Raw genomic sequence first — 40,941 nt, 5'->3', positions numbered from 1 at the left:
ACCAAGGATTTCATTACCAGCATAGTACTTGGACTAAAAAACTAGAAAAAATGAACATTAAACAAAGTATGTCAAGAAAAGGAAATTGTCTAGACAATTCACCTATGGAAAACTTCTTTGGAATATTAAAACAAGAAATGTACTATGGAGAAGATTTTAAAAATTATGATGAGTTAAAAATGAAAATAGAAAAATATATTAAATGGTACAATGAAGATAGGATTAAGACGAAATTAAACGGAATGTCTCCTGTTATGTACAGATTACATTCCGCTTAAAATATTATTAAATTATTCCGTGTTTACGGGTTCAGGTCAAAAAAGCCATCTTTCTTATTTATTATATTAAAATATATACTATTCTAATTAGTATATTTATTTTTTAAAATATTCTTTTAAATTATAAGGTGAATACATACCTTTATTTGTTACAACACCTGAAACTAAATGCGGAGGTGTTATATCAAAGGCTGGATAATATGCTTTTACTCCATCCATTGTTACTTTCTTACCTAAGTGTGATAGTACATCATTTTCATCTCTCTCTTCAATAATTATTTCATCTATTGAGTCATGAACTTCACTTGGATTTCCAGTTACAAAATATGGTATACCATGATAGTGACATAATACAGCTATTTGGAATGTTCCTACTTTATTTATTACATGTCCATCTTTTGTAATCATATCTGATGCAGATGTAAATAAATCCACCTTTTTATTTTTTAGTATATAACCTGGCATATTATCAGTAATTACATGAACATCAAATCCCATATCTTTTATTACACTAGCTGTAAGTCTCGCACCTTGAAGATACGGACGTGTTTCTGGTGTAATAAATTTTACATTACCTTTACCTTTTTCTTTAAGTTTACGGCATATCATTCCAACTACCGTTTCTGCAAAACATTGGGTCATAATTGTACCATTTTCAGGAACTTGCTCAGCTATTATATCTCCCATTATTTCTATGTTTTTATATCTATTAGAAACTTCATTAATAGAAAATTCTCTAAATTTTTCAATTAAATTATCTTTATCTTCCCAATCAGATTCTTCAATGAAACTCAAACCATCATCAACTAATTTTCTCATTCTAGATGAAGTTGTTGGTCTAGCATTAGCTATTCTATCTGCTGCATCTTTCATAAACTTTTTAGTTTCATTTACATCTAATTTATTAACTTTAGTTTCATGAGCAGCTAATACCATACCCATAGTAGCAGCTAAATATGGACCTCCGCTTTGAGTAACCATATCTTTAATAGCTTGAACTACATCCTTATGAGTTTTACATTCTACATATTTTACTTCCATTGGATAAATTCTACGATCTAAAATTTTAACCATTCCATCTTCAAACCATGCTACATTTTCGAATCTGAGCATAAATGCAAGGTCATGATCTATTCTATTCATTAATTACTCCTATTAGTTTTCTAATTGCTTTTTATATCCTTTAGAACAAGTATAGTCTTCAGAATTAATTATTAGATCAATTCCTGTATCTAAAAGTTTCTTTTCAACTTCACTATATCCTTCTTGATTTTTTACTCTATCAATATCTAATACTTTAGCTACACCTACAGTTCTTCTTATAATTTCCGCACCTGCATAACCTGCAGTTTCTTTTAAGATTTCATTTAGATAGTAATCTAGAAATTCTTCATTCTTAAACATATAAGTGTTAACATCACCTAAAGCATTCTTCATATATATAGATTTAAATTCATCTACAATTTCTAATATTGATTCTTTTAGCCAATCTGTAAAATCATTTCCATTATAACCATTTTCAAATAGTGCTACATTATATGAAATTATTAAACTAGCTAAAATATTTCCAATATCATATCCCATTGGTCCATAAAAAGCGAACTCTGGATCAAAAACTTTTATTCCTCGTTCATTTATGAATATTGAACCTGAATGTAAATCACCATGTATCATGGATTCAGATTTTGTCATAAATTTTTGTTTTAATTTGGCTACTTCTAATAAAAGTTCTTTATTATTTGTAATATTTTTTTCTATAAAGTTTTTATTTTCTTCAGTAAAGGAGTTTAATCCTTGGTTATTCATATACGGTTCTGTAAAAACTAATCTTTCTGAAATTTCACACATATCATAATTAACAAATCTAGCAACAGTTTCTTTCTTTTCTTTTATATCCATTACTAAATCTGTAGTTTTAAACAAAGTATTATATAAGAATTTAGCAACTTCCTTACCAAAACCAGGATAAATTTCTTTTAATTTAACTGCTTCTCTTAAAACTTTATGGTCTGATAAATCTTCCATCACAATAAAATTTTCTTTTTCAGAATATGAATATATTTCAGGTGCTAGTCCATCAGATAATTTGAATTGATAATTTAAAATTTCTGTTTCAATTCTACTTCTTACTGAAGATAATTTTCTCGTACTAGAACCTCTTATATAATCATCACTAAACTTTACAATCACAGAATTTTTATCATCATTAACTCTAAATATATAGTTTACATTTCCATCGCCGACTTCATTAATTTCTACATTTTCTCTACTAGTAAATATATCTAGGTTATCAAATAAATAATCTAGTATTTTTTCTTTAATATTTGTATTTTCCATTAATTCCTCCAATATTAAATTCATACATCTAAATAATTAAGTAATACTATTCTTGTAGTAACTATTATAGTAAAAGACCCATTATATAAGCATTTTTTAATTCTCCATCTACAATCGTATCGTTTAATAATAGACCTTCTATATTAAAACCATGTTTTTTATATAAATTTATTGCTGCAGAGTTACTTTCCAAAACAGTCAATGATAATTTTTTTAAACATAATTGATTCTTTGCGATAGATATAATATTTCTTAACAAAATATTTCCGCAACCCTTATTATGATAATTAGCATCTATCGCTATTGAAATTGTTGCTGTGTGATTTTTTCTTTTCTCTTTATTACGTCTCAATTGACAGTAACCTATAACTTCATTTTGATTTTTTAAAACAATACTCTCTTTATAATTACTATCATTGAAAAAATATTTTTCTGTTTCCAAAATCGTTTCTGACGTAAGAGATAAAATTTGTTTGTAATTATTATCATCAGTTCTAATTTTATTTAGTTTAATAATGTCTTCTTTTTTTGGAGACTCTATAATATATTCCACTTTACCATACCTTCTTTAATATACTTTTAACATCTTCACTCGTAGGTTGATAAGGATTTCTAGGTAAATTACCATCTTTAAACGTCATTGATACTAATTTATCTATATCTTCTTCTTTAGCATTTAAATCAGATAATTTTATTTTTGTACCTACTTTATTAGAAAGTTCTTCTACTAATTGAATAAACTTATCAGCGCAGATATCATCATTTTCTGAAGAATCAGTAAATATAGTTCTGTAAATTTCAGCAAACTCTCTACTTGATGTTTTTTTATTTAACCTCATAACTTCAGGAAGTAATATTGCATTCGAAAGACCATGCGGTAAATTATATAAAGCACTTAATTGATGTGACATTGCATGCACTAAACCTAAACCAGCATTACAAAAAGCCATACCAGCTAGAAACTGTGCATATATCATATTATTTCTAAGCTCTTCATTTTTCGGTTCTTCTATTACTTTTTCCAAAGAATTAAAAATCAGTTTTATTGAAGATAGTGAAAATTCTTTTGTAAGTGTATATGCTCCAGTAGATATATAACTTTCTATAGCATGTGTTAATGCATCCATACCTGTTTGAGCAGTAATTTTACCTGGTAATCCGAACATTATTTCTGGATTATTGATGCTTAGATATGGTAAAGCATTTATATCTTTGAAGATTAGTTTTTCTTTATTTTCCTCATCATTTATTAAAAATGCTCTGGAAATTTCGCTAGCTGTACCTGCGGTAGTGTTCACACATATTAACAAAGGGGATTTATTTTTACTTTGATTAAATCCAACATAATCTTTTATATTTCCACCATTACTTGCTAATATCCCAACCGCTTTAGCACAATCATTAGCAGATCCACCACCTATACCCATAATGAAATCACATTCATTTTCTTTAAACATTTTTGTAGCATCTTCAACATTTTGTATAGTGGGATTAGGTACTACCCCAGTATATATTTCGTACTTTATATTATTTTCATTTAAAACATCTAATATATTATTTAGTAAACCTAATTCAAATATATCTAAAGTTGTTAATATTAATCCTTTTGTTTTATTCTCACTTACTAATACATTTGATATCTCTTTATAAGAGTCTTTACCAAATTTATTTAGAGATGGTAATACGAACTCCATTTTTACCTACCTTCTTTTAATATTATATTTATCATAAAGAATATTATTGGTTTCTTCTGATAACAAAACTGGTTCCCCAACTTGTAGTGCGTTAAAATAAATAACAGCTGCATCTTCTGCATACACCGCACGTATATAAGCTTGTTCTAAGTTATTTCCAACCGCTACAACACCATGATTTTCTAATAGACAAACATTTCTGTCTTTTAAAGCTTCAGCTGCTGTAATACCTAGTTCAGCTGTACCTGGTAATGAAAACTTAGCTCTCTTTATATCACCACCAATAAATGGAATCATCTCAACTAAAATAATTGGAATATCTTTATGAACAACAGCAAAACCCGTTGCTTTAGGAGAATGTGTGTGAATTATTGAATTTATATCCTTTTTATTTTTATAAATCTCAGCATGCATTCTCCATTCTGAAGAAGGTTTAAAATTTGATTCTGACTCTATAATAGTCCCTTCTAAATTCAATACAACTATATCTTTCGGAGTCATTAATTCATAATCAACATTACTTGGTGTTATAAACATATATTCTTTTTCTTTATCATAAAAACTAACATTTCCACTAGTACCTGCTACTAACTTATTAGCATATGATTTTTTTGCTATTCTACATACATTTTCTTTAATTTCTTTAATCATCATAAATCCTTAAAATTTCTAATAACCTATCATTACTGCTACTGCTAATAATGCCCAAGCCATTACAAACATAGCAATAGTCAATTTTATACCAATCTTTAACCATTTTCCAAATGGTACACGCGCAATACCTAGCATAGCCATTGTAGCTCCAACAGTTGGAAATATGAAATTAGGTATTGTAGCTCCAAATTGAAAAGCTAAAACAACAGTTTGTTGGGAAATATTTAATATCGTACCTAGAGGTGATAAAACAGGCATTAATGCCACTGCTAAACCACTACCTGAAGGAATAAAGAAGTGTACTATTGCAGTAATTATAGACATCAATATAGCTCCTATAGTTGGAGTTGTATTTTTCAATGGTGAAGATAAAGCATTAATTATTGTATCCATTATCATTCCACTTTCAAGAACAACTTGTATCCCTCTTGCTATACCTAAAATTAAAGCTATACTTGCTGCCGCACTTACTCCTTTGATAAATAAATCTATAATTTCATCTACATTGTATCCATAAACAAAACCAGCAACTAAACCACCAATTAAGAATACAGTTGACATTTCATCTAAATACCATCCTAATTGACTTGAACCATAGACTATAGCTGTAAATATACCTACTAATACTAATAAAACAAGTTTGTGCTTACCATGTAATTTATATTCACTTAGATCTTTTGACATACCTAATCCATCTGTTGATATACCATAAACTAAAGATTTTTTAGGATCCTTTTCTATTCTCTTAGCATATAATGAAACTATTGTTGCTACTATTGCTGTTGCTACGAATACAGTTAAAAATCTGTATCCCATTCCTGAAAATACTGGTAATCCAGTTATTGAGTGAGCGGTCCCTACTATAGATGCATTAATCGGACTAAAATTCCAACCTGCGTAACCACCACCCATTATCATTCCTAAACCTACAATTGGATCAAATCCTAAACCTAAAGCTATATTAATACCAATAATAGTAAATGGAATTTGTATTTCTGGACCTACAATTATTCCTAATGCTGAAAACAGGAATGTTACTACCCATATAACAGCTGTTTTAGATATCCCTGCTTTATCTACCTTATGCAGTAGAACACCCATACCAGCCTCTAATGCACCTGTGCTATTAATAATTCCAAATGCTGCACTTGATATCATAATTAAAAATATAATTGAACTAGCTGCAACCATACCTACAGGAATTGATTTGAAAATTCCCCAAAAACCTACTCCATTTTGTGGTAGAGTTTCATATGTCCCAGGAACAACAACTGGTCTTGATAACCCTTCTACAGTTTCTCTTGCAAACTGTCCAGCAGGCAATATCCAAGTTAATATTGCAGATAAAACAATCATTACAAACAATATCACATATGTATGTGGTAATTTTTTCCACCATTTTTGCTTAGAATTTTTTTCTTTCATTTTCTTCCTCCTAAAAATTTTACAATTTCCAATAAATTGTTATAATTAATATATCAACATTTGATTTCGTTTTCAATTTTGATATTTATCAAGTAATAATAAATTCAGTTATAATTTTTGTTGATAAAATAATAATTTTATATGATATATGTAGTTTATAGTTAATTTATAACGAATTATCTGTATGTTATTTATTTGATAATCAACATTTAAAATGTTGATTTATATTTAAATGTTTTTGATTATAGAGTATTTTAGTTTGTATTTTATTAAATAAAATTAATAAAGGAGTAAATATGAAGCCCTCATATAGACAAGAAAAAATAATGGAAATGCTATCTACTAATTTAGAAGTAAACGTTTTAGAATTAAGTCAATTATTTAAAGTTACTGACGAAACAATTCGACGCGACTTAAATAATCTTGAAAAAGAAAATAAAGTTATTAGAACCCATGGCGGAGCAAAATTAATTTCAAATAGAAAAAATGAAGTTCCTATAGAAATAAGAAAAGATATCTTCAAAGAAAACAAAGATACTATGGCTAAAATTTGTGTTAACTATATAAATAACGGTGATGTAATATTTTTAGATGCTAGTACTACCGTGTATCATATACTTGATTTCCTTCCTCCTGAAGCTAATGTGACAATAGTATCTAATTCTTTAGCTATACTTAGTCATGCTTCTAAATTAAAAATAAAAAAATTAATAATGTTAGGAGGTGAATATGATGCTTTGACCAATTCATTTATTGGAGTTGAAACAATAGAACAAGCTGATAAAATTTATTTTGATAAAGCGTTTATATCATGCAGGGGAATAAATTTCGACTCCATTACAGATGCTAATATAGAACAAGCTAATTTAAGAAGTAAAGTTTTTAATCACGCATCAAGATTATTTCTAGTTGCTGATCATACAAAATTTAATATAACTTCTATGTATAAAATTAAAGATTTAAAGTGTATTAATCATATTATTACTGATAAAACACCTATCTTAAAATGGAAAAATCATCTAAATAATTTAAATATTAAAGTAGAATATTAAAAGGAGAAATATTATGAAAACTATTAAAAATAAAGAATTACTTGTTGCTGCAGATTTTTCAGGATTTGATTTAAAAGAAGCGATTGTAAAACATCTGGAAAATAAAGGTTGGAAAATAACAGATGTTGGAATAATTGATAAAAATGAAGAACCTAGAGAAATGTTCCATAGAATCGGATTTAAAGCAGGTTCTTTAATTAGTGAAGGTGAGTTTGAAAGAGCTCTTATATTCTGTGGTACAGGTGTTGGAATTCAATTAGCGGCAAGCAAATGTCCAGGAGTAAGAGCAGCAAATGTGAATAACATTTCTGAAACTATTAGGGCCATTGAAGGTAATGATGTAAATATGCTATCTATGGGAGGTTTCTATACAGCTCCTCAATTAGGAATAGAAATAGCAGAGGCATATTTAAATACTGAATTTTGTGGCGGAAACTATGAATGGAAATATTTTAATGCATTTCATAAATTAGCTGTTGATGAAATAAATGAATTTGAATATGAAAAATACAAAGCTGCAGGATTTAAAATAGAAAATCCAAAAACATTAGAAGATTATGACTATTTATATTTAGAAAACTAAGTAAATATATAAAACTAAGATGACCCCAAAAAGTTGGATGTAAAAACCAACTTTTTGGGGTCAATTACTAAGTTGAGTGGGATTTTTTATTGAATTGAATTATCAATTAATTGTAATAAATGTTCTACATCTGAATATCTATAATAATCAGTAGTTGAACCTAAAGAAATTATTAGATATTCTCTTCCATTAGCTTCATAAAGTATATCAAGATTAAAGGTGCCACCTACTGTGCCTGTTTTAACTCCTTTTACTCTATCTCTATAAAAATTATTATTGTAATCTAAAAATAAATTTGTATTCTTCCATGTTTGAATTCCACCATAAGGTAAAGTAGCTGAGTATGAATCTTGATCAATTATACTTCTAAACCAATCATTTTTTAATAAATTTTCAGTTACTCTTTTTATATCCATTACACTTGAAGTTGCTTCATAATCAAATCCTGATGGATCATATATACTTGTTCTAGTGTAATTATTCTTTTGTAAATATTTATTAAACTCTGTGAAGAAAGCAGTTAATCTTTCATCAAAACTTTCAGCATTTGGATTTATTTTTCTACCAGTTTCTTCAGCGATTACATAAGCTGCATCATTCCCTGATGGAACCAACATAGCTGAATATAGATTTTCTACTGAATACTCTTGAATTGCAATATAAGCCATGGATGAGTCTTGTTTTACCCTATTTATAGCCTCATGGGATGGAGTAACTATATCATCTAAATCTAAATAGTTGGTTGCAAAATCTATTACAAAAAGCTTAGCTATACTTGCAGGAAGAACTTTGTCATTTGGATTTTTTGCAAATATAATTTCATCATTTGATAAGTCAACTGCAAGCATTGAATGTGCAGTATAATCATAGCCATCATCAATATTGTAAATTTTATTTTCATCAATAACAATTTCATTTTGTCTTGAATTATCATTTTGATTAATAATATTTTCATCTGATTCTAAATTATTATTATTATTTTCATCAATCGTATGATGAATAGTGTTGTTTCTATAGATTACAGCTTTTACTATTTGATAACTTCCAAATAATAGTACAAAAACAAACAATGTAAACTTTATATTAGCTAATCTTCTTTTTTTAGCTCGTTTCTTATTTCTTAATATTCTTTCTTGTTTCTCTAAATCTCTTTTATCCATATGTTTTCTTTCTCTTAATTATTAATAATATATATTATATTATTAATTCTAAAAATTCAAAACCACCAGCTAATCTGGTGGTTTTGATTTGGTAAATCCACAAAAAGATTGAAAGATTTCTCTCTCGCTCAAAGTATTTCTCCCGAATATTGTGTTATTTTCGGGATGATTCTACTTACTTATTAATTTCTTTTTCTAGTTCTTGAAGAACTTTTATAATCTCTTCAAAATTTGGATAGTCTCCATAAATCATTTCAGACATAAACTTATAATCTTTTTCTATTTCAGGTAATCGGTACTCTCTTGGAACTAACTTCAATTTGCCATCTATTACATTTTTATATCTTGCCCACATTCTAGGGTAGAATTTCATTTTAAATTCAGTCACTTTTTTTAATAAATCTTTATCCTCTAAGGCTTTGTTTTTATAATCTGACTTCGATATTTTATATAGGTCATAAAAGTGTCTCGCATATCTGTGGGGCATAGGAGAAGATTCCGGTCTATTTGCTTCGTGGTGTAAAATAGTTGCCTTTTCCCAAAAAGTTCTCTCTGCTGACACTGTTCTTATGCTTGTTTTCTCTTTAAACACATTTGGATAAGCTTCACTAATTATTGGCGAAATTTTAACTTCAATTGCAGGTGTCCATGCCGCAAGACTTCCTATTTCAAGCCTTATATTTTGTGTTAAATAATTAGATTCAAAGATTTTAGGATATTTACACAGAATTGTTTGTGAATCAAAAGTATCAACCCAAAATTCAAAATCCATGTCCTTTAAATCTTCTTCTAAAACATTTAAAAATTCATCTCTTAAAAATACTTCTGTCTTTTCATTAACTTCTTTGTTGAATTTATCTTGCTTGGTATTTGATCTTTCTATCCATGGTTCTTTTTCTTTATATCCTAATATTCGCCAGTCTAAGATTATATCTATATATTCAGAAAATCTTTCTATAAGTCCAAAACATTTTGAAAGTGATGTTCCACCTTTAAAAGTAAAATATTCTCTCCATTTATTTTCATTAAATAGATAGTCTAAGATAAAAGTAACCCAATAGTCTTTTTCAATGACTGCTTCAGATATATTTTTCTTTCTGGCGGTATTTACTATTAAAACTCGCAAGTCTTCTTTATTTTCTATATAAAACTTATTCATCTTTAGCCTCGCAAATTTCTCTTATTACTTCATATATCCAAGCTGGTACAGATTTGGATTCGTTCATTAAATCTAATTTTTCTTTTTCAGTTAAGTTTTCTCTTATCTTTCGTATAACTTCTCTTGTTATATTTTCTTTTCCCAAAGACTTAATTGCTTGAATAACTGTTGCAGTCTTTAAGGACATATTGGAAATTTCTCCTGGATTTACTTTTTTAAATTCTAAAATGGTATCTTCAATTTTATATTCCTTATATCTTCCACTAGATATATATTTATAGTGAGTTGGAACTTGTGTTGAAAGTCCTAATAAGTTTAATGCTGTACTATTATATGGTGCAATATTCCAATTGTATTTTCTTGCTATGGCAAGTGCTAACTCGTGAATTTATACTGCTTCGTACTCTCCAATTAATTCACTATATTTTGGATTATAATAGAATCCATTAATTACTCTTTTTATTTTATTTTCCCTAACTAATTGATTTAAAGTTCTACGGACAGTTTCATTTCCCGCTATATCTAAAAAATCATTATTTATAAAAACTTTTCCACTATCAAAATTTTTAATTCTATTTTTTATTTGATCTAAATAGGAATTCATTTTGGCCACCTTTCTCCCGAATATTGTATCATATTCGGGAGAATTATTCAATTTGACTTTCTATTTGTCCTTCATTTGTCATCCTAAATGTAGTTGCTAATACTGTAAATATAAAATGAAGTAACGCTATAGGTACTCCTCGTTTAATGTTCATATTCATTTTTCTATACTTATAAATTCAATTGTTTTTAGTGGGACATCTTATCCTTACCATTTTAACCTCCTAATTTTGAGTATAAAAAAGACGATAGAGTTTAATTATCTATCATCTCTTACATTTCTATTTAGTTATTTTACTCGACAAACTGGGATTTATCCAAAATGGAATGGAATAACGATATTCAAAAAGAATGCAAGTATTATACTAATTGTTACCATCAGAACAAAATCCCTCAATGTCTCTCTCTTCAAAACCATAGCTCCAGTAATAAATACTATCACTTCCAAAACAGACCTTGAACTAAAATACCAATATCCATATACAAAACACATATTGAACAATACTGCCAAAATCAGCACCGATAGTATAAATGCCAGTTTGCTTTTCCCCTTTGCATACCAGCATACAAAAGCCAGTAATGGAGAAACGGCAGTAAACCCAAACCAAATCATCGCATAATTTCTTGGGAAAAATCCTGCAATATAGTATGAATACAAATAGTAACTTGTAACCATACCAATAAAAAATGCAAAAACATTAAAGCTTGCTCTTATAGCTGAATTGCTATAAATAGAAATACAAAGTGCAATCAATACCCAGATTGCGAAACGCCCAAGAAAATTAGTAATATCTAATGCTCCATCTATCTCCATAAGAATACTTGGAAGTTCAGCTTGATGAACGTCCATAAATTTTGAAAATGTTCCCAAAGCTATTCCGAGAAACAACAGAGCTATGGTATTTATAGTTTTTCTCTTAGTCGATATTAAATTTTCTGCACTCCTTATATTATTTAAAAACTTTATCATAAACATCCTCATAAATTCTAATTTATCTAGTTCTATTATACTAAATATACACACGACTAATAAAGAAATAACAGAAAAATATTACAATTCATACATATCCCTAAAAATTAAACTGGGATTCAGTGTAAACCCCAGTTTCATAATTAGTGTATTCTTTAATATAATTTAGCTCCTGCAGGAATATTAGAGTTAAGCATTAAAAGATTTAATCCTTCACTTCCATCATATTCATATACTGCAGAGATTAACATACCTTGTGATGGTATACCCATCATTTTTCTTTCAGGTAAGTTTGTGATTGCTACTAGTGTCTTTCCTATTAATTCTTCAGCTGAATAATAGTTTTTTATACCTGATAGTATAGTTCTTTCTTGATTTGTACCATCATTCAATGTGAATTTTAATAATTTTTTAGATTTAGGTACTTCTTCACAATTAATTACTTTTACAACTCTAAAGTCTGATTTTGTGAATGTTTCAAAATCAACAAATTCTTCAAATAATGGTTCAACTTTAACCTTTGATAAATCAAGTTTTGGTGCTTCTATTGTACTTTCATTTGTAACTTCAGTTGAAACTATTTCTTGTTCTTCATTTTTAACTTTTTCATGTGCTAATGGCTTCATTGTTGGGAATAAAAGTACGTCCCTTATTGTAGTTTGATTAGTTAAGAACATTACTAATCTATCAATACCTATACCAAGTCCTCCTGTTGGTGGAAGACCTACTTCAATCGCATTTACAAAATCTTCATCAAATAGATTAGCTTCTTCATCACCTGCTTCTCTTAGTTCTAATTGGTGTTTAAATCTATCTTTTTGATCTTCAGCATCATTTAATTCACTAAATGCATTCGCAATTTCTTTACCCATTACAAAAGCTTCAAATCTTTGTGTCATTTTTGGATTTTCAGGATTTCTCTTTGCAAGAGGTGAAATTTCTACTGGATATTGAGTTATAAATGTAGGCTGAATTAATTTATCCTCAACATATTCTTCGAAGAATGAATTGATTATATTTCCTAATTTATCTGTTGATTTTACTTCAATATTATGTTCTTTAGCTAACTTTTTAGCTTCTTGATAATCTTTAATCTCATTAAAATCAATTCCTGAATATTCTTTAATTGCATCTACCATAGTAATACGCTTCCAAGGAATTGAAAAGTCTAATGTAGTACCTTGATAATCAACTGTATTTCCACCATTTACTTTTTGGTTAACTGAAAGTATCATCTCTTCTGTAATAGACATCATATCATTGTAGTCTGCATAAGCTTGATATAATTCCATAGCGGTATATTCAGGATTATGAGTAGCATCCATACCTTCATTTCTAAACATACGTCCCATTTCATATACTCTGTCGAAGCCACCAACTATTAATCTTTTCAAATATAATTCATTTGCAATTCTTAGATACATATCAATATCAAGTGAATTATGATGTGTTATAAATGGTCTAGCTGCTGCCCCACCTGCAATTGTATTTAAAATAGGTGTTTCAACTTCAAGGAAATCTCTATTATCAAGAAATTCTCTAATTGAAGAAAGAATTTTTGTTCTCTTTTTGAAAACATCTTTAACTTCTGGATTTACAATCAAATCAACATATCTTTGACGATATCTTAAATCCATATCCTTTAAACCATGGAATTTTTCTGGCAAAATTTGTAATGATTTAGTTAGTAATTTAAAGTCTTTAGTTAATACTGATATTTCACCAGTTTGAGTTTTGATTATTTCACCTTCAAAATATGCTATATCACCTAAATCAAACTCTTTAGTTTTATTATATAGATCTTCCCCTAATACATTTTCTCTATTAAATATTTGAATTCTACCTGTAGAATCTTGTAAAGAGAAGAAATTTATTTTACCAAAAACTCTTTTTGCTAGAATACGTCCAGCAACTTTTACTTCTTTTCCTTCATATTCATCAAAATTGTCAATTATTTCTTTAGCTTTTGCATTCACATCAACTTTTTCAATGATATGAGGATTATTTCCGCTTTCTTTTAAGCTTCTTAACTTGTCTCTTTTAATTTGAAGCATTTCATTAATATTTAATTCTGCCATTTTTACCTCTTATTTTATCTTATAATCTTTAACACTTCATATTGTAAATTGTTATGTCTTATCTTAACCTCTACTATATCCCCTTCTTTTGCATTTAATAGAGCTTTTCCAAGTGGTGACTCGTTTGAAATTAAGTTTTCATCAACATTAGCTTCTATAGTACCAACAATTGTTAGTTCAAGCTCCCTGTTTTTTGTTTTATCTTTAATTTTAACTTTATCACCTATTGAAACATGTTTTTTAGATGAATTTGATTTAACTTTAATAATTTCAGCTTTATTTAATTGTTGTTCGATTCTTATTATATCAGATTCAACTTTTGCTTGTTCATCTTTTGCTTCATCATATTCAGCATTTTCAGATAAATCTCCAAATCCTCTAGCTCTCTTTATCTTTTCAGATACTTCAGCTCTTTTTTGTGTGATTAAATATTCTAATTCTTTTTGTAACTCATCATATTTTTCTTGAGTTAACAACACTTTATCATTTCCCATTTTTACTCCTCTTACGAAATCATAACTGGATTAAAATCAATAAAATCACCAGATACAAAATAATATCTAATACCATTAATTTCTTTATTTGGCATTTTACTTCCTTTATCTCCATGAATATGTCCATAAATTACTTTTTTTATATTATATTTAATAAATATTTCTTCAAATTCATTCGGTAAATATTTTCTATCAAAAGGTGGATAATGCATGATTGCAATAATTTCATCATAATCTTTGTTTTTATTTATAGCATCATTTATAGATATTTCAAGTCTAATCAATTCTCTTTGAAATATTTTTTCATCTTGATCATTAAATCCTATACTATCTCGACTATCCCAACCTCTTGTACCTACTATAAGAGTATCTTTATATCTATATGAATTATTTTGTAAAAAATATATGCTCTTATAGTCTAATCTATTTAATTTACTTAATGAAGTCCACCAAAAATCATGATTTCCTTTTAGAATAATTTTAGTACCATTTAATTTTTCAATCCTGTCTAGATCAAGTTTTGCATCTTCTAATTTCATTGCCCATGAAATATCACCAGGAATCAAAACTAAATCATCTTCTTTGATATTTTTGTTCCAATTACCAAAAATTTTTTCCTCATAATTATCCCAATTTCCACCAAAAACGGACATGTCTTTTTCTTTTGTTATATCTAAATGTAAATCCGCTATTGCAAAAATCATAATTCCCTCATCTACTTTAAAAGACCTATCAAAGAATAGGTCTTTTAGTTAATTGTTAAATTCTTGTTCCAAAATTTCTTTTAAAGCTTTAGCCTCTTCTTCAGTAAATGTAATTCCTTTACTCATTCTTGTATGTTCTTGATTCCAATCTCTTAAATCATATTTTCCTGGTCTTTCATTCCATGAAACGATGTTTAATTCTTTCTTCCATCCCTTTTCATTAACAGAAAGAACGCCAAGATTTTCTATAATTTCAAACTTTAATTCTGCCATATCTCCCTCCATACTTGAAATAGAATACCATTTTTAAATTCAAATGTCAAATAAATGAGTATTTTTCAAGTCTTCAAGTTGAATTTAAAGTGAAAATTATAATAAAATAATAAACATGGGAATTCTATTAATAATAAATACTACAACATTAATATTTAAAAAATATAATCTAGAATATCTCTTAATATTAGTAGATATTGTAGATTTATTATTAAAATTTTCTTCCACTTCCCGTATATGTTCCTCCACGTGAGGACTTATGAGTCGTAGAAGTAGGTCTTCTACCACCACTAGATCCCGAACTAACTGATCTCATTATTCGATTTCTAGTTGTTCTAGAATTAAAGAAAGCATCCTTTATTAAAAGATTATTCATATTGCTGGAATCCATAAGTGAAAAAACTTTTTTTCCAGGATTAGATATAGCAGAGGATTTAAAAACTGGTTGTGAACCAAAAAATCCTACCACACTAGCTACAGCAGCTATAATAATATCTTTTAATTCTATTGATTTTTCTTGTTGAATTATTAGTCCCGATTTAACACCCTCAGTAAAATATCGATTCATTATACTATAATATTTATCCATTACTGAATTTGAATCAGTCCTAATTAATGGAGCAATTACATCAAGTAATTCTTCCTTTCTATCATCATCCATTATTTTTATAGCATAGTTACCAGAGGCTGTAATATAAATTTCACTATTATACATATCTATTAGTAATAGAATGCCATCTTTATCTAGTCCAACTCTTTGATATAAAAGTTCATCAGCTAAATCTCTTGAACTATATGAATGGGATTCTTCTATGGTATATAGATATACTGGTACATTGTATTCGTTTAATAATGAAATAAAATTATTTTTTTTCTCTTTTTCTAAATTATCATCAAAAATATTAGCATAATCTTCAATATAATTTCCATCAGATTTGTAGTCGTCCCTTAGTGCATATGCATTTGATGGATATATTGTAATCATAATAATCATAACTAATAGAGTAATTTTCTTTACCATAAGAAGTATCCTCCTATCAGAGCCAATATAAATATTATTATGGCAGCAATAAATTGATCTCTTCTTACAAGTTTTTTATCTATTGGTAAATCGCCATAAAATTTAGAGGTTTGGCCATTCATAGTGAAAACATACATTTCATCATTATATTTGTATGTAAGCATCCACGTAGGAAGTAATACATAATTCCATTTTCTATTAACTTCTTCTATTTTATTATTAGATAATTTTACTCTTTGATATTTTGAAGTTATATTCTTTAACAATCCATTTTTATAATCTTCAAGTCTACCATCTATAATTGGTGTAATATCTTCTCTTTCAATATCATATATTTCTGAGAAAAATCCATTTAAATAGTAAAATTTAAAATCTTCTTTCTCCTTAAAATTATATGGAGTTATAGAATCCATCTTATTTCTTTCAACTTTGGAATATGCTAATTCTGATACATCATCAATAGTGATATTGCCAGTTGTGTCAATATCATATTCATTTGTGGTCTTTATTTCATAATCTCCAGCAACTTTTCTTTCATCATTATATCCTTTACCTCTTATTTCAACATCGTAATCTGCTTCTACAGACCAATAAGGTAAATACATTCCAGTAATTTTTGATAATTGAGAACTTGAGTAGAAAGATTTTGGTACATATCTTTTCGATTTTGCCCATTTTAAAAAGTTTTCTTTAGCTTCATTTTCTGATATTTTAAATGGAATTATATAGTCTGGTTTAAAACTACCTATACCTCTTTCTACTATAACTACTGGACTATGACAATAGTAACAGAATGTGGTAAGAGTTGTATCATCAGTTACCACCTCTGCACCACAATTATTACATGTATATCCGTGAATTACATTATTTTCGAAATCTTCTTTTTCATTACTATTTAATTCTTCTTTTTCGACTTCTTCAACAGTTTTTTCGATTTTATCGGGATTATTTAGTAAATAAAGATCGATTTCTTCCTTAGTAAAAGATGAAGAACAGTATTCACATGAAAGCTTTTCTTCTTCTGGATTATATTTTAATGAAGCTCCACAATTTGGACATTTATATGAATAAACTGTCATTATTTCTACCTATTCTTGCGCTTGACCACAGTTTCGACAGAATTTCGGTCTTTGATTTTCAAATTTATAACCACAATTGCTACAAAATGAAGCATTTTGAACTTCTGGTCTTTTACTTCCACAATTTGAACAGAATTTTCCAGTATTTACTGAACCACAATCTCCACAAGTCCATGTATCGCTAGAATTTGTTTGTTGATTTTGCTCTTTAACTTGATTGTTAATTTCTTCTTGATTTGACTTTGTCATATCTCCAAAAAGTCCACCTGAAGCATTCATGCCCATTCCCATTCCGATAAAAGTATTTGCTGAACCTGATTCATTTTTCCCAGCATTTTCAAAGCCTCTAGCAACAGAACCTTGTACATAACCTTGTCTAATAGATGGATCTGTAAGCATAGCACCTTTATTTCTTTCCATAAGTATTGATCTAGATTCATCTGTGTAGAATATAGAATTAATACCTACACTAACTATGTCAATCCCTCTTGTGCTTGTCCATTGTTCATCTAAAACATCAGTCATGTATTTACTTAAATTACGTCCTTGAGAAGGAAGTTGTGAAATTTTGATTCCATCTATTGATAGATTTGATATAGCTGCTTGTAATGCTTCCATAAATTCTGATTGGAATGACTGAGTAAATGATTCAGTTGTAAATTGTTTATCACTTTTATATACTACTTCTTTGTAAAATAGAATTGGATCTATTACTTTAATTGAATAATTACCATGAGCTCTTACTTCTAAATCTAAACCGTAACTAGCATCATGATACATTACAGGATTAGATGTTCCAAATTTAATATCTCTAATTTCTTGTAAATTAATATAATAAACTTTTTGTTCTCTTGGAGTAACACCACCAAATTTAAATCTTTCAAATGAATCTTTAAATGATTTACCTAATTCACCTTGAAATATTGTTGGAGATGTTGAATTGTCTACCTTAAAATAACCAGCTTCAGCACTTGTACTAATTATTTGTCCACCATCAACAAGTAACATACAAGTATTTTCAGGAACATGAATTAAAGAGCCATTTGAAATAACATCACTAAAACCTTTTTTATTTGAATTTCTAGCACTATCTTCTCTAAATCTAGTACCTGATGTCATGATAACTCCGCTTGTTAAATCAGATGGCTTGATTGCTTCTTGCCATTGTTCTGCTAGCGTTCCACCTATAGCATCAGTAATTACTTTAATTAATCCCATATTAAACTCCTTTTTATTTTTATAATATCATAATCTAAAATATTTTGACACTTAAATTTATGTTATAATTCAATAGAGGTTAATATGAAAATTGAGAATATTAAATACAACGAAAAAAAGTCAATATTTGATATTAAAATTGAAGACGAAAAATACATGATTTCTTATGAATTATATGATAAATTAAATCTTACAAAAGATATGGAAGTTTCTGAAGAATTATTTAAAGAGATTTTAAGCGAAAATAATTATCAAATAGCTAAAAAAATAGCTGAAAATTATATAAATTATAAAGCTAGAACTGAGTATGAAACTAGAAGAAAAATCCAAAATAAGATAATTGATAAAAATGTAGAAGATAGAGTTATTGATTATTATAAAAAATTAAATCTTTTAGATGATTATAGATATGCAAAAGATTATATTGAATATTTACTAAATATAAAAAATTCCTCTATTTCTTATGTTAAATTTAAATTAAATTCTAAAGGAATCAAATCCAATATATATAATCCACTTATTGAAATTATTGATAAAGATATCGAATTTAAAAATATAAAGATATTGTACGAAAAAAAATATAAAAATAAAAAAGTTTCTGATTATACCGAAAAGCAAAAAATATTTAGATATTTTGCAGGTAAAGGATTTAAGTTTGATGATATAAACAGAGTATTAGGAGAATTTAATGACTAAAGCAGCTTATGTATATATACTAGAATGTAGTGATATGACCTATTACACTGGATATACTATCGATTTAGAAAAAAGAATTATATCACATAATAGTAAAAAAGCTTCAAAATATACAAGAACTAGGACTCCTGTTAAATATGTATTCACTAAAGAATGTTCTAGCAAAAACGAAGCTATGTCATATGAAAACAAAATAAAAAGGCTTACTAGAAAACAAAAAGAAAAGCTCATACAAAACCCTGAAAGTTTTGATGAACTCCTCAATAATTAATCTTTACTTAAAATTACAAATAAATTCCCTTCATGAATTTCGATACTTGCAATAGAAATTATTTCATTTGAAACTGTAAGTGATGATCCATATTCTAAATAGTGATTTTGCAACGGCCATTTTACACCATTTACAGAAAATTTGCATTTATCATTTGTAGGTAAAAAAGAAATATATTTGTATTTATCAGTTTTATTTATTTCAATATTATCTTCTACAAATATAATCTTATTATTTTCATTTATAAGTGTTATTTTATATTTTTTATATTTTTTGAGCATATAGATATTCGCTAATGTGTGATCAAGTCGAGAACCAATTCCGCCATAAATATCTATATTTTCAATCCCCATATCTATAACATGATTTATTGCAAGTTCTAAATCAGTCATATCTTTGTCTTTATTAAATCTTATAACTTTGTCTTCTTTTACATAAATATCATTAAAATATTTAGAATCTAATGAGTCGAAATCCCCCAAAGCTACATTGATATTTATATCATTATCTTTGAGATATTCTAAACCCTTATCAACCGCAACTATATAACTATTATCTAAGTTTTCGAAATTTACTCCTGAAATCTTAGCACCAGCAAATATACTAGCTTTACTATATTGACTAGTTTTCAAGTTTTTTATAGAATTCATTGACATTGTTTGTTATTCCTTTTTCATTAAATACTGCAGAACCCGCTACAAATAAATCAACTCCTGCATCAGATACTTCTTTTATATTGTCAATTTTAATTCCACCATCTACTTCTAAAATAATATCTCTATTTGATTCATCTATTATTTTTCTAATATTTTCTATCTTATTCATTATTTGTGGAATAAAGCTTTGTCCTCCAAATCCTGGAACTACAGTCATTACAAGTATTAAATCAATATCATCTATTAAATATTTCAAAACTGATTCATCTACATGAGTATTTAATACTATCCCTGCTTTGACACCTTTTGATTTTATATAATTAGCTAATCTATTTGGATGTTTTGTAGTTTCCGGATGAAAAGAAATTATGTCAGCACCAGCATCTACAAAATTATCAATATAATTTTCTGGTTTTTCAATCATCAAATGTACATCAAAAATTAAATCCGTGTGATTCCTTAAATTTTTAATTATATCAGGTCCATATGAAATATTAGGAACATAATTTCCGTCCATAATATCTAAATGTAAATACTTTATTCTAGTTGAATTTAATTCTTCAATTTGTGATTTTAAATCATAAAAATCAGCTGCAAGTAATGATGGAGCTATTTCTTTCATTAAAATTTCCTTTCTTTTTTTATATCTTCCACAATATATATATAATTTTCATATCTATTTTTACTGATTAAAGAATTCTCTACTGCTTCCTTAACTTTACATGATGGCTCATTTATATGCATACAATTTCTAAATTTACATTGTTCAGAATATTTGTTAAATTCTGGGAAATATTCTTTCACCTCTTCATGTGATTCAATAAAATCTAAGTTTAATGCACTAAATCCTGGAGTATCAAATATAAATGTTTCATCATCTATTTCAAAAAGTTCAACATGTCTAGTAGTATGTCGTCCTCTTTTATTTTTATCGCTTATACTTCCAGTTTCCGCATAAAAATCATCATGCAATAAATTTAGTAATGTAGATTTCCCAACTCCTGAAGGACCTGCAAATGATGAAATTTTACCTTCAAGTAATCTTCTTAAATCATCTATTCCATGATTTTGATTTGCTGAAGTAAATATATATTCGTAATCAGTTTTACTATATATTTCTACAAATTCATCTATTTCTTCTCTACTTGCTAAATCTACTTTATTTATTACAAGTTTCACAGGGATTTCAAAATGTTCAAGCATTACAAGATATTTATCAAATATATTATAGTTTAATTTAGGATTTGTAAGACTTGAAACTAATAGCAACTGATCAATATTCGCTATTGGAGGTCTAATTAAAGAATTTTTTCTTTCAAATACATTCTCAATATATCCCGTAGCATCATCTAGTATCTGAACTTCAACTCTATCCCCCACAAGAGGTTTTATAGATTTTTCTCTAAAAACTCCTCTCGCTTTGCACAAATACTCTTTTCCATTTACTAATACATGATATATTTCTTTTTGTGATTTATTAATTATCCCATGTTTATTCATAATTTGCATTCGTTTCTTTATCATCGTACAAAACAGTAAATTCACTATTTTTTGGTGCTTGAATTCTTATTTTAATAATTCCATCAGAATCAGCTTCAGATTTATTATGATTCTTATTATATATAGTAACTCCAGTATTTTTATTAATAATTTTTACATTAAATGATTCCTCAGAATTTTTTGGAATATTTAATTTGAAATCATAACTAATCATTGGATTATCAGAAGATTCTGGATTTGTTTCTTTTTCTGTTTCTGATTCTGTTTCTTTTTCTGTTTCAATTATTTTTACTTCCGGTCCAATACTTATAGTTATATCTATAGAAGAACCCTCACTAACTAAACTGCCTACTTCAAGAGATTGAGATATAACATCATTTTCTGGAACAGTATCGCTATGTTCTTTATTTATTGAACCAAGAACCAATCCTGAAGAAGAGATTGTTGATATTGCTACAGATTGACTTAAACCTTCTAAATTAGGAACTGTAACTTTATTATCTTGAGGTCCTAAACTTATTACTATATCAATTTTAGTTCCTGCAGCAACCATTTCGTTTGCTTCAGGTAATTGTCTTATAACCGTATTTTCAGGAGCATCATTTACTTCTTTAGTTTTAACTCCTATCTCAAACCCATAATCACGAATAAGTTTTTCAACACTATCAAGCGTGAATCCTTTTATATTAGGAACTTTTATTAATTCTTTTCCTTTACTTACTGTTAATTCAACATTTTGACCCTTAGTAACAGAAGTATTTGGCTCAATTGATTGTCTTATTATATTTCCAGCTATTATTTCAGAATCATATACTCTTTCTTTTATAATTACATGCAATCCCAAATCTTCAAGTCTTTGTACTGCAGATTCTTCAGAGATATCTAATACACTTGGCATTCTAATCTCAGTTTCTGTTTGCTTAGAGTTAATAAAGCCACTTATCAAAATATTAATAGTATAGATGGCACCAGAAAGTAAAAGTATAGTTAATAAAATCAATAAAGGTTTACTTATTTTTTTCTTTTCTTTTTCTTCTTCTTGTTTTACTTCTTCTTTAGTTGTATAGGTAACTTTAGTTTTTATAGTATGACCTTTTTCAATGTCCGAATCTGTCTTGTTTGGAATATATTGAATATTTATTTCATTTCCAGATATTAGTTTATTTATATCTATAAGTAGATTACTTGCTGTTTTATACCTATCTTCAGGATTTTTTTCAAGCAATTTATTTATTATTAAAGCTAAATTTTCATCAAAATCAGGTATTATATCTGTAATTAATGCTGGTTTTTCTTGAATATGTTTTACAGCAATACTAACAGGACTGTCCCCTCCGAATGGCACCTTACCAGTAGCCATTTCATAAAGTACAATCCCTAAAGAATATAAATCAGATCTTGCATCTATACTTTGACCTTTAGCTTGTTCTGGTGAGATATAATGAACCGTACCTAAAATTGAAGAAGTATAAGTTATAGTAGCATCACTAGCAACTCTTGCAATCCCGAAATCTGTAACTTTAATCTTATCATCATTTGTTACAAGTATATTGGCCGGTTTTATATCTCTATGTACTAAACCATGTATATGGGCAGTTTGAAGTGCTTTTGCAATTTGTTGAGTATAATATATTATTTTTTTGCTATCTAATGGAGCTTGTTCATTGATGATATCTTTTAATGTCTTACCCTCAATTTTTTCCATAACAATATACTCAATTGTTTTACCATTATATTCATGTCTTCCCATATCATAAATTGATACTATATTGTCGTCAATAAGTGATGCTGAGGCAGATGCTTCATTTTTTAATCTATCGATAAATTCTTCACCTTCAACAAAAACATCTTTAAGTATTTTAATAGCAACTTTTCTTGAAAGCAAAGTATCATAAGCATCATATACTACTGCCATTCCACCCGTTCCTATAATTTCATTAATTTTATATCTATTATTTAATAATTCACCATTCATAATGACCTCATTCAATCTCTATCAAAGTAATAGTAATATTATCTTTACCACCTGTAGAATTCGCCATGTATTGAAGTATTTCACAACTCTCGTCAACTTCATACTCATTCTTCAATACATCTAATATATCACTATCATCTATCATATCTGTTAAACCGTCTGATGTTAAAAGTAAATAATCCTTTTTATTTAATATTAACCTATCTATATCTATTTTATAATTAATAGATGTTCCCAAAGCACTTGTAATCCTATTCTTAGGATAAAATTTTGATTCTTCTTCAGTTATAGCTCCAGAATCTAATAACTCTTGAACAAATGAATGATCTTTAGTGATTTGTTTAAGCTCTTGATTATGATAAAGATATAATCTACTATCTCCAACATTTGCATAATATAATGTATCATTGTGTATTAATGCCAAAATTAAGGTTGTCCCCATCCCCTTATAATTTTCATTGTTTTGGGATTCCTCAAATATTTTATTATGTGCAACTTTTACCGAATGAGCTATAGTGTCAAATATTTCATTTGGATTAAAATTTTTTATGATTTCATTACTTACAATTTCCGATGCCATTTTGGACGCAACTTCTCCTGCACTATGTCCACCCATCCCATCACAAATTATAAATAAATTGAAATTTTCACCTGAAAAGTTTAAATAACTGTCTTCGTTATTATCTCTAACTCTTCCTATATCAGTTGTTGTAAAATATCTCATAATAACCTACTTATGCAAATAATAGTAATTATATCATATTAATCATTTTTTATAAATTTTACATATGAAAAACCCGTCATTTTTTGCACTTGGAAGTATTTCAATAAAATCTTTTCCATTAATCTTTACGATACTTAAATCCCTATGATTTTCTAAAAACTTATTAACTACATCTATATTTTCTAAATCTCCTAATGTACATGTACTATACACTAAATACCCGCCATTTTTTAAATAAGTATAAGTATTTTCAAGAATTTCAAATTGTAAGTGACTCAAACTCTCAATATCTTCGAATTGTCTTTCTATTTTTATCTCAGGTTTTCTTTTTATTACTCCAAGACCAGAGCAAGGGGCATCCACAAGTATATAATCGAATCTATTTCTAAACTCTTCAATAAATTTACTAGCATCATAATTGGTTATTTCAGGCATTTTAAAATTCATTCTTGTAAAATTTTCTTTAATTTTTTCTAATTTATTGAAAGATACATCATTAGAAACCAAATGACCTTTATTATTCATTATTTGCATTATATGTGTACTTTTAGAACCTGGTGCTGCACATAAATCGAGAACTTCTGAATATTCACTAGGATTCAATATTTCACTTACCAACGATGATGATTGATCTTGTATAGTAAAAAGACCTTTTTTAAATTCCTCTGTATCTATTATATTTTCAGGATTTTCAACTATTAATGAATCTTTAGAGATACTTGATTCTTCAGTACTAAATCCATATTTTTTAAATTGATCTGATAGTTTAGACCTAGTAATTATATTTGTATTTACTCTAATATTCATATGAGGTGCATTGTTAAAATCTTTCACTATCTCAACATAATTATCATAATATTTTTTTAGATAAAGGATTAAACTTTTATTTACACTATATCTTATTGATAAGTATTCATCTATATCTTCAATATCTACTTCCATATATCTTTCTTTATCTCTCAAAAAACTTCTCAGATTTCCATTTACAAATCCCTTAAGTCTGAAATTGATTTTTTGTGTATTCTTTACAGCTTCATTTATAACTGCATATTCTTTTGAATTAAGAAATATAAGTTCATAAATAGCTATTCTTAGTATATTTACTACATCTTTATCTAACTTTTTAAATGGTGTTTTTGATAGTTTTGAAATTATATAGTCTAAATATTTTTGATTTTCAACAACTCCATATACAATTTTTCTATATAAAGATTTATCTAAATCATCTACTTCATCTATTGAATCTTTAATTACATAATTACTATATTTATTATTATTTATAATTTCATCTATTGCCTTTATGGCAGCTCTTCTTGCTTTAATAACGTCCTCCCAAATATAAAAAGCAAATATCATTAAAGATATTTGCTAAATTAGTAATACTATCTTCTATCATTTCTCATACTTATAAATCTTAATAATTGTATTATTGAAGTAAGCATTGAAGCAATATAAGTCATTGCAGCTGCACCCAATACTTTTTTAGTTCCAGATTTTTCATCTACTGTGATTATATTATTTGCAACTAAAGTATCCATCGCTCTTCTACTAGCATCTATCTCAACTGGCAATGTAACTATATGAAATAGCACTGATAATGAATATAGTATTATTCCTACATCAATTAATTCTACAAGCTCTAATAAAAATCCTATAAAAATAAGTACAAATGTAAATCTTGAAGTAAATCCAACTACTGGGGCTAAAGCGGATCTAAATCTTAGAAAAGCATATCCTTCATTATCTTGGATAGCATGTCCGACTTCATGAGCTGCTACGGATACTGCTGATACAGAATTAGAGTCATATATCCCTTGTGAAAGTCTAATCACTTTTGATCTTGGGTCATAATGATCGGTTAATACACCATTAATAGGTTGAACTGTTACGTCATAGATTCCATTTCTATCTAGTATAATTTTAGCAGCTTCTTCTCCAGTCAATCCTGATGATGCAGCTACTTTTGAAAATTTCTCATAATTTCCTCTAACTTTAAAGCTTGCAAACATACTTATAAACATAGCAATTATTAATAAAATATAATAATCCATAAACCCTCCTAATTCTTATGAAAGATACTCACCTTTCTCTATATCGTTTCCAAGTAAAAAAGATTTGACATCCATTCTCTTCTTACCTTCAAACTGTATTTCTTCTATCCTTATACATGCATCAGAGCAATTGACAAAAATTCCATCTTTGTTTGCATCTATAATTTGTCCTATCTTATTATCAGTATATTTTTCAATTATGGTAATTTTATGGATTTTTATTTTATTATTTTTATAGTATGAAAAAGTTCCTGGCCAATTAGAAAAAGCCATTATTTTTGCCTTTATATCACTTGCTTCTTCATTAAAATCTATATGTCCCATAGATTTATCTATCTTTTTAGAATATGTAGCCTTTGCTTCATCTTGTTTAGTTCTATTTTTATAAAGATTATCATAGTCTAATATAGTATTTACTATTAGTGGACCAGATATTTCAGATAATTTATCATGTAGACTTTCAATATCTGTATTTTCATCTATTTCAATTTTAGCGATGTCAAGAATATCACCTGTATCCATAGTTTTTTCTATGAGCATACTACATACTCCTGCTTGTTTATCTTTATTTAATATAGTCCATTGCATAGGAGCCGCTCCCCTATATTTAGGAAGTATTGATGAGTGTATATTAATAATTCTATCTTTGTATTTACTTAATAATTCATCTTTTATTAATTGGCCATATGCAATTACTACTATAAAATCTGGATTAATATCATTTATTAAATTAATTGATTCTTCTGAATTAACATTTGAAGGCTCATATGTTTTTATTCCTAATTCAATAGCTTTAGACTTTACAGGAGTCGGTAAAATTTTATTTCTAGATCTTTTTTTATCTTGACCTGTAATTACAAGTTCTACGCTAATTTCTTTATTTTCATGTAGTGATACAAGAGGATTAACTGAAAATTCAGGAGTCCCCATAAATATAATTTTTTTCATATTCACCCTCCACTATATTGTCCTATTTTTACATTTTTGCTTTATTAATTATCTTTTTGAGATTCTAATCTATCTTCTTTTCCAATTTTTTTTAGAATTTCTTCATAATTTTCATCTGTTACTTCATCTATCATTTTTGATGTGATTAATATTCCATCTAAATGATCTCTTTCATGTTGGAAACATTTAGCTAGCATTCCATCAGCTTCTATAATTTGTTCATTTCCTTCTATATCCATATATTTCATTTTAATTTTTTCAGCTCTTTTTACTGTACAATTAAAATTAGGAATTGATAAACAACCTTCTATATCTATATCTTCACCTTCTGATTCAATTATTTCTGGATTTATAATTTTATAAATATTTCCATCTCCTAAATCAGCCACAAATACTCTTCTAAGCACTCCAACTTGTGGTCCGGCAAGCCCTATACCATTTTCCTCGTGCATAGTGTCCACCATATCATCTAAAAGTTGTAATAATCTATCGTCTATTTTTTTTACATCTCTAGCTTTTTTCAATAGTATTGGATCATCTACTTTTCTAACTACTCTTAAAGCCATTATTCCTCCTCTAATTTATAATTAATATAAATTTTATAATCTTTGTCTATTTTTCTAAGTTCATGTGAAAGATCTATTAAATCATTTTTATTTGTAGACTTGACTATAATATCAAATCTATATCTATTATTTATTCTTTCAATCACACTTGGTGTAGGTCCTGTAATTTCAATTATATTAATGCCTTTGTTTCTAATAAATTCGTTTATTGAAATTGTTATACTTCTTCCAACTCTTATTGCATATGATCGGTCTTTTGAAGAAAGATTAATATTCAATATATTTACTATAGGTGGATAATTAAATTTTTTTCTTTCAGTCATTTCGGTTTTAAAGAAATCATAATAATTATTTTCAGCAGCATACTTAATTGCATAGTTATCAGGATTATAAGTTTGAATTATTACTTCACCTTTAGTATTTCCACGACCTGCCCTTCCTGATACTTGTGTTATTAAATTAAATGTATTTTCATGCGCTCTAAAATCAGGTATATTTAAGCTTATATCTGCTGAAACTATCCCAACTACAGAAACATTTGGGAAATCAAGACCTTTTGAAAGCATTTGGGTTCCAATTAGAATATCTATTTCCCCTTTATGCATCATATTATATACTTTTTTATAATCTTGTTTACTTGTGGTAGTATCAGCATCCATTCTATATACCTTTGCACTTGTAAACAACTCTCTAGTTTGCTCTTCAAGCATTTCTGTCCCTGCACCATATTCTTTTATCCATTTGCTTCCACAATTTGGACAAGATTTTCTCTTTAATGCAGTTCTACCACAATAATGGCATATTAGTCTATCTTTTGACTTGTGATATGTCATAGCTACATCACAAGCTTCGCATCTATGAACATATCCACATGTTCTACAAAATACAAATGATGTATGTCCTCTTTTATTTAAAAATAGAATAATCTGCTCATTTTTTTTCATAGCATCTTCTATGCTAGTTTTTAATAATTCTGAAAACATGGTTAAATTATTTTTCTTTAATTCTTCACGCATGTCTACACGAATAATATTAGGCATTTGAATATTATTTACTCTCTTATTAATTCGAATAAGATTTAGTTTTTTAAGATATACATCATACATAGTTTTCATGGATGGTGTTGCGCTGCCTAATACCAATTTTGCATCATGATACTCTGCTCTTTTTTTTGCAATATCAATAGAAGAATATTTGGGATTTTTTTCTGATTGATAAGACTTTTCATGTTCCTCATCAATAACTATAATTCCTATGTTTTCAAATGGTGCAAATATTGCTGATCTTGCACCTACTACTATCTTTACTTCTTTATCTCGAATCATTCTCCATTGATCTGCACGTTCAGAAATAGTTAATTTTGAATGAAGTACAGCTATATTTTTACCAAATCTTCCTTGAAATCTCTCAATAGTCTGTGGCGTCAATGAAATCTCAGGAACTAATATAATTGCTTCTTTTCCCTTGTTTATATAATACTCTACTAATTGTAAATAAATTTCAGTCTTTCCAGACCCTGTAACACCATGAATTAAAAAATTATTTTCCGTCGTACCTAAAATGAGATCATAAGCTTTTTGTTGCTCTTCATTTAATTTAATTTTTTTTAATTTTTTTACTTCTTCAAGTATATTACGATATATATCCTTTTTTTCTACTTTAATTAATTTCTTATCTTCTAATGTTTTTAATGTACTATTTGTTGATTTTGTTTCATTTAAAAGCTTAGATTTCTCTGTAGTTCCATTTTCAAATAAATAATCAAGTATAGCTAACTGTTTTATAGCATTTTTTCGTATTATATTAGAGTACTCAGGATTTTCTAAATGAATATATTCAATATATTTAATACTTGATTTTTTATTTAAAGAAATATAAGAATCAATATAATTTTGTTTTACTAAATCATTTATTGTTTTAATATTGTATTTATTTTTAAATATTTTCTTAATTTCAATAAAACTTTTATAATCATCTAAAAACTCATATAAATCAGTGTCAATATTTTTTAAATTATCATTTGCTTTATAATATTCTTCTACTGTATCTATGCTTCCTGGTGGTAAAATAGTATTAACAGCTGAACTGTAATCAGATATATTATTTTTTATCATATATAAGGCAAGCTCTACCATTTCTTTTGAAATGATAGGCTTTGTATCGATTATTTCAGTAATTTTTTTAGTCTTAAAATCTACTTCGCCTTCGTGAATAGAAACTATAATTCCAAGATTTTTAGAGTTAGAATTTCCAAATGGAACTATCACTCTAGTGCCTATTTCAATTTCTTCATCATATTCATAAGTAAATAATCTATCTAAAAATGAAGTTTTAGATTTTAATATTACATCATAATACATCTTTCACCAATTTATCTAAAATAATATTTGCCACATCTTCTTTTGACATTAAATCATAAGAAGTTTCTTCTTCATTAGTAATCATAGTTACTATATTCGTATCAACATTAAATCCTGCACCTTGTTTTGATACATCATTCGCAACAATCATGTCTAAATTTTTAGCCTTCAATTTTTTCTTTGCATTTTCTAATAAATCATCTGTTTCCGCTGCAAAACCTATTAGACGTTGATTTTCTTTCTTTTGACCAAAATATTTCAGTATATCTAAAGATTTTTTCATATTAAATACAGTTTCTTCATCTTTCTTTTTAAGTTTTGAATCAAAAGAAGTCTTAAACTCATAATCAGTAGGAGCTGCCGCCATGATTACAGCATTAGCATCATTAAAATTATTCTCTATAGCTTCTTTCATTTCTTCATTCGTTTCTACGTGAATATTTTCAACCATTCCAAGCTGAGAAGTCTTAACTTTTCCTTGAATAAAATATACATCCGCTCCTCTATTTCTTGCATTTTTGGCTATTTGATATCCCATTTTCCCTGAAGAATCATTTGTCATAAATCTAACTGGATCCAGTCTTGCAATTGTAGCACCAGCTGTAACTATAATTTTTTTATTTTCTAAATCTTTTTTTGTCAGTTTATATTCTATATATTCAAGTATTTCACTTGGCTCTGCCATTCTTCCTTTACCAACAGTATTACATGCTAAAACTCCTTCATTTGAATCTATGAAGTCATATCCAAGATCTGTTAATCCTTCAATATTTCGTTGTGTTATCGGATTTAATAGCATATTGGTATTAGTAGATACTGCAAATGATACAGGCGCCTTAGAGGCTAAAATAGCCGTTGTAAGAAGATTATCTGCAATACCTGCATATACTTTTGCAATTGTATTTGCAGTTGCAGGCGCTACTAAAAATAAATCTACATCATTTGTAATATCTACATGTAATACCTTATCAGGATGTATCCACATATCTGTATATACTTTTCCATTTGCCATTGTTTCAAATGTAATTGGATTTATAAATTTAGTTGCGGATTCAGTCATAATAACTTCAACTTTTGCTCCAAGTTTTCTAAGTGAGCTTATTAAACTTAGCACTTTATATATAGCTATTCCACTTGTAACACCAATAAGGATTTTTTTATCTTTTAGCATTATTCTTCCTCTTTTACTACTTTTTTCTCCATAATTTCACTTAATGCTTGAGTTACTGGTTTATAACCTTTATTTTTTACACGTGGTTTATCTCCATCTATGATTTGTTTTGCTCTTTTAGCTGTCATCATAGCTATTTCATATCTTGAGTCACTTATCTCTGATAATTTTTTAAATGATGGATTTAACATTATTTTCTCCTTTTTTCTAATTCTTCATCTATAATTTCTTCTAATCTTTCTGTAGCACTATCGATATAATCATTGATTAAATAATAATCATAATATCTAATTTGTGCTAGCTCTACTTCTGCGTTTCTAAGTCTAGTTTGAATCATATCTTCTGATTCAGTATTTCTATGTCTTAATCTTGTTTCGATATCAGATTTTTTAGGTGGTAACATGAATACAAATACCCCATTATCGTAGTTTTCTCTCACTTGACTTGCACCTTGAACATCAATTTCAAGTATTACAACTTTACCTTCATTAATACTTTTTTCAACAAATGCAAGTGGTGTACCATATAAATTGCCATGAACTACTGCATGCTCTAATAATTTATTTGTTTCAATTAATTCATCAAATTCTTCTTGAGTCTTAAAGAAATAGTCTACACCATCTACTTCATTTTCTCTTTGATATCTTGTTGTAACAGAAATGGATGTTACAATATCATCACGTTTTTTTAAAATTTCTTTAACTATTGTTCCTTTACCAGCAGCTGTTGGTCCAGAAATAACTAATAAAAACCCTTTCATAAAACCTCTATTCAATATTTTGTACTTGTTCTTTTATTTTCTCTATAGTTGTTTTCATTTCAATTACATGATTAGTCACATTAATATTTGAAGTTTTTGATCCAATCGTATTTACTTCTCGAAGCATTTCCTGTGATATAAAATCTAATTTTTTTCCAATAGCTTCATTTGTTTCTAGGCTTTCTTCAAATTGAATAAAATGCGAATTAAGTCTTGATAATTCTTCATTAATATCTTGTCTATCTGCATAAAATACGATTTCATTTGCAAGTCTATCTTCATTAATAATATTTTGATCTAAAATTTCTTGTATATTAGCAAATAATTTATTTCTAATTTCTTCTTTTAGATTTTTTACTTGATTGCAAATATTTTCTCTATTTTCTTTAAGAATATCTATATTATTAGATAAATCATTTTTTAGATTTAAACCTTCAGCTATTCGCATGTTTACTAACTGTACTAATACCTCTTCAATTGTATTTAGTATAACTAAGCTTAAATATTCATCATCTAATTCTTCAGCTTCAAATCTAAGTACATCTTCATTTCTTAATATATCTGAAATTCTAATATCTCTATATTCTCCTTCCAAATTAAATGTGTTTTTTAAACTATTGAGTGCTTCATACATTTTTCCAGCTTGTACTTCATCTATTGTGATATTTGTATTACCTAAACTCTTAGTTTTAGACTTAATAAATAAATCAATTCTACCTCTTTTAATATATTTTCTAATTAATTTATTTATCTTGTCTTCCATGAAATTTAGTTGATAAGGCATTCTAGTATTGATATCTAAAAATCTAGAATTAACAGATTTTATTTCAACTTCAATATTAAGTTTATCGTCCATATAGCTACTTTTACCGTATCCTGTCATTGATTTAATCATATAATCTCCTTCTTTAATTATTGTAATTCATAAATAAAAATAGTCAAGGAAATGTTACAAAAAATTAATAAATAATATGTTATAATAATAAATGAAAAGGAGTTAATATGGCATTAGATGGTATAGTATTAAAATCGTTAGTGAAAGAATTTAATGAAAAATTGATAAATGGACATATTCAAAAAATTTATCAAATTAATGAACATATTCTTATACTAAATATTTATAATAAAGAAAATTATAAATTACTTATTTCTTCAAATCCTCAAAATGCAAGGATTCATCTTACAGATTTCAAATATGACAATCCTACTACTCCACCTCAATTTGCAATGATATTAAGAAAGCATATACTAAATTCTACAATTAAAGAAATTAAGCAAATAGGTATGGATAGAAGTTTGGAAATAGTTATAAGTACTAAGGACGAATTAGGCCTAGATACTGTAAGAAGACTTATGATTGATATAATGGGAAAATATTCCAATATTGTGTTAACTAATGAGAATTATAAGGTTATTGAATCTATAAAAAGAATTTCACACGAAATGAGTAGTGTTCGTGCTGTTTATCCTGGCACACAGTTTTCAAAACTCGAAGATAATAAAATCAATATTTTAAAAAATACGCCAAATTTACAAGATCTTGAAATTCCTGAAACTTACAAAATTAAAAAAGTTTTTTATATGCTATTTCAAGGTTTTGGTCCACAAATTGGTGATGAAATTGCTTTTAGAGCAAACATTGATTTTTCACGATCTTACGGAACATTAAATAGTGAAGAAAAAGAAAATTTAAATCAAGTTTTCCAATCAGTTGTTTCAGAAATTAAATCAAATAAATTTGAACCACATTTATACTTTGATAAGGAGAAATCTATAGATTTCTATTCTATGAAACTTCTAAGCAAAGGAGACAATTATAAAACATATGATTCTATCAGTGAAGTATTAGATATTTATTATTCCCAAAATGTAAATGATAATTCGTTAAATCAAGTAAAATCAAATCTTGTAAAAACAATTGAACAAAAAATTTCTCACAATGTTACTAAACTTGATAATTTAAATAAAGATTTTGATGAATCTAAAAAATATGAAGTATATCGTATTGAAGGAGACTTATTATCTACAGTTGCATATAAAATAAAAAAAGGTCAAAGAAATATTGAAGTTTATAATTATTATGATGATACAATGATTAACATTAATCTTGATAATAGAAAATCAGCTTGGGAAAATATCGAATTAAAATATAAGAAATCTAAGAAATTATATAAAAGTTATAATATTCTTCTTGAATCAATTCCGAATCTAGAAGAAGAAATATCTTATCTAAGAAATATAATTTCACAAATATATTTAGCAGAAAATCATAATGAAGTTTCTGAAATTAAAGAAGAACTTATAGATCAAAAATTTATAAAAAAACCTTCTAAATCAAAAAAGAAAAAAGAAGAAAAATCTTCACCACATAAATATATTACAGATAATAATAATATAATTTATGTTGGTAAAAACAATAAACAAAATGAATATCTAACACTTAGAGAAGCTAATCCAAACGATTATTTCTTCCATATAAAAGATCTTCCAGGATCTCATGTTATATTAAAAAATAATCAAAAAATTGAAGATTACGAAATTGAAATAGCTGCTTATCTTGCTGCAAACTTTTCTAAAAACTCAAGTGATAGATATATTGATGTAGATTATACAGAAAAGAAAAATGTAAATAAAGCAAAAGGTTCTAAACCTGGGATGGTTTATTATACAAATTACACAACTATTAGAGTTGATTTAGAAAATACTCCTAAAAATTTTAAAAAAATGTAATTTATATAAATTTATTTAATACAAAATATTGTACAAAAAATCAACACTATACCCTAAGATAGTGTTGATTTTCTATTTTTTTAACTTTAATTGTTAAATATATTTTCTCAATATGGCCTTAATATATATTATTTAGAAACTATGCGCTTATATAGAATAGTCAATAATAATCCTATAACAGATACCATAATTATTGATCCACCTGGTTTTAAACTTAGATAATAAGCTGATGTTAAACCTAAAAAGAAATATATAAAACCTAATATAACAGAGATTATTACTGTATTTTTATAATTTTTACTTATAAGCATAGCTGTTGCTACTGGTAAAACCATTAATGATGAAATTATTAAAACACCAACTATTCGAGCTGATAAAGCTATTGTTAAAGCTAATAATATAGTAAAAAGATAATCATTTAATTTTATATTTACGCCTGATAATCTTGCTGTATTTTTGTTGATTGAAATTGCGAGTAATCCATAATAAGTATATACAAATGCAATTATTACTAATATGGACATTATTACAGTCAGTATAATATCACTATATGTAATTGCAATTATTGAACCAAAAAGAAAGGATTCAAAATTTTGTGCAGCTACTATAAAATCGGAAAGTATTGATGCAAGTCCTATTCCAAAACTCATAATAATAGCTGTTGCCATATCTCCATTTTTAGGAAATTTTGATCTTATTAACTCAATAGAAAATGCTGCCAATATACTTATTACAATACCTCCAACAATTGGGTTAAATCCTAAAAGGACTCCCAAAAATATACCACTTAATGTTGTATGACTAAGTGCATCCCCTATTGTTGATGTTTTTCTATTAACTACTACTGTGCCTATTAGCGGAATAACTATTGAAATAAATATTCCCACTAAAAAAGCTTTTCTCATAAAATCATATTGAAACATCTTCTTTTAACACCTTATCTTTTATAATAAATTTTCTTGTTTTAATTCCATCTGTAAAATCAGATTCATGCGTAATTAATATTATAGTTATATCATGGAATTTATTTAGATGATTTATAAGTTCATAAAAATCATTCTTACTTTCCTTATCAATCCCAACAGTTGGTTCATCAAATATTAACAATTCAGGATTATGTATCATAGCTTTTGCAATCATTACCCTTTGCTTTTGGCCACCTGAAAGTTCATTAAAATTCTTATCTTTAAATTCTTGCAAATTAAAAGTAGAAATAATATCATCAACCATTCTAAAATGCTTTTTCTTTGGTAGATTAAATTTATTAAAATCATAATATAAATTTAATAAAATCATTTCTTTTACTGAAATTGGAAAATTGGTTGAATTATCCCTATCAATTTGAGGGACATATCCAACCTTTCTCCAATCTTTTATTTCTCTTACTTCTTTGTCAAATAACTTAACACTACCACTATAGTTTTTGAGCTCACCGATTAGTATTTTTATAAGCGTAGATTTTCCACTACCATTATTACCAATAAGAGTAATAAAATCATTTTTATTAACTTCGAAATTAATATTTTTCAAAACTTGTCCTGTATCATAGGAAAAATTTAAATTTTTAACTTCTATTATACTCATTATCTTCCTTCGAATGAATCAATTATATTGTCAAGGTTCATTTTCATTAAACTTAAATAGTCATCACCTTTATCTCTATTTTCTTTGCTAATTACTTCTAAAGTAGAGATAGCTTTCACATTTCCACCTATTTCTTTAGCAATAGAGTTTGCAACTTTATCTGAACCACCATATTCATAAAATACTGTTTTAATATTATGTTCTTTCATAATATCAACGATTTCTTTCATTCTAGATGCATTAGGTTCATTTACTGAATTTATTCCTTCAATACCAATTTGTTCAATACCTAATTCTTTAACTAAATATCCAAAAGCTGTATGAGGAGCAATAAATTCTCTCCCCTTATATTTTTCAAATTTTGAGATATATTCATCTGAAAATGATTCAAAATCTTTTTTTACCTTTTCATAATTAGTATTATAAACATCTTTATTATCTGAGTCAATTTCTACTAATTCATCTTTTATATTACCCAACATTGTAATAGGATTTTTTAGACTCAACCATGTATGTGGATCAAATTCGCCATGACTATGAGCATGTTCATGATCATGGTCATGGTCATCTTCAACTGCATGATCATGGTCATGGTCATCTTCAACTGCATGATCGTGGTCGTCTTCATGTGCGTGATTGTGCTCATCTTCATGTGCGTGATTGTGGTCGTCTTCAACTTCATGATCGTGGTCATCTTCATGTGCATGATCGTGATCATCTTCATGTGCGTGATCGTGGTCGTCTTCAACTTCATGATCGTGGTCGTGATCGTGATCACCTTTTATTAAATCTATTCCATCTGATAATTCTAAAATTTTTAAATCAGGATTATTTGCTTTAATATTTTCAACCCAAGGTTCAAAACCAGCACCATTTACTACTAATAGGTCTGCTTTTGAAATAGCTTCCATATCTTTTATACTTGGTTCATACGTATGTGCATCCCCTGTTTCAGTTAAATTTGTTACATTAACTTTATCTCCTCCAACTTTAGATACTAAATCATAAGCTGGGAAAAATGATGTTACTACGTTTAATTTTCCTTCTTCTACATTATTTTCTGGCTTAGCACACCCCACTAATAATGCTAAAGCAAGAATAAATGTTACTAATTTCTTCATAAAAACTCCTTATTTGTATTATTTATATCTCTAAATGAGAATAATTACCATAATATTATATAGGAATGATTCTCATTGTCAAGTGTTTCTTGTAAATATTTCTTTTTTTATATATAATCTATGTATATAATAATATGAGGTGATAAAATGGATGAATTGAAAAAAGTGGGTTTACAATCAACTAAAACTAGAGTTAAAATCTTAAATTTATTGCACAAAGAATATCCTCTTAGCGCGGACCAAATTTATGATAGATTAAAAGAAGATAAAATTAAAATTTCATCTATTTATAGAAATTTATCTACATTTGTAGATGAAAGTATTGTGTTAAAAAGTATTGGTCAAGATGGCGTTGCATATTATCAATTAAATAATGAAAATCATAAACATCAAATAATATGCACAAATTGTGGAAAAACTATAGATTTAGATCATTGTCCAGTCCATGAAATCGAAAAGAATATCGAAACTCAAACTGGATTTAAAATAACTGGACATACATTTGAGTTTTCTGGTATTTGTAAAGAATGTCAAAATCAATAAATTAAATATATATTATAAACTTAATAAATAAAAAAAACTAAAAAGTGTTTATTTACACTTTTTAGTTTTTTATTTTATTAATAAACTTTATATAACAAATCTTTATTTAATTCCTAATATATTTTCTTTAGAATGTATTAAGTCAGTAATTAATTGACAATATGGTGTGTCAATTCCTAATTCTCTACCTTTTCTTGCTACATAACCATTTATAAAATCAATTTCTGTTTGTCTATGATTTTGTACTAAGTCTTGATGCATAGATGGATAATGATGTGCTGCTGCCTTACTTGTAGCAAATACATAATCTATAATTTCTTTTTCATCAAGTTTAACACCTGTTGCTTCACCAACTTTCACAAATTCATGAATTATGTTTAATACAACTTCTTCAGCTGTTTCACTAGAGAAAAATTCGCCAATTGTTGCATCAAGTAATGCACAAGTTGAATTCATAGTACCATTTACACAAGCTTTTCTCCAAATTGATGGATATACATCTTCATCATATTCAACATTTAAGTTTGCTTCATTCATTACGTCAACTATGTGTTTTGCACCTTCTACACCAGCTTTATCAAGTGATTGAATATTTACTGAACCTGTACCACTTAATTTAGCAACACCAGGGCCAGCAAGACCTGCAGTCCACACTGTTACACCTAATAAAATATTTTTAATAGGCATGTATTTTTCTAAAACTTCATCATGTCCAAGACCATTTAATAAACATAAAACTTTTGTATTTTCATCAATTATTTGTTCGATATCTTGAAGCATGCTTGGTAATTGCATAGCTTTTGTAAATAAGATAATTAATTCAGCTTTTCTTGTAGCTTCATTTGGTTTCATAATTGGTAATTTTACATTATCTTCTTTATCACCAGTTATTTTTAAACCATTTTCTTTAATAGCTTCAATATGTTCTTCCCAATTATCTAATAATATTACTTCATTTCCTGCTTCATGCAATTGGTATCCAAATCTACAACCCATTGCACCTGCACCTGCGATATAAATTAACATAATTTCCTTCTTTCTTATCCTACAAATTTAAATATATCAGATTTGTATAATTTTAATACATCTCTCATAACTTTATTAACAATAAACCCTACTACAAATGGTATTACAATCCATGTTATTATCATAGTTAGCACATTGATGTTTCCTGCATTTAATGCTGCAAGTGGTGATACAAGTCCTACTAAACCAAAACCTGCAGTACCTGGTGTACCAACCATTCCAAGTAGTGGAATACTAATAGATGATATTGCTGCTGTTATAGCAACAGGTAATGCTATTATAGGGTTTGTTAAAAAGTTTGGCATCATCATCTTCATAGCACCTAAACCAATTGCAAGTGGAACACCTTTTTCATTTACATCCCATGTTGCAAATACTAAAAATGCCGCTGCTGCAGCAACACCCATACCAGCTGCTGCTGAACCAATACCATCAAGTCCTATTGCTAAACCAATAGCTACTGTTGAAATTGGACTTATAATGATAATTGAAAATGATACAGAAATTAAAATACTCATTAATAATGGTTGTAATGAAGTAAATGAGTTAATTCCTTGTCCGATTAAAGTAGTAATTTGTTTCACATATGGTAATGTCAATGTACCTAAATAACCAACACCAATACCTATTACAATTGGAGCTAAAACTAGGTTTAATGAACCAAATTTATTTCCAATTAATTGAACAACAAGTACTGCAATTGCAGCTGTTAGCATAACATTAATTACATCACCTATTCCTACTAATTGAAAAATATTAGTAGCTTGTCCATCTATTGTTACTTCTACAAATCTCCACGCTCCGGAACCAACATATGTCGCACCGGCAACACAAGCTGATTGTATAGCAGTGAATTTAAATTGCATTGAAATTAAAAATCCTGCAATTAATGGCAAGAAAAATTGAAATACTTGCACAATATGTAAAAGAGTAGCAAATATAGGCTTATCTGCCAACGGATTAAAAAATGTTGCTAATATAGCGTTAGGTATTAAAGCAACAACTATAGCAACAGTTGTACCATTTAGAACTTTAAGAATAAATGAGCTTAAAGTCTCTTTTTGTATCTTTTCTGTCATAAATTCCCTCCTGCTCTTTTTAAAGAGCAAAATCATTATAACATAAAATTTACTATGTAAACAATATTTTAATAAAAAATATATTTCAAGTTTATTATCAAAATCATAACCACCAGCTTAGCTGGTGGTTTGCACTGCCCCTATAAGGGGCTTTTTCCTGCTGTGCACCTTGTGCACATTGAATGTCTGCCAACTGCACTACTTTCTCAACTGGTGCTAAAGCACCTTGTTTTTATATTTTTATTTTGTTTTCTTTCCAGAAAACGGATCTACATATTCTTTTATACTTATTTGATCAGCTGTATAATCTTCTTTTAACTGATTTCTTATATATTCTTGTATCTTCTTTGCATTTTTCCCTGCTGTATCTACAAAGTATCCTCTACACCAAAAGTTTC

The 40,941-nt window shown here is 27.5% G+C and carries 42 protein-coding genes and 3 pseudogenes; 7 read left to right on the top strand and 38 right to left on the bottom strand.

Annotated features, from left to right (window positions below):
* Positions 1-278: IS3 family transposase (locus G534_RS0105405; protein WP_027347585.1), on the top strand; the 278-nt coding region annotated here is incomplete at its 5' end.
* A 96-nt stretch (positions 279-374) separates the two neighbouring features.
* On the opposite strand, the gene G534_RS0105400 is transcribed toward G534_RS0105405, so the two are convergent.
* The 6 genes from G534_RS0105400 to G534_RS0105375 all read right to left on the bottom strand — a co-directional run bounded on the left by G534_RS0105400 (position 375) and on the right by G534_RS0105375 (position 6,388).
* Positions 375-1,421, bottom strand: a complete 1,047-nt coding sequence (locus tag G534_RS0105400; RefSeq protein WP_027348220.1) for a s-methyl-5-thioribose-1-phosphate isomerase — start codon at positions 1,419-1,421, stop codon at positions 375-377.
* A 12-nt stretch (positions 1,422-1,433) separates the two neighbouring features.
* Entirely contained in the window at positions 1,434-2,615 is a 1,182-nt protein-coding gene (gene mtnK / locus G534_RS08015; RefSeq protein ID WP_034596026.1) for an S-methyl-5-thioribose kinase, read from the bottom strand.
* Between the two features lie 64 nt (positions 2,616-2,679).
* Positions 2,680-3,168, bottom strand: a complete 489-nt coding sequence (locus G534_RS0105390) for a GNAT family N-acetyltransferase (RefSeq protein ID WP_027348219.1) — start codon at positions 3,166-3,168, stop codon at positions 2,680-2,682.
* A 1-nt stretch (position 3,169) separates the two neighbouring features.
* Positions 3,170-4,309 (bottom strand): iron-containing alcohol dehydrogenase, encoded by a 1,140-nt coding sequence (locus G534_RS0105385; protein WP_027348218.1) that lies wholly within the window; start codon positions 4,307-4,309, stop codon positions 3,170-3,172.
* 6 nt (positions 4,310-4,315) lie between these two features.
* The gene (locus G534_RS0105380) at positions 4,316-4,963 is read right to left on the bottom strand and encodes a class II aldolase/adducin family protein (RefSeq protein WP_027348217.1); all 648 of its coding nucleotides are present in this window, start codon (positions 4,961-4,963) and stop codon (positions 4,316-4,318) included.
* Between the two features lie 15 nt (positions 4,964-4,978).
* Entirely contained in the window at positions 4,979-6,388 is a 1,410-nt protein-coding gene (locus tag G534_RS0105375; RefSeq protein WP_027348216.1) for a YfcC family protein, read from the bottom strand.
* Between the two features lie 296 nt (positions 6,389-6,684).
* On the opposite strand from G534_RS0105375, the gene G534_RS0105370 reads away from it, so the two are divergent.
* Positions 6,685-7,440, top strand: a complete 756-nt coding sequence (locus G534_RS0105370; protein WP_027348215.1) for a DeoR/GlpR family DNA-binding transcription regulator — start codon at positions 6,685-6,687, stop codon at positions 7,438-7,440.
* A gap of 13 nt (positions 7,441-7,453) precedes the next feature.
* A complete protein-coding gene (locus G534_RS0105365; RefSeq protein ID WP_027348214.1) occupies positions 7,454-8,023 on the top strand; it encodes an RpiB/LacA/LacB family sugar-phosphate isomerase in 570 nt (189 codons plus the stop codon).
* Between the two features lie 86 nt (positions 8,024-8,109).
* On the opposite strand, the gene G534_RS08010 is transcribed toward G534_RS0105365, so the two are convergent.
* The 12 genes and pseudogenes from G534_RS08010 to G534_RS0105300 form a co-directional block, all read right to left on the bottom strand.
* Positions 8,110-9,183: a D-alanyl-D-alanine carboxypeptidase family protein gene (locus G534_RS08010; RefSeq protein WP_051177439.1), complete on the bottom strand. Its 1,074-nt coding sequence runs from the start codon at positions 9,181-9,183 to the stop codon at positions 8,110-8,112.
* A gap of 175 nt (positions 9,184-9,358) precedes the next feature.
* A complete protein-coding gene (locus G534_RS0105355; protein ID WP_027348212.1) occupies positions 9,359-10,342 on the bottom strand; it encodes a nucleotidyl transferase AbiEii/AbiGii toxin family protein in 984 nt (327 codons plus the stop codon).
* Positions 10,335-10,946, bottom strand: a pseudogene (locus G534_RS08005) (DUF6088 family protein). The gene G534_RS0105355 and the pseudogene G534_RS08005 overlap by 8 nt, the downstream one beginning before the upstream one ends.
* Positions 10,947-10,992: 46 nt before the next feature.
* Positions 10,993-11,106 (bottom strand): annotated as a pseudogene (locus G534_RS08705) (CD1107 family mobile element protein); the annotation flags it as partial.
* Between the two features lie 152 nt (positions 11,107-11,258).
* Entirely contained in the window at positions 11,259-11,915 is a 657-nt protein-coding gene (locus G534_RS0105340) for a hypothetical protein (RefSeq protein ID WP_027348209.1), read from the bottom strand.
* A gap of 155 nt (positions 11,916-12,070) precedes the next feature.
* A complete protein-coding gene (gene lysS / locus G534_RS0105335; protein WP_027348208.1) occupies positions 12,071-13,993 on the bottom strand; it encodes a lysine--tRNA ligase in 1,923 nt (640 codons plus the stop codon).
* Between the two features lie 14 nt (positions 13,994-14,007).
* A complete protein-coding gene (gene greA, locus G534_RS0105330) occupies positions 14,008-14,487 on the bottom strand; it encodes a transcription elongation factor GreA (RefSeq protein ID WP_027348207.1) in 480 nt (159 codons plus the stop codon).
* Positions 14,488-14,498: 11 nt separating this feature from the next.
* Positions 14,499-15,191 carry a metallophosphoesterase gene (locus G534_RS0105325; RefSeq protein WP_027348206.1) on the bottom strand — a complete coding sequence of 231 codons (693 nt, stop codon included), beginning with the start codon at positions 15,189-15,191 and terminating at the stop codon, positions 14,499-14,501.
* Positions 15,192-15,239: 48 nt separating this feature from the next.
* Positions 15,240-15,464 (bottom strand): YdbC family protein, encoded by a 225-nt coding sequence (locus G534_RS0105320; RefSeq protein WP_027348205.1) that lies wholly within the window; start codon positions 15,462-15,464, stop codon positions 15,240-15,242.
* 211 nt (positions 15,465-15,675) lie between these two features.
* Positions 15,676-16,485: a TPM domain-containing protein gene (locus tag G534_RS0105310; RefSeq protein WP_027348204.1), complete on the bottom strand. Its 810-nt coding sequence runs from the start codon at positions 16,483-16,485 to the stop codon at positions 15,676-15,678.
* A complete protein-coding gene (locus G534_RS0105305) occupies positions 16,479-17,564 on the bottom strand; it encodes a TFIIB-type zinc ribbon-containing protein (RefSeq protein WP_027348203.1) in 1,086 nt (361 codons plus the stop codon). Before G534_RS0105305 ends, G534_RS0105310 begins: the two co-directional genes overlap by 7 nt.
* 9 nt (positions 17,565-17,573) lie before the next feature.
* The gene (locus G534_RS0105300) at positions 17,574-18,782 is read right to left on the bottom strand and encodes an SPFH domain-containing protein (protein ID WP_027348202.1); all 1,209 of its coding nucleotides are present in this window, start codon (positions 18,780-18,782) and stop codon (positions 17,574-17,576) included.
* 84 nt (positions 18,783-18,866) lie between these two features.
* Between G534_RS0105300 and G534_RS0105295 the strand changes: the two genes are divergently transcribed.
* Positions 18,867-19,478: a regulatory protein RecX gene (locus G534_RS0105295; protein ID WP_027348201.1), complete on the top strand. Its 612-nt coding sequence runs from the start codon at positions 18,867-18,869 to the stop codon at positions 19,476-19,478.
* Complete coding sequence (locus G534_RS0105290; RefSeq protein ID WP_027348200.1) at positions 19,471-19,749, top strand: GIY-YIG nuclease family protein; 279 nt, start codon at positions 19,471-19,473, stop codon at positions 19,747-19,749. Before G534_RS0105295 ends, G534_RS0105290 begins: the two co-directional genes overlap by 8 nt.
* On the opposite strand, the gene G534_RS0105285 is transcribed toward G534_RS0105290, so the two are convergent.
* Genes G534_RS0105285 through G534_RS0105220 form a run of 14 tightly spaced genes read right to left on the bottom strand, consistent with a single transcriptional unit; the run spans position 19,746 to position 33,355 of the window.
* Entirely contained in the window at positions 19,746-20,399 is a 654-nt protein-coding gene (locus G534_RS0105285) for a thiamine diphosphokinase (protein ID WP_169513549.1), read from the bottom strand. The two genes, G534_RS0105290 and G534_RS0105285, sit on opposite strands and share 4 nt — an antisense overlap.
* Positions 20,371-21,027, bottom strand: a complete 657-nt coding sequence (rpe, locus tag G534_RS0105280) for a ribulose-phosphate 3-epimerase (RefSeq protein WP_027348198.1) — start codon at positions 21,025-21,027, stop codon at positions 20,371-20,373. Before rpe ends, G534_RS0105285 begins: the two co-directional genes overlap by 29 nt.
* Positions 21,027-21,905 (bottom strand): ribosome small subunit-dependent GTPase A, encoded by an 879-nt coding sequence (rsgA, locus tag G534_RS0105275; protein ID WP_051177441.1) that lies wholly within the window; start codon positions 21,903-21,905, stop codon positions 21,027-21,029. Before rsgA ends, rpe begins: the two co-directional genes overlap by 1 nt.
* A complete protein-coding gene (gene pknB / locus G534_RS0105270; protein ID WP_027348196.1) occupies positions 21,898-23,880 on the bottom strand; it encodes a Stk1 family PASTA domain-containing Ser/Thr kinase in 1,983 nt (660 codons plus the stop codon). Before pknB ends, rsgA begins: the two co-directional genes overlap by 8 nt.
* A gap of 7 nt (positions 23,881-23,887) precedes the next feature.
* Positions 23,888-24,604 (bottom strand): Stp1/IreP family PP2C-type Ser/Thr phosphatase, encoded by a 717-nt coding sequence (locus tag G534_RS0105265; protein ID WP_027348195.1) that lies wholly within the window; start codon positions 24,602-24,604, stop codon positions 23,888-23,890.
* A gap of 42 nt (positions 24,605-24,646) precedes the next feature.
* The gene (rsmB, locus tag G534_RS0105260; RefSeq protein WP_051177438.1) at positions 24,647-25,960 is read right to left on the bottom strand and encodes a 16S rRNA (cytosine(967)-C(5))-methyltransferase RsmB; all 1,314 of its coding nucleotides are present in this window, start codon (positions 25,958-25,960) and stop codon (positions 24,647-24,649) included.
* Between the two features lie 26 nt (positions 25,961-25,986).
* The gene (locus G534_RS0105255; RefSeq protein WP_027348193.1) at positions 25,987-26,655 is read right to left on the bottom strand and encodes a zinc metallopeptidase; all 669 of its coding nucleotides are present in this window, start codon (positions 26,653-26,655) and stop codon (positions 25,987-25,989) included.
* 15 nt (positions 26,656-26,670) lie between these two features.
* Positions 26,671-27,603, bottom strand: coding sequence for a methionyl-tRNA formyltransferase (gene fmt, locus G534_RS0105250; protein ID WP_027348192.1), 933 nt, complete (start codon positions 27,601-27,603; stop codon positions 26,671-26,673).
* Between the two features lie 44 nt (positions 27,604-27,647).
* Positions 27,648-28,169, bottom strand: a complete 522-nt coding sequence (def, locus tag G534_RS0105245; protein ID WP_027348191.1) for a peptide deformylase — start codon at positions 28,167-28,169, stop codon at positions 27,648-27,650.
* Positions 28,169-30,529 carry a primosomal protein N' gene (gene priA, locus G534_RS08000; protein WP_034596024.1) on the bottom strand — a complete coding sequence of 787 codons (2,361 nt, stop codon included), beginning with the start codon at positions 30,527-30,529 and terminating at the stop codon, positions 28,169-28,171. Before priA ends, def begins: the two co-directional genes overlap by 1 nt.
* Entirely contained in the window at positions 30,519-31,700 is a 1,182-nt protein-coding gene (gene coaBC / locus G534_RS0105235; protein WP_027348190.1) for a bifunctional phosphopantothenoylcysteine decarboxylase/phosphopantothenate--cysteine ligase CoaBC, read from the bottom strand. The genes priA and coaBC overlap by 11 nt, the downstream gene beginning before the upstream one ends.
* On the bottom strand, positions 31,700-31,891 hold the full coding sequence (gene rpoZ, locus G534_RS0105230) for a DNA-directed RNA polymerase subunit omega (RefSeq protein ID WP_027348189.1): 192 nt from the start codon (positions 31,889-31,891) through the stop codon (positions 31,700-31,702). Before rpoZ ends, coaBC begins: the two co-directional genes overlap by 1 nt.
* Entirely contained in the window at positions 31,891-32,460 is a 570-nt protein-coding gene (gene gmk, locus G534_RS0105225; RefSeq protein WP_027348188.1) for a guanylate kinase, read from the bottom strand. The genes rpoZ and gmk overlap by 1 nt, the downstream gene beginning before the upstream one ends.
* Before the next feature lie 7 nt (positions 32,461-32,467).
* Positions 32,468-33,355 (bottom strand): YicC/YloC family endoribonuclease, encoded by an 888-nt coding sequence (locus tag G534_RS0105220; RefSeq protein WP_027348187.1) that lies wholly within the window; start codon positions 33,353-33,355, stop codon positions 32,468-32,470.
* Between the two features lie 107 nt (positions 33,356-33,462).
* Between G534_RS0105220 and G534_RS0105215 the strand changes: the two genes are divergently transcribed.
* Entirely contained in the window at positions 33,463-35,190 is a 1,728-nt protein-coding gene (locus G534_RS0105215) for an Rqc2 family fibronectin-binding protein (RefSeq protein ID WP_027348186.1), read from the top strand.
* A gap of 128 nt (positions 35,191-35,318) precedes the next feature.
* On the opposite strand, the gene G534_RS0105210 is transcribed toward G534_RS0105215, so the two are convergent.
* The 3 genes from G534_RS0105210 to G534_RS0105200 are packed head-to-tail and all read right to left on the bottom strand — an operon-like array spanning position 35,319 to position 37,895.
* Complete coding sequence (locus G534_RS0105210) at positions 35,319-36,113, bottom strand: metal ABC transporter permease (RefSeq protein ID WP_027348185.1); 795 nt, start codon at positions 36,111-36,113, stop codon at positions 35,319-35,321.
* On the bottom strand, positions 36,100-36,774 hold the full coding sequence (locus G534_RS0105205) for a metal ABC transporter ATP-binding protein (RefSeq protein ID WP_034596022.1): 675 nt from the start codon (positions 36,772-36,774) through the stop codon (positions 36,100-36,102). Before G534_RS0105205 ends, G534_RS0105210 begins: the two co-directional genes overlap by 14 nt.
* Complete coding sequence (locus G534_RS0105200; protein WP_027348183.1) at positions 36,774-37,895, bottom strand: metal ABC transporter solute-binding protein, Zn/Mn family; 1,122 nt, start codon at positions 37,893-37,895, stop codon at positions 36,774-36,776. Before G534_RS0105200 ends, G534_RS0105205 begins: the two co-directional genes overlap by 1 nt.
* A 147-nt stretch (positions 37,896-38,042) precedes the next feature.
* On the opposite strand from G534_RS0105200, the gene G534_RS0105195 reads away from it, so the two are divergent.
* Positions 38,043-38,438, top strand: a complete 396-nt coding sequence (locus tag G534_RS0105195; protein ID WP_027348182.1) for a Fur family transcriptional regulator — start codon at positions 38,043-38,045, stop codon at positions 38,436-38,438.
* A 102-nt stretch (positions 38,439-38,540) separates the two neighbouring features.
* Here G534_RS0105195 and G534_RS0105190 read toward each other — a convergent pair whose 3' ends face one another.
* From G534_RS0105190 to G534_RS07995, 3 genes and pseudogenes are all read right to left on the bottom strand, one after another.
* Entirely contained in the window at positions 38,541-39,464 is a 924-nt protein-coding gene (locus G534_RS0105190) for a 2-dehydropantoate 2-reductase (protein WP_027348181.1), read from the bottom strand.
* 14 nt (positions 39,465-39,478) lie between these two features.
* A complete protein-coding gene (locus G534_RS0105185) occupies positions 39,479-40,543 on the bottom strand; it encodes a PTS sugar transporter subunit IIC (RefSeq protein ID WP_027348180.1) in 1,065 nt (354 codons plus the stop codon).
* A gap of 240 nt (positions 40,544-40,783) precedes the next feature.
* A pseudogene (locus tag G534_RS07995) lies at positions 40,784-40,941 on the bottom strand (IS200/IS605 family transposase); the annotation flags it as partial.

The organism is Helcococcus sueciensis DSM 17243, assembly GCF_000423145.1.
In the GTDB taxonomy this organism is placed as follows: Bacteria; Bacillota; Clostridia; order Tissierellales; family Peptoniphilaceae; genus Helcococcus; species Helcococcus sueciensis.
Note: the sequence above shows the minus strand (reverse complement) of the source record. Positions and strands in the feature narration are given on the sequence as shown.

Bases quoted from the DNA above. Each gene is read 5' to 3' on its own strand.
- G534_RS0105400 (WP_027348220.1), bottom strand. From the start codon at position 1,421: ATGAATAGAATAGATCATGACCTTGCATTTATGCTCAGATTCGAAAAT.
- mtnK (WP_034596026.1), bottom strand. From the start codon at position 2,615: ATGGAAAATACAAATATTAAAGAAAAAATACTAGATTATTTATTTGAT.
- G534_RS0105385 (WP_027348218.1), bottom strand. From the start codon at position 4,309: ATGGAGTTCGTATTACCATCTCTAAATAAATTTGGTAAAGACTCTTAT.
- G534_RS0105380 (WP_027348217.1), bottom strand. From the start codon at position 4,963: ATGATGATTAAAGAAATTAAAGAAAATGTATGTAGAATAGCAAAAAAA.
- G534_RS0105375 (WP_027348216.1), bottom strand. From the start codon at position 6,388: ATGAAAGAAAAAAATTCTAAGCAAAAATGGTGGAAAAAATTACCACAT.
- G534_RS0105370 (WP_027348215.1), top strand. From the start codon at position 6,685: ATGAAGCCCTCATATAGACAAGAAAAAATAATGGAAATGCTATCTACT.
- G534_RS0105365 (WP_027348214.1), top strand. From the start codon at position 7,454: ATGAAAACTATTAAAAATAAAGAATTACTTGTTGCTGCAGATTTTTCA.
- G534_RS08010 (WP_051177439.1), bottom strand. From the start codon at position 9,183: ATGGATAAAAGAGATTTAGAGAAACAAGAAAGAATATTAAGAAATAAG.
- G534_RS0105355 (WP_027348212.1), bottom strand. From the start codon at position 10,342: ATGAATAAGTTTTATATAGAAAATAAAGAAGACTTGCGAGTTTTAATA.
- G534_RS0105340 (WP_027348209.1), bottom strand. From the start codon at position 11,915: ATGATAAAGTTTTTAAATAATATAAGGAGTGCAGAAAATTTAATATCG.
- lysS (WP_027348208.1), bottom strand. From the start codon at position 13,993: ATGGCAGAATTAAATATTAATGAAATGCTTCAAATTAAAAGAGACAAG.
- greA (WP_027348207.1), bottom strand. From the start codon at position 14,487: ATGGGAAATGATAAAGTGTTGTTAACTCAAGAAAAATATGATGAGTTA.
- G534_RS0105325 (WP_027348206.1), bottom strand. From the start codon at position 15,191: ATGATTTTTGCAATAGCGGATTTACATTTAGATATAACAAAAGAAAAA.
- G534_RS0105320 (WP_027348205.1), bottom strand. From the start codon at position 15,464: ATGGCAGAATTAAAGTTTGAAATTATAGAAAATCTTGGCGTTCTTTCT.
- G534_RS0105310 (WP_027348204.1), bottom strand. From the start codon at position 16,485: ATGGTAAAGAAAATTACTCTATTAGTTATGATTATTATGATTACAATA.
- G534_RS0105305 (WP_027348203.1), bottom strand. From the start codon at position 17,564: ATGACAGTTTATTCATATAAATGTCCAAATTGTGGAGCTTCATTAAAA.
- G534_RS0105300 (WP_027348202.1), bottom strand. From the start codon at position 18,782: ATGGGATTAATTAAAGTAATTACTGATGCTATAGGTGGAACGCTAGCA.
- G534_RS0105295 (WP_027348201.1), top strand. From the start codon at position 18,867: ATGAAAATTGAGAATATTAAATACAACGAAAAAAAGTCAATATTTGAT.
- G534_RS0105290 (WP_027348200.1), top strand. From the start codon at position 19,471: ATGACTAAAGCAGCTTATGTATATATACTAGAATGTAGTGATATGACC.
- G534_RS0105285 (WP_169513549.1), bottom strand. From the start codon at position 20,399: ATGAATTCTATAAAAAACTTGAAAACTAGTCAATATAGTAAAGCTAGT.
- rpe (WP_027348198.1), bottom strand. From the start codon at position 21,027: ATGAAAGAAATAGCTCCATCATTACTTGCAGCTGATTTTTATGATTTA.
- rsgA (WP_051177441.1), bottom strand. From the start codon at position 21,905: ATGAATAAACATGGGATAATTAATAAATCACAAAAAGAAATATATCAT.
- pknB (WP_027348196.1), bottom strand. From the start codon at position 23,880: ATGAATGGTGAATTATTAAATAATAGATATAAAATTAATGAAATTATA.
- G534_RS0105265 (WP_027348195.1), bottom strand. From the start codon at position 24,604: ATGAGATATTTTACAACAACTGATATAGGAAGAGTTAGAGATAATAAC.
- rsmB (WP_051177438.1), bottom strand. From the start codon at position 25,960: ATGATATTTGCTTTTTATATTTGGGAGGACGTTATTAAAGCAAGAAGA.
- G534_RS0105255 (WP_027348193.1), bottom strand. From the start codon at position 26,655: ATGGATTATTATATTTTATTAATAATTGCTATGTTTATAAGTATGTTT.
- fmt (WP_027348192.1), bottom strand. From the start codon at position 27,603: ATGAAAAAAATTATATTTATGGGGACTCCTGAATTTTCAGTTAATCCT.
- def (WP_027348191.1), bottom strand. From the start codon at position 28,169: ATGGCTTTAAGAGTAGTTAGAAAAGTAGATGATCCAATACTATTGAAA.
- priA (WP_034596024.1), bottom strand. From the start codon at position 30,529: ATGTATTATGATGTAATATTAAAATCTAAAACTTCATTTTTAGATAGA.
- coaBC (WP_027348190.1), bottom strand. From the start codon at position 31,700: ATGCTAAAAGATAAAAAAATCCTTATTGGTGTTACAAGTGGAATAGCT.
- rpoZ (WP_027348189.1), bottom strand. From the start codon at position 31,891: ATGTTAAATCCATCATTTAAAAAATTATCAGAGATAAGTGACTCAAGA.
- gmk (WP_027348188.1), bottom strand. From the start codon at position 32,460: ATGAAAGGGTTTTTATTAGTTATTTCTGGACCAACAGCTGCTGGTAAA.
- G534_RS0105220 (WP_027348187.1), bottom strand. From the start codon at position 33,355: ATGATTAAATCAATGACAGGATACGGTAAAAGTAGCTATATGGACGAT.
- G534_RS0105215 (WP_027348186.1), top strand. From the start codon at position 33,463: ATGGCATTAGATGGTATAGTATTAAAATCGTTAGTGAAAGAATTTAAT.
- G534_RS0105210 (WP_027348185.1), bottom strand. From the start codon at position 36,113: ATGTTTCAATATGATTTTATGAGAAAAGCTTTTTTAGTGGGAATATTT.
- G534_RS0105205 (WP_034596022.1), bottom strand. From the start codon at position 36,774: ATGAGTATAATAGAAGTTAAAAATTTAAATTTTTCCTATGATACAGGA.
- G534_RS0105200 (WP_027348183.1), bottom strand. From the start codon at position 37,895: ATGAAGAAATTAGTAACATTTATTCTTGCTTTAGCATTATTAGTGGGG.
- G534_RS0105195 (WP_027348182.1), top strand. From the start codon at position 38,043: ATGGATGAATTGAAAAAAGTGGGTTTACAATCAACTAAAACTAGAGTT.
- G534_RS0105190 (WP_027348181.1), bottom strand. From the start codon at position 39,464: ATGTTAATTTATATCGCAGGTGCAGGTGCAATGGGTTGTAGATTTGGA.
- G534_RS0105185 (WP_027348180.1), bottom strand. From the start codon at position 40,543: ATGACAGAAAAGATACAAAAAGAGACTTTAAGCTCATTTATTCTTAAA.